Annotated in this window: 46 protein-coding genes (2 of these 46 cut by a window edge); 37 read left to right on the top strand and 9 right to left on the bottom strand. The window is 65.8% G+C overall.

Annotated features, from left to right (window positions below):
• Positions 1-1,686: the 5' portion of a formate dehydrogenase-N subunit alpha gene (fdnG, locus tag ACZLHH_RS19300; RefSeq protein WP_152593489.1), read on the bottom strand. 1,383 nt of this gene lie to the left of the window's left edge; 1,686 of the gene's 3,069 nt are visible here — the first part of the coding sequence; it begins with the start codon at positions 1,684-1,686; its stop codon lies off the left edge, out of view.
• 290 nt (positions 1,687-1,976) lie between these two features.
• Between fdnG and gmk the strand changes: the two genes are divergently transcribed.
• The 5 genes from gmk to recG all read left to right on the top strand — a co-directional run bounded on the left by gmk (position 1,977) and on the right by recG (position 8,004).
• Positions 1,977-2,642 carry a guanylate kinase gene (gene gmk / locus ACZLHH_RS19295; protein WP_014038334.1) on the top strand — a complete coding sequence of 222 codons (666 nt, stop codon included), beginning with the start codon at positions 1,977-1,979 and terminating at the stop codon, positions 2,640-2,642.
• 110 nt (positions 2,643-2,752) lie between these two features.
• Positions 2,753-3,052: a DNA-directed RNA polymerase subunit omega gene (gene rpoZ, locus ACZLHH_RS19290; protein ID WP_005410877.1), complete on the top strand. Its 300-nt coding sequence runs from the start codon at positions 2,753-2,755 to the stop codon at positions 3,050-3,052.
• A 106-nt stretch (positions 3,053-3,158) separates the two neighbouring features.
• Positions 3,159-5,321, top strand: coding sequence for a RelA/SpoT family protein (locus tag ACZLHH_RS19285; RefSeq protein WP_019661980.1), 2,163 nt, complete (start codon positions 3,159-3,161; stop codon positions 5,319-5,321).
• Positions 5,322-5,498: 177 nt separating this feature from the next.
• Positions 5,499-5,885, top strand: coding sequence for a RidA family protein (locus tag ACZLHH_RS19280; RefSeq protein WP_005410875.1), 387 nt, complete (start codon positions 5,499-5,501; stop codon positions 5,883-5,885).
• Positions 5,886-5,892: 7 nt separating this feature from the next.
• Positions 5,893-8,004 (top strand): ATP-dependent DNA helicase RecG, encoded by a 2,112-nt coding sequence (gene recG / locus ACZLHH_RS19275; RefSeq protein WP_180844166.1) that lies wholly within the window; start codon positions 5,893-5,895, stop codon positions 8,002-8,004.
• A gap of 144 nt (positions 8,005-8,148) precedes the next feature.
• On the opposite strand, the gene ACZLHH_RS19270 is transcribed toward recG, so the two are convergent.
• Positions 8,149-9,477 (bottom strand): Fic family protein, encoded by a 1,329-nt coding sequence (locus ACZLHH_RS19270; RefSeq protein WP_180844167.1) that lies wholly within the window; start codon positions 9,475-9,477, stop codon positions 8,149-8,151.
• A gap of 224 nt (positions 9,478-9,701) precedes the next feature.
• Here ACZLHH_RS19270 and ACZLHH_RS19265 point away from each other — a divergent pair, with 224 nt between their 5' ends.
• From ACZLHH_RS19265 to ACZLHH_RS19215, 11 genes are all read left to right on the top strand, one after another.
• A complete protein-coding gene (locus ACZLHH_RS19265) occupies positions 9,702-10,640 on the top strand; it encodes a nucleoside hydrolase (RefSeq protein ID WP_032127836.1) in 939 nt (312 codons plus the stop codon).
• An 88-nt stretch (positions 10,641-10,728) separates the two neighbouring features.
• On the top strand, positions 10,729-10,971 hold the full coding sequence (locus ACZLHH_RS19260; RefSeq protein ID WP_005410871.1) for a type B 50S ribosomal protein L31: 243 nt from the start codon (positions 10,729-10,731) through the stop codon (positions 10,969-10,971).
• Positions 10,972-11,267: 296 nt separating this feature from the next.
• Positions 11,268-12,545: a citrate synthase gene (locus ACZLHH_RS19255; protein WP_032127838.1), complete on the top strand. Its 1,278-nt coding sequence runs from the start codon at positions 11,268-11,270 to the stop codon at positions 12,543-12,545.
• A gap of 345 nt (positions 12,546-12,890) precedes the next feature.
• Positions 12,891-13,961: a hypothetical protein gene (locus ACZLHH_RS19250; protein ID WP_180844168.1), complete on the top strand. Its 1,071-nt coding sequence runs from the start codon at positions 12,891-12,893 to the stop codon at positions 13,959-13,961.
• A 298-nt stretch (positions 13,962-14,259) separates the two neighbouring features.
• Positions 14,260-14,622 (top strand): NirD/YgiW/YdeI family stress tolerance protein, encoded by a 363-nt coding sequence (locus ACZLHH_RS19245; protein ID WP_180844169.1) that lies wholly within the window; start codon positions 14,260-14,262, stop codon positions 14,620-14,622.
• A gap of 337 nt (positions 14,623-14,959) precedes the next feature.
• Positions 14,960-15,469: a CS1 type fimbrial major subunit gene (locus tag ACZLHH_RS19240; RefSeq protein WP_093999561.1), complete on the top strand. Its 510-nt coding sequence runs from the start codon at positions 14,960-14,962 to the stop codon at positions 15,467-15,469.
• Between the two features lie 51 nt (positions 15,470-15,520).
• Positions 15,521-18,253, top strand: a complete 2,733-nt coding sequence (locus ACZLHH_RS19235) for a TcfC E-set like domain-containing protein (protein ID WP_180844170.1) — start codon at positions 15,521-15,523, stop codon at positions 18,251-18,253.
• Positions 18,250-19,389, top strand: a complete 1,140-nt coding sequence (locus ACZLHH_RS19230) for a CfaE/CblD family pilus tip adhesin (protein ID WP_180844171.1) — start codon at positions 18,250-18,252, stop codon at positions 19,387-19,389. The genes ACZLHH_RS19235 and ACZLHH_RS19230 overlap by 4 nt, the downstream gene beginning before the upstream one ends.
• A gap of 18 nt (positions 19,390-19,407) precedes the next feature.
• Positions 19,408-20,115: a pilus assembly protein gene (locus ACZLHH_RS19225; RefSeq protein WP_107432129.1), complete on the top strand. Its 708-nt coding sequence runs from the start codon at positions 19,408-19,410 to the stop codon at positions 20,113-20,115.
• Between the two features lie 60 nt (positions 20,116-20,175).
• A complete protein-coding gene (locus ACZLHH_RS19220; RefSeq protein ID WP_180844172.1) occupies positions 20,176-25,671 on the top strand; it encodes an ESPR-type extended signal peptide-containing protein in 5,496 nt (1,831 codons plus the stop codon).
• A 69-nt stretch (positions 25,672-25,740) separates the two neighbouring features.
• The gene (locus tag ACZLHH_RS19215; protein ID WP_107432127.1) at positions 25,741-26,484 is read left to right on the top strand and encodes a hypothetical protein; all 744 of its coding nucleotides are present in this window, start codon (positions 25,741-25,743) and stop codon (positions 26,482-26,484) included.
• A gap of 281 nt (positions 26,485-26,765) precedes the next feature.
• Here ACZLHH_RS19215 and ACZLHH_RS19210 read toward each other — a convergent pair whose 3' ends face one another.
• Positions 26,766-27,410, bottom strand: coding sequence for a hypothetical protein (locus ACZLHH_RS19210; protein WP_012511978.1), 645 nt, complete (start codon positions 27,408-27,410; stop codon positions 26,766-26,768).
• 356 nt (positions 27,411-27,766) lie between these two features.
• On the bottom strand, positions 27,767-30,190 hold the full coding sequence (locus ACZLHH_RS19205; protein ID WP_132810710.1) for a penicillin-binding protein 1A: 2,424 nt from the start codon (positions 30,188-30,190) through the stop codon (positions 27,767-27,769).
• A 219-nt stretch (positions 30,191-30,409) separates the two neighbouring features.
• Between ACZLHH_RS19205 and ACZLHH_RS19200 the strand changes: the two genes are divergently transcribed.
• The 15 genes from ACZLHH_RS19200 to ACZLHH_RS19130 all read left to right on the top strand — a co-directional run bounded on the left by ACZLHH_RS19200 (position 30,410) and on the right by ACZLHH_RS19130 (position 47,309).
• Positions 30,410-31,468 carry a pilus assembly protein PilM gene (locus tag ACZLHH_RS19200; protein WP_010484061.1) on the top strand — a complete coding sequence of 353 codons (1,059 nt, stop codon included), beginning with the start codon at positions 30,410-30,412 and terminating at the stop codon, positions 31,466-31,468.
• Positions 31,468-32,382: a PilN domain-containing protein gene (locus ACZLHH_RS19195; protein WP_180844173.1), complete on the top strand. Its 915-nt coding sequence runs from the start codon at positions 31,468-31,470 to the stop codon at positions 32,380-32,382. The genes ACZLHH_RS19200 and ACZLHH_RS19195 overlap by 1 nt, the downstream gene beginning before the upstream one ends.
• Positions 32,379-33,035, top strand: coding sequence for a type IV pilus inner membrane component PilO (locus ACZLHH_RS19190; protein ID WP_049400744.1), 657 nt, complete (start codon positions 32,379-32,381; stop codon positions 33,033-33,035). Before ACZLHH_RS19195 ends, ACZLHH_RS19190 begins: the two co-directional genes overlap by 4 nt.
• Before the next feature lie 26 nt (positions 33,036-33,061).
• Positions 33,062-33,568: a pilus assembly protein PilP gene (locus tag ACZLHH_RS19185; RefSeq protein WP_010484064.1), complete on the top strand. Its 507-nt coding sequence runs from the start codon at positions 33,062-33,064 to the stop codon at positions 33,566-33,568.
• A 21-nt stretch (positions 33,569-33,589) separates the two neighbouring features.
• Positions 33,590-35,566, top strand: a complete 1,977-nt coding sequence (locus tag ACZLHH_RS19180; RefSeq protein ID WP_180844174.1) for a type IV pilus secretin PilQ — start codon at positions 33,590-33,592, stop codon at positions 35,564-35,566.
• A gap of 172 nt (positions 35,567-35,738) precedes the next feature.
• Positions 35,739-36,764, top strand: a complete 1,026-nt coding sequence (locus ACZLHH_RS19175) for an AAA family ATPase (protein WP_032127852.1) — start codon at positions 35,739-35,741, stop codon at positions 36,762-36,764.
• Between the two features lie 8 nt (positions 36,765-36,772).
• The gene (locus ACZLHH_RS19170) at positions 36,773-37,702 is read left to right on the top strand and encodes a DUF58 domain-containing protein (protein WP_049422629.1); all 930 of its coding nucleotides are present in this window, start codon (positions 36,773-36,775) and stop codon (positions 37,700-37,702) included.
• A complete protein-coding gene (locus tag ACZLHH_RS19165) occupies positions 37,699-38,148 on the top strand; it encodes a DUF4381 family protein (protein WP_180844175.1) in 450 nt (149 codons plus the stop codon). The genes ACZLHH_RS19170 and ACZLHH_RS19165 overlap by 4 nt, the downstream gene beginning before the upstream one ends.
• Positions 38,145-39,149, top strand: coding sequence for a vWA domain-containing protein (locus ACZLHH_RS19160; RefSeq protein ID WP_049400749.1), 1,005 nt, complete (start codon positions 38,145-38,147; stop codon positions 39,147-39,149). The genes ACZLHH_RS19165 and ACZLHH_RS19160 overlap by 4 nt, the downstream gene beginning before the upstream one ends.
• The gene (locus ACZLHH_RS19155) at positions 39,146-40,984 is read left to right on the top strand and encodes a tetratricopeptide repeat protein (protein WP_049400750.1); all 1,839 of its coding nucleotides are present in this window, start codon (positions 39,146-39,148) and stop codon (positions 40,982-40,984) included. Before ACZLHH_RS19160 ends, ACZLHH_RS19155 begins: the two co-directional genes overlap by 4 nt.
• On the top strand, positions 40,981-42,696 hold the full coding sequence (locus ACZLHH_RS19150; protein ID WP_180844176.1) for a BatD family protein: 1,716 nt from the start codon (positions 40,981-40,983) through the stop codon (positions 42,694-42,696). The genes ACZLHH_RS19155 and ACZLHH_RS19150 overlap by 4 nt, the downstream gene beginning before the upstream one ends.
• A 57-nt stretch (positions 42,697-42,753) precedes the next feature.
• Positions 42,754-44,073, top strand: a complete 1,320-nt coding sequence (locus ACZLHH_RS19145) for a dicarboxylate/amino acid:cation symporter (RefSeq protein WP_032127858.1) — start codon at positions 42,754-42,756, stop codon at positions 44,071-44,073.
• Between the two features lie 336 nt (positions 44,074-44,409).
• Positions 44,410-46,407, top strand: a complete 1,998-nt coding sequence (tkt, locus tag ACZLHH_RS19140) for a transketolase (protein ID WP_049461813.1) — start codon at positions 44,410-44,412, stop codon at positions 46,405-46,407.
• A 306-nt stretch (positions 46,408-46,713) separates the two neighbouring features.
• Entirely contained in the window at positions 46,714-46,992 is a 279-nt protein-coding gene (locus ACZLHH_RS19135) for a type II toxin-antitoxin system RelE/ParE family toxin (protein WP_049422655.1), read from the top strand.
• An 11-nt stretch (positions 46,993-47,003) separates the two neighbouring features.
• On the top strand, positions 47,004-47,309 hold the full coding sequence (locus tag ACZLHH_RS19130) for a HigA family addiction module antitoxin (protein WP_014038309.1): 306 nt from the start codon (positions 47,004-47,006) through the stop codon (positions 47,307-47,309).
• Positions 47,310-47,396: 87 nt separating this feature from the next.
• Here the strand turns inward: ACZLHH_RS19130 and ACZLHH_RS19125 are convergent, their stop codons facing one another.
• The gene (locus tag ACZLHH_RS19125) at positions 47,397-49,349 is read right to left on the bottom strand and encodes an acetyl-CoA hydrolase/transferase C-terminal domain-containing protein (RefSeq protein ID WP_180844177.1); all 1,953 of its coding nucleotides are present in this window, start codon (positions 49,347-49,349) and stop codon (positions 47,397-47,399) included.
• A gap of 34 nt (positions 49,350-49,383) precedes the next feature.
• Complete coding sequence (locus tag ACZLHH_RS19120) at positions 49,384-49,941, bottom strand: flavin reductase family protein (protein WP_049461815.1); 558 nt, start codon at positions 49,939-49,941, stop codon at positions 49,384-49,386.
• Between the two features lie 118 nt (positions 49,942-50,059).
• Between ACZLHH_RS19120 and ACZLHH_RS19115 the strand changes: the two genes are divergently transcribed.
• The 3 genes from ACZLHH_RS19115 to ACZLHH_RS19105 are packed head-to-tail and all read left to right on the top strand — an operon-like array spanning position 50,060 to position 52,180.
• Positions 50,060-50,425, top strand: coding sequence for a BlaI/MecI/CopY family transcriptional regulator (locus ACZLHH_RS19115; RefSeq protein WP_014648244.1), 366 nt, complete (start codon positions 50,060-50,062; stop codon positions 50,423-50,425).
• Positions 50,418-51,620: a M56 family metallopeptidase gene (locus tag ACZLHH_RS19110; RefSeq protein ID WP_180844178.1), complete on the top strand. Its 1,203-nt coding sequence runs from the start codon at positions 50,418-50,420 to the stop codon at positions 51,618-51,620. Before ACZLHH_RS19115 ends, ACZLHH_RS19110 begins: the two co-directional genes overlap by 8 nt.
• Complete coding sequence (locus ACZLHH_RS19105; RefSeq protein WP_071229433.1) at positions 51,617-52,180, top strand: hypothetical protein; 564 nt, start codon at positions 51,617-51,619, stop codon at positions 52,178-52,180. Before ACZLHH_RS19110 ends, ACZLHH_RS19105 begins: the two co-directional genes overlap by 4 nt.
• A 57-nt stretch (positions 52,181-52,237) precedes the next feature.
• Here the strand turns inward: ACZLHH_RS19105 and ACZLHH_RS19100 are convergent, their stop codons facing one another.
• Complete coding sequence (locus ACZLHH_RS19100) at positions 52,238-53,038, bottom strand: MBL fold metallo-hydrolase (RefSeq protein ID WP_049400758.1); 801 nt, start codon at positions 53,036-53,038, stop codon at positions 52,238-52,240.
• Positions 53,039-53,049: 11 nt separating this feature from the next.
• Positions 53,050-53,868, bottom strand: coding sequence for a S1/P1 nuclease (locus ACZLHH_RS19095; protein ID WP_010484081.1), 819 nt, complete (start codon positions 53,866-53,868; stop codon positions 53,050-53,052).
• Positions 53,869-54,488: 620 nt separating this feature from the next.
• On the opposite strand from ACZLHH_RS19095, the gene ACZLHH_RS19090 reads away from it, so the two are divergent.
• Positions 54,489-55,403: an IS110 family RNA-guided transposase gene (locus ACZLHH_RS19090; RefSeq protein ID WP_180844144.1), complete on the top strand. Its 915-nt coding sequence runs from the start codon at positions 54,489-54,491 to the stop codon at positions 55,401-55,403.
• Positions 55,404-55,676: 273 nt separating this feature from the next.
• Here ACZLHH_RS19090 and ACZLHH_RS19085 read toward each other — a convergent pair whose 3' ends face one another.
• Positions 55,677-56,306: an OmpW/AlkL family protein gene (locus tag ACZLHH_RS19085; RefSeq protein WP_019338734.1), complete on the bottom strand. Its 630-nt coding sequence runs from the start codon at positions 56,304-56,306 to the stop codon at positions 55,677-55,679.
• A gap of 193 nt (positions 56,307-56,499) precedes the next feature.
• On the opposite strand from ACZLHH_RS19085, the gene gap reads away from it, so the two are divergent.
• Together gap and ACZLHH_RS19075 are read left to right on the top strand one after the other, a co-directional pair.
• On the top strand, positions 56,500-57,504 hold the full coding sequence (gap, locus tag ACZLHH_RS19080; protein ID WP_032127866.1) for a type I glyceraldehyde-3-phosphate dehydrogenase: 1,005 nt from the start codon (positions 56,500-56,502) through the stop codon (positions 57,502-57,504).
• Between the two features lie 125 nt (positions 57,505-57,629).
• Positions 57,630-57,671, top strand: the 5' portion of a protein-coding gene (locus ACZLHH_RS19075) for a DUF2339 domain-containing protein (protein WP_180845216.1). The gene runs 2,634 nt beyond the window's last position; the window shows 42 of its 2,676 coding nt (coding positions 1-42); it begins with the start codon at positions 57,630-57,632; its stop codon lies beyond the right edge, outside the window.

The following is a 57,671-nucleotide window of genomic DNA, read 5'->3' as shown; positions in this document are numbered from 1 at the left end:
GGCCAGCGGGTTGAAGCCCTGGCAGATGTAGCCGTGGATCTTGCCCTCGTTCATCAGCTCGTACGCCTGCAGCATGTCGTACGGCTTGTCGAGCTTGGGCAGATGGTCGAAGCACCAGTTGTTGTCGGCGGTAGCGGCGTCGCCCCACCACGACTTCATCAGGCTGACGTGGAACTTCGGGTAGTTCTGCCAGAACGACATCTGGTTGGCGCGCAGCGGCTTCTGCGTGCGCTTGGCGATGTAGGCGTCGTAGTCCTGCTCGTCCTGTTTCGGCAGCGTCAGGTAGCCGGGCAGCAGGTCGGACATCAGGCCGATGTCGGTCAGGCCCTGGATGTTGGAATGCCCGCGCAAGGCGTTCATGCCACCACCGGCCACGCCGATGTTGCCCAGCAGCAGCTGCACCATGGTGCCGGCACGCACGTTCTGCGCACCGATCGAATGCTGCGTCCAGCCCAGCGCGTACAGGATGGTCATCGCCTTGTCCTTGCCGGCGGTGGACGCGATCATGTCCCAGACCTGGCGGATGCTGTCGGCGGGCGTGCCGCAGATGCGTTCGACCATCTCCACGGTGTAGCGCGCGTAGTGCTGCTTGAGCAGGTTGTAGACGCAGCGCGGGTCCTTCAGCGTCGGGTCGCTGCGCACGAAGCCATCGTCACCGTAGGCGTAGTCCCAGCTGGAACGGTCGTAGCTGCGCTTCTCCTCGTTGTAGCCCGAATACAGGCCGTCCTTGAAGGCGAACTCGTCCTTCACCAGGAACGACATGTCGGTGTAGTTCAGCACGTACTCGTGCTGGATGCGGTCCTCGGTCAACAGGTAGTTGATCAGACCGCCCAGGAACACGATGTCGGTGCCGGTACGGATCGGCGCATACACGTCGGCCACCGCGGCCGAGCGGTTGAAGCGCGGATCGACCACGATCAGCCGGGCCTTGTTGTGTGCCTTGGCCTCGGTCACCCATTTGAACCCGCACGGGTGTGCCTCGGCGGCATTGCCACCCATGATCAGGATCAGGTCGGCATTCTTGATGTCGACCCAGTGATTCGTCATCGCACCACGGCCTAGCGTCGGGGCAAGACCTGCCACCGTCGGGCCGTGTCAGACACGTGCCTGGTTGTCGAATGCCAGCATGCCAAGGGAGCGCACGACCTTGTGGGTCAGCACCGCGGTTTCATTGCTGGTCGCCGAGGCCGCCAGCATGCCGGTGGTCAGCCAGCGGTTGACCGTCTGCCCGGCCTCGTTCTTCTGCACGAAGTTGGCATCGCGGTCTTCCTTCATCAGCCGCGCGATGCGGTCCAGCGCATCGTCCCAGCTCAGCCGCTTCCACTCGTTCGAGCCCGGCGCGCGGTACTCGGGGTAGAGCAGGCGCGACTTGCTGTGGATGATGTCGGCCAGGCCGGCACCCTTCGGGCACAGCGTGCCGCGGTTGACCGGATGGTCCGGGTCACCCTCGATATGGAAGATGCTCGGCTCGGCGTTCTTGGCGCCATCGCCGAGGCTGTACATCAGGATGCCGCAGGCCACCGAACAATACGTACAGGTGTTGCGGGTCTCGGTCGCGCGGGTCAGCTTGTACTGCCTGACCTCCGCGAGCGCGATGCCGGGCGCGAAGCCCATCAATGCCAGGCTGGAGCCGACCAGGGTTGTCCCGGTCACTTTCAGGAACTGGCGGCGGCTCATCGATGGCATGCCGTTCTCCTGGGATGGCGGGGAGGCGCAGGCCTCCGGGCTGTCGTTGGGTACGGCCCGGTTATAGCACAGGCCCCCGCACGCCCATGTGGCACAAGGCCCGGCGCCTGCCGGACGGGCGCGCAACGCGGCCGCTCTGGTAAAGTTGCGTGCCCGCCCCCCGGGGAAGCGTCTGCCGGGCCTGGTTCCAGGATGTTCCGCGCAGCCCCCGCCGTCCTGGCGCGATCCTCCGCGCCGGATCTGGAACACCGAGGAAAAATTTTGCGAAATCAACCAGTTGGGTTCCGCGCATGAGCGCCCCGTCGAAGCCGTCGGACGCCGTTGCGCGCGGCACGCTGTACATCGTTGCCGCCCCTTCCGGCGCCGGCAAGAGCAGCATCGTCAATGCCACCCTGGCGCGTGACCCGCAGATCGCCCTGTCGATCTCCTTCACCTCGCGCGCGATGCGCCCGGGTGAAGTGAATGGCCAGCACTACCATTTCGTCTCTGCGGAGAAGTTCGAGGAAATGATCGCCGCCGGCGACTTCTTCGAGCATGCCTGGGTGCACGGTGACTGGAAGGGCACCGCCCGCCAGTCGGTGGAGCCGCAGCTGGCCGCCGGCCAGGACGTGCTGCTGGAAATCGACTGGCAGGGCGCGCAGCAGGTACGCCAGCTGGTGCCGGGCACGGTCACCGTGTTCATCCTGCCGCCGTCCAAGCAGGCCCTGCAGGACCGCATGCGCAAGCGCGGCCAGGACAGCGAGGCGGTCATCGCCCAGCGCCTGGGCGCAGCCCGTGACGAGATGCTGCACTTCAACGAGTTCGACTACGTCATCGTCAACGAGGTGTTCGACACCGCCGTGGACGAGCTGTGCGCCATCTTCACCGCCAGCCGCCTGCGCCGGGAGGCCCAGAAGGTCCGCCACGCAGGCCTGATCCAGGCCTTGTTGACCCCCGATCCGGGCGCAACTGACTGATTCCAAAAGAATCGGGTAGGGGTTGGCTTGATTTTGTCCAGCCCCTGCCAGTACACTCCGTCCCCTTTCCCTCATTCGACTGAGCGGCCGACCGGTCGCCGGGAGCCCGTATGGCCCGCATCACCGTAGAAGATTGCCTGGAAGTCGTTAACAACCGTTTCGAACTGGTCATGATGGCTTCCAAGCGTGCCCGCCAGCTCGCCAACGGCGTGCAGGCCACGCTGGACAACAGCGAGACCGAGGACAAGCCGACCGTGCTGGCGCTGCGCGAAATCGCCGCCCGCAAGATCGACAACGCGCTGATCGACGAAGTCGAGAAGGCCGAGCGTGAGCGCGCCGAGCGCGAAGCGCTGGAGTGGGCTGCCGCGGAAGTGGTCGCCGACGAAGACATGTCCAAGAACGACGATTGATCGCATCGATCAACGTAATCGTTGGATGTGCCGAACAGCCCGCCCCGTGCGGGCTGTTTCGCATTCAGGATTTGCCGTAAACGTCGCGCTGGAATAGGCTTCGGGCATGAACCCAGGCCCCACTGCCAAGGTCGCCGCAGCCCCCGCTGCCGCCGTACCCGACTACGTCCTCCAGCTTGAACGCGCCGCCCATTACCTGCCGCCGGAACAGCTGCCGCTGTTGCGCCGTGCCTGGGAAGTCGGAGCCGCCGCACACGCCGGGCAGACGCGCAAGTCGGGCGAGCCCTATATCACCCATCCGGTGGCCGTGGCCCAGGTGCTGGCCGAGCTCGGCCTGGACGTGGAGGCGCTGATCGCCGCGATCCTGCACGACACCATCGAAGACACCCCGCTGACCCGTGAAGCGCTGGCTGCCGAGTTCGGCGAAGCCGTGGCCGAACTGGTCGACGGCGTGACCAAGCTGGACAAGCTGAAGTTCCGCGATCGCCAGGAAGCGGCCGCCGAGAGCTTCCGCAAGATGCTGCTGGCGATGTCGCGCGACCTGCGCGTGATCATGATCAAGCTGGCCGACCGCCTGCACAACATGCGCACGCTGGGCGCGCAGAGCCGCGAAGCGCGCGGCCGCATCGCCCGCGAGACGCTGGAGATCTACGCGCCCATCGCCCAGCGCCTGGGCATGAGCCTGGTCAAGAGCGAGCTGCAGAACCTCGGTTTCAAGGCGCTGTATCCGTGGCGCCACGCGATCCTGGAAAAGCACATCCGCAGCCAACCGGTGGTCCGCCGCGAAGCGCTGGCGCAGGTGGAAGTGCAGCTGTCGCAGCGGTTGGCGAAGGAAGGCATCGAGCACCGCTTGGTCAGCCGCATCAAGACCCCGTGGAGCATCTACAACAAGATGCGCGACGAGAACAAAACCTTCGACCAGGTGATGGACGTGTTCGGCTTCCGCCTGGTGGTGCGCAGCGTGCCCAGCTGCTACCACGCGCTGGGTTCGGTGCATGCCACGTTCAAGCCGCTGGATGGGCGTTTCCGCGATTTCATCGCCATTCCCAAGGCCAACGGTTACCAGTCGCTGCACACGGTGCTGTTCGGGCCGTATGGCTCGCCGATCGAGGTGCAGATCCGTACCGAGGAGATGGACCTGATCGCCGAACGCGGCGTGGCCGCGCACTGGACCTACAAGTTCGGCGGCGATTCGCCCAACAGCGCGCAGAGCCGCGCCCACGCCTGGATCGTCGAGCTGATCGACTCGCAGCGTGCCGCCGGTTCCTCGCTGGAGTTCCTCGACAACGTCAAGGTCGACCTGTTCCCGGACGAGGTCTACCTGTTCACCCCGAAGGGCAAGATCCTGGCCCTGCCGCGCAATTCCACCGCGCTGGACTTCGCCTACGCCGTGCATACCGACGTCGGCAACATGGCCGTGGCCTCGCGCGTGGACAAGAAGCTGGTGCCGTTGCGCACCAAGCTGGTGTCGGGCCAGTCGGTGGAGATCATCACCGCACGCTCGGCCACGCCGAAACCGCAGTGGCTGGAATTCGTGGTTACCAGCAAGGCGCGCACCGCCATCCGCCACCAGCTCAAGCAGCTGGAGCATGAAGACGCCGTGCAGCTCGGCCACCGCATGCTGGACCGTGCGCTGGAAGCGATGGATTCCTCGTTGGAACGGCTGCCGAAGGGGCGCCTGGATGCGTTCCTGGCCGAGCACCGCTTCCCGCGCCTGGAGGCGCTGCTGGCCGAGGTCGCACTGGGCAACTGGATGCCGACGCAGGCCGCGCAGGCGCTGATGGCCTATGCCGAACTGCGTGGCGGCCCGCATTCGCGCCACCACTCGCAGGAAAAGATCCTGATCAACGGCAGCGAGCGCGGCGTGGTCACCTTCGCCGGTTGCTGCCAGCCGATTCCCGGCGACGAGATCATGGGCTACCACACCGCCGGCAAGGGCATCGTGGTGCACCGCATGGACTGCCCGAACCTGGCCGAGCTGCGCAAGTCGCCCGAGCGCTGGGTGCCGATCGGCTGGGACACCACCGTTTCCGGTGACTACGACACCTCGCTGGTGGTGGAAGTGGAGAACGGCACCGGCGTGCTGGCGCAGCTGGCCGCCGCCATCGCGCAGAGCCATTCCAACATCGAGCGCGTGGACTACCTTGACCGTGATTTCAACGCCGCCGTGCTGGCGTTCAACATCCAGGTGCGCGACCGCAACCATCTGGCCGAAGTGATGCGCCGCCTGCGCCGCCTGTCGGTCGTGCAGTCGGTACGCCGCCAGTAATGCGAACCCGATAGTGCCGGCCGCTGGCCGGCAACTTCGCGGTGCTTCCGACGTTCATGGGTTTGCCGGCCAGCGGCCGGCACTACCGAAGCGGCGCGGTAGATCCACGCCATGCGTGGATGCGCCCCCACCCGGTACAATCACCGCTCTGTTTTCCCCCAAGCACCGGAGCGACCCATGTCCCGCCAGATCATCAACACCGAAAAGGCTCCCGCCGCCATCGGCCCGTACTCGCAGGCCGTGCGCGCCGGCAACACCGTGTACTTCTCCGGCCAGATCCCGCTCGACCCGGCCACCGGCGACATCGTCGGCGCCGGCGACGTTGAAGCACAGGCCCGCCGCGCCTTCGACAACCTCAAGGCCGTGGCCGAAGCCGCTGGCGGCTCGCTGGACAAGGTCGTGCGCCTGGGCCTGTACCTGACCGATCTGGGCGAGTTCGCCAAGGTCAACGCGGTCATGCAGGACTACTTCCAGGCCCCATACCCGGCCCGTTCCACCATCGAAGTCTCCGGCCTGCCGAAGGGCGCCAACTTCGAGGTCGACGCGGTGATGGTCATCGACTGACCGCCACGTGGCACGCAAGGCGGCGGTCACCCCGGTCCTGTCACCGTCCGGCGAAGCATCCCTGGCGATGCTCGCTGGCGTGGGGCCGGCCGTGGCCGCCAAACTGCAGGCGCGTGGCCTGGCCACCCTGCAGGATCTCTGGCTTCATCTGCCGCTGCGCTATGAAGACCGGACCCGGCTGACCCGCATCGAAGACCTGCGCAATGGCGTGCCGGCGCAGGTGGAAGTGCGGGTGGTCGCGGTCGAGCGCGGCATGCGCTACCGGCCGATGCTGAAAGTGGCGGTGGAGGATGAGGGGCAGGGCACCCTGGTGCTGCGCTTCTTCCATTTCCGCCAGCAGCAGGTCGGCCAGTTCGCGGTCGGCAACCGGCTGCGCTGCTTCGGCACGCCCAAACCCGGCCACCTCGGCCTGGAAATCGTCCATCCCAGCTACCAGGTGCTGGGCCGCAACGACGATCCCGAACTCGGCGACCGCCTCGACCCGGTGTATCCCACCGTCGAAGGCGTCGGCCCGATGACCATGCGCAAGCTGATCGGTCAGGCGCTGGACCGCCTGCCCGAGGAAAGCACGCTGGAACTGCTGCCCAGCGGCTGGCTGGATGGCCTCGGCCTGCCGTCACTGCGCAGCGCGCTGCTCACTGTGCACCGGCCGCCGCCGGATGCCGATCTGGCCGCGCTGGCCGCAGGCACCCATCCGGCGCAGCGTCGTCTGGCAATGGAAGAGCTGCTGGCCCACCACCTCAGCCTGCGCCGCCAGCGCATCGCCTTGCAGGCGCACCATGCGCCGCCGCTGGCCGGTCCCGGCAAGCTGGCCAAGGCGCTGCTGAAGCAGCTGCCGTTCGCGCTGACCGGCGCCCAGGCGCGCGTGTTCAAGCAGATCCGCGAAGACCTCGCGCGGCCCAGCCCGATGCTGCGGCTTGTGCAGGGCGACGTCGGCTCCGGCAAGACCGTGGTCGCCGCGCTGGCGGCGATGCTGGCGGTCGAGCAGGGCAAGCAGGTCGCATTGGCAGCGCCCACCGAGCTGCTGGCCGAGCAGCATCTCAACAACCTGCGCGGCTGGCTGGAACCGCTGGGCGTGCGTATCGCCTGGCTGGCCGGCAAGGTCACCGGCAAGGCGCGCGCCAAGGTGATGGAGCAGGTCACCAACGGCGAAGCGCAGGTGGTGGTCGGCACCCACGCGCTGATGCAGGAGGCGGTGGTGTTCCAGGACCTGGCCCTGGCGATCGTCGACGAACAGCACCGCTTCGGCGTGCACCAGCGGCTGGCCCTGCGCGACAAGGGCGCGGGTGGCAACAGCGTGCCGCACCAGCTGGTGATGACTGCCACGCCGATTCCACGCACGCTGGCGATGTCCGAATACGCGGATCTGGATGTCTCGGCCATCGACGAACTGCCGCCGGGCCGCACCCCGGTGCAGACCGTGGCACTCAACAACGACCGCCGTCCCGAACTGATCGAGCGCATCGCGCTGGCCTGCCAGGAAGGGCGGCAGGTGTACTGGGTGTGCACGCTCATCGAGGAAAGCGAAGAGCTCGACGCCACGCCGGCGCAGGCCACTTACGAATCGCTGCAGGCGCTGCTGCCGGGTGTGCGCGTGGGGCTGGTGCATGGCCGTCTGAAAGCCGCCGAGAAGCTGGCGACGATGGTGGCGTTCAAGGCGGGTGAGATCGATCTGCTGGTGGCGACCACGGTCATCGAAGTGGGCGTGGACGTACCGAACGCTTCGCTGATGGTGATCGAGAATGCCGAGCGCCTCGGCCTGGCCCAGCTGCACCAGTTGCGCGGCCGCGTGGGCCGCGGTTCGGCGGTGTCGCGCTGCGTGCTGCTGTACCAGGCGCCGCTTTCGCAGATGGCGCGCGAGCGTTTGCAGACCATGCGCGAAACCAACGATGGCTTCGTCATCGCCGAGAAGGATCTGGAGCTGCGTGGCCCGGGCGAACTGCTCGGTACCCGCCAGACCGGCCTGGCTGGCTTCCGCATCGCCGATCTCGCGCGCGATGCCGGCCTGCTGCCCGGCGTGCATGACCTGGCCGAGCGCCTGCTGGACCAGCAGCCCGCGCTGGCCGATCGCGTGGTGCAACGCTGGATCGGCACCGCCGTGCGTTACGCCTCGGCGTAATGCCGCATTGGTGGGTGTGGACCCTGGTCCACACATCCCCGCATGGCGTGGATCTACTGCGCGCCGCGCGCGTGAGTCGAGCATGGCTCGACTCTACAGACAGCGCTTTCGATCACCTTCCCGTCATCCCCGCATGGCGTAGATCTACAGCGCCAAACGTTCCGACAGGCCGGGAAGCACGAGATACTCGGAGGCCTTCCCGACGCGCTCTTTGCTGACAAGCCCGGAAGCCACCAATCCGTTCAGATCCTTCAACGCGGTCGGATAGGTAATGGTGTGTGCCGCCTGGTGGCTGGCGACGGTGTAGGTCCGGTCAGGATCCTTCAGCGCGTTGGCCAGCAACGCGCGCTGACGATGATTGAGAGGCACACCGCCAAGCCGGGCGGTTCGCAGCACGCGTCGCGCTGCCTGATCCTCCGCATGCTTCCTGGCGATGTAGGCATGCAAACCCTGGATCGATTGCTCAATCGCCTCCAGTTGTTGCGCCACGAAGTAGCCAAGATCCCGGTTGTCGCTTTCGGTGTAGAGGTAGGCCCGCATGTACTTGCCTGGGGACTTCTTCAACACGCTGGAAATGGAGAAGTACTCGGTCATCCAATATCCGGCATTCATCATCGCCCAGTAGAACAGTGCGCGTGCCGTACGGCCATTGCCATCCACGAAAGGATGGTCATAGCCAATCTGGAAATGCAGTGCGATGGCTTTGGCGACAGGATGGATGAACGGTGTGCTTTCCTCATTGATGAACGTGCACAGCCGCTCGATCCGTGCGGGCACTTCCTCGGCCGGAGGAGGGATGTGCAGCAGCGTAGGTGGTGAGCCGCGATCGAAGATCGCAACGTTGTCTTCGGCGGTTCTGAAACGCCCGCTGTCGGTTGGAAGCTCCAGCGTGCCGTCGGTGAGGATGCTGTGCAGCTCCAGAATCTCGCCGGGAGTGATCGGGCGTATGCCGCGCTCGCGGATCACGTTCATTGCCACGTAGTTGTTGTAGATCATGCGCTCGGACTGGTCGCGCGGCGCACGGCCTGTGCTCAGCATTTCCTTTGCCACCGCCCGCGTGGTCGAGGCGCCCTCCAGCTGCGATGAGGTCATGGCTTCCTCGATCAGCGAGCGGATCAGGAACCGTCCTTGGCCGCTGGCAGCATCCACACCCTTCACCGAGCCTGCGGCCTCCCGATCAATGTAGTGCAGGTGCCGCTGCATTGAATCGGTAAGTGCCAGCTTGAAGGGTTGCTGCGTCTTGTCCAGCAACAGCGGTAGCGGCTTCAGCAATGCTGCGCGCGTCCACGTGATACCCAACCACCATTGTTCCGCGTTCAGGCCTGCCGGTGGCATCCTGTGGCGCACCTTGTCCCAGTGCTCATAGGCGCCGTTCACCTCGGGCCCGATCCGGGCGTCCAGGATGGTACCGAGGGTCTCCATGTACTTCCGGGTGAGGGTTGCCAGATCGGGAGCTGGCGCGGGCAGCTTCATGGTTGTTTTCTATAAAATGTTCAACAGTTTTTATAGCAAATGATGTTGGGCGCTCCAAGCGACCCGAACTAAAATCTGTTCATGTTCGTGAGTGCGTTGGGCGGGGGCGTTGGTGGGGGCAACGGATCCAACCCTCTCACTACATCTTTGCCGCCGGGGTAGACCGGTATTGCAACGGTCATCATCCCGGTCCACACTTCGTTGCCGATCTGAAGACGGCAACGATGACCCACAAGATCCCCCTGTTGATCGACACCGACCCCGGTGTGGACGACGCCCTGGCCCTGCTGATGGCCTTTGCCGATGAACGGCATGACGTGGTCGCCCTGACCATCGCCGCCGGCAATGTCGGCCTGCAGTACACCGTCCGCAACGCCCTCAAGCTCTGCGACATCGTCGGCCGCGCCGACGTACCGGTGTTTGCCGGCAGCCCGGATCCCCTGCTGCATCCCTCCGTTGACGCCGCCCACGTGCATGGCCGTGACGGCTACGGCGACGTGGACCTGCCGCCGCCGAGCCGCCAGGCTGAAGCCGAGCACGCCGCACTGGCCATCCTGCGCCTGTCGCACGAGCACGCCGGTGAACTGATGCTGGTGATGCTTGGCCCGCTGACCAACCTGGCCCTGGCACTGAAGCTGGACCCGACCCTTCCCGAGCGCATCAAGCGCATCGTGGTGATGGGCGGTGCGGTCACCTGCCACGGCAACATCACCCCGGCGGCCGAATTCAACATCGCGTTCGATCCGGAAGCGGCGCACGTGGTGTTCACTTCGTTCAAGCACCTGCTGGTGTCGGACTGGGAGGCCACCGTCGCCCATGGCCTGCCGCTGCAGGATGCTGAAAAGTGGCTGCAGGCTGATTCCGATCGCGCCCGTTTCTACGAGCTGATCTCGCGCAAGACCCGTGGCCTGTCCGAGGACAGCAAGGGTGGCCGCTGGTATACCGCCGATGCGGTCGCCATGGCCTGGGCGCTGAACCCGGAAGGGCAGCTGCAGGTCGAATCGCGGCCGCTGAACGTGGAGCTGAACGGTACGTTCAGCCGCGGCGCCACCATCGTCGACTGGAACCGCCAGACCGGCCAGCCGGACAACTGCGATCTGCTGATGGCCTACGACCAGCAGCGTTTCGAGGCCCTGGTGCGCCAGGCCCTGGGCGCGGACTGAAGTCTGTTGACCCGCACCGGTTGCCCCGAGCGGCAACCGGTGCTTATAATGCCGCTCTTGACCACCAGCCCATTTACGGTGTGAGCCCATGAAGGCCGATATCCATCCGAACTACCGCGACGTCGTCTTCCATGACGTCACCTCCGATTTCAAGATCCTGACCCGCTCGACCATGGCGACGAAGGAAACCATCCAGTGGGAAGACGGCAACGAATACCCGCTGGTCAAGGTTGAAATTTCCTCTGCTTCGCACCCGTTCTACACGGGCAAGCACAAGGTCATCGACACCTCGGGCCGTATCGACAAGTTCCAGAAGCGCTACGCGCGCTGATCTGTCGATCCAGCTTCGAACCGACGGCCGCGCTCTGCGCGGCCGTTTGTTTTTCCCCAACGCCTACCCAACGGGCGTTTGGATGGACGGAACACTGCGTTCGGATGACAACGCTTTTGCCGATCCGGGCCGCTCAACGGCCGGCGTCTGGCCGCCTGTCGTATACGACTTCTGTCTAGCGCCGGGCAAATGCTGCTGTGCGATAATGGCGTGATCCCCGGCACAGGCCGAGGACGTCATTCACGTGCCTGACCAATGCGCTTGGGCAGGCGCCTTCCCATGAAGGAGCGCACACAGTGTCCGATCTTGATCAGGTCACGCTCAACGCCGGCGATAAGTCGGTCGTTCTGCCCGTCATCAAACCCACCCTTGGCAACGACTGCGTCGACATCGCGAAGCTGACCAAGGAAACGGGGTATTTCACCTACGATTCCGGCTTCACCGCGACGGCCAGCTGCAAGTCCGCCATCACCTACATCGACGGCGACAAGGGCGTGCTGCTGTACCGCGGCTACCCGATCGAACAGCTGTCGGAAAAGTCGAGCTACGTCGAAGTGGCCTACCTGCTGATCAACGGCGAGCGCCCGAGCGCCGAGCAGCTGAAGGCCTTCACCGACGAGCTGGCGGCTGAAGCCAACGTCGATGAGTCGATCAACACCCTGATCGGCAGCTTCGCCAAGGATGCACATCCGATGGCCATCCTGACCGCCGCCATCGCGCAGCTGTCGGGCATCTACCACGCCTCGCTGGACCTGTCCGACGCCGAACAGCGCCGCCAGGCCGCTGTGCGCCTGATCGCCAAGGTGCCGACCCTGTCGGCGCTGATCTACCGCCACGGCAAGGGCCTGCCGGCCAACAAGCCGGACACCTCGCTGGACTACGTCAGCCGCTTCCTGAAGCAGACCTTCGAGTCGGCTGATGGCCAGTACGATCTGAACCCGGACGTGGTCAAGGCGCTGGACCTGCTGTTCATCCTGCACGCCGACCACGAGCAGAACGCCTCGACCTCGACCGTGCGCCTGGTCGGCTCGACCGGTGCCAACCCGTACGCGTCGGTTGCCGCTGGCGTCACCGCGCTGTGGGGTCCGGCCCACGGCGGTGCCAACGAAGCCGTGCTGAAGATGCTGGAAGAGATCGGCAGCGCCGACAACGTCGAATCCGCCGTGGTCAAGGCCAAGGACAAGACCTCCGGCTTCCGCCTGATGGGCTTCGGCCACCGCGTCTACAAGAACTTCGACCCGCGCGCCAAGGTCATCGGCGAGATGACCAGCAAGGTGCTCAAGCAGCTGGGCGTGCAGGATCCGCTGCTGGACGTGGCCGTGAAGCTGGAACAGGCCGCGCTGCAGGACGAGTACTTCGTCGCCCGCAAGCTGTACCCGAACGTCGATTTCTACAGCGGCATCATCTACAAGGCGCTGCAGATCCCGACCGAAATGTTCACCGTCATGTTCGCCCTGGGCCGTACCTCCGGCTGGGTCTCGCATTGGCTGGAACAGCAGGTTGACCCGGAAATGAAGATCGGCCGTCCGCGCCAGGTCTACACCGGCAGCGACGTGCGCGACTACCAGGGCTGATCGCCCGCGTAGGTTGTGCCGAGAACGCCCCGCATCCGCGGGGCGTTTTTTTTGCTTCGGCTCTGGTAGCTGCCAACCTTGGTTGGCACGCTTTCGACACTCGTGAAAAATCATCCACGCATGGCGTGGATCTACTTTGTCCTCGCCCTTGGTTGGCACGCTTCCCCATCCACGCATGGCATGGATCTACCGCGTTCCCGCTTTTTGGTAGGTGCCAACCTTGGTTGGCACGCTCTTCACCGCGCCAAGACCGCGTGATTCAAGGGTCTCGCCAGCTTCACAAGCGCTCGCGCAGCCTCAGGACGCCAGCTGCATCCGCAGCATCTGATCCGGAGCGTCCGTCCCATGAGTACCCGATTCGACCCACCCGAGCGCGGCCCGCTCGGCCCTGACGTCGGCACTGTCGTCGCCGCCCCCATCGTTGCCCCGCCAAGCGAAAGCGCCGTGTCCTGGGGTGCAATCTTCGCCGGTGCCGCCGCCGCCGCCGCGTTGTCCCTCATCCTGCTGATTCTCGGCGTGGGCCTGGGGCTGTCCTCGGTGTCGCCGTGGTCGTTTGAAGGCGTCAGCAAGGAAACCTTCGGTTGGTCCAGCATCATCTGGCTCACCTTCACCGCGCTGGCGGCTTCGGGTCTGGGTGGCTATCTGGCAGGACGCCTGCGTACCAAGTGGACGCAGATCCATGGCGATGAAACCTACTTCCGCGATACCGCACATGGCTTCGTGTCGTGGGCGGTGGCCACGCTGCTCACCGCCGGTCTGCTCACCTCGGCCATCGGCGGCGTACTCGGCACGGGCGCGAAAGTGGCCGATGCCACTGCAGGCGCCGCTGCCTCCACGGCAGGCGTTGCCGCCGCGAGTGCCGGTAGCGCCGCCTCGGCTGCGCCGGAAGGCGACCTCAACTACTGGGTGGACTCGCTGTTCCGAAGTGCCACCAGCGCAGGGCCGTCTGATCCTGCAACGCCGCCTCCGCCGGGTGCGCCGATGGATCCGAATGCGGCCCCGCCGCCGCCGGTCGCAAGCGTCGGCCCGCGCGACGCGCGCATGGCCGCACCGCCGCGTCCGATGCCAGGCAATGGCCCGGTGGCTGACCGCCGTGAAGTGCGTGCCGAGGTGAATCGCATCATCGTCAACAGTCTGCAGGGAGATGGCCTGGATCCGGCCGACACCCAGTACCTGTCCCAGCTGATCGCGCGCGAGACCGGCATGAGTCAGGCCGAAGCGCAGGCGCGCGTGACCGATGTGCAGACGCGCATGCGTGCTGCGCTGGAGAAGGCCAAGAACACTGCCAAGCAGGCGGCCGACGATGCCCGCAAGGCAGCAGCGTATGCCGCGCTGTGGCTGTTCATCACGCTGCTGATCGGCGCGTTCTTCGCCAGCCTCAGCGCCACCTGGGGCGGCCGCCGTCGCGACCTGTAACCCCGTTCCATGCAAGGAGACCTGCCATGAAAATGATTCTGCTCTGGTTGTTGGGCGTACCGATTCCGCTGCTGATCCTGTACGCGATCTTCTTCTGACCACGCGCCAACGCGAAGTCCACGCATGCGTGGATGGGTATTTGTAGAGTCGAGCCGTGCTCGACTCTACAAAACCTTGCTTCAGGATCTGAACGAATTCTGACACTGAGTGTCGCTTTCACATCTCTCGGATCTATTGCATAGGCATCACATCCGGGGCGATAGAACCTGAGGGCACTTACTCAGCCACGGAGAACACCATGAACCGACTGCTTGCCATTGCCCTCATCGCCACGCCGCTCACCCTGTTGAGCCCGCAGGGGTTTGCGCAGTACACCGGCCCAGGCGCAGGAGTCGCTGCCAGCACCGTGGCCGATGCGCGCGCCCAGCGCGATGACCACCCGGTGGTGCTGCGTGGCACCCTGGTCGCCAAGCTTGGCCACGAGCGTTACCAGTTCCGCGACGCCAGTGGCCAGATCGAAGTGGAGATCGATGACGACGACCTGCCGCAGCAGGCCATTGGTGCGGACACCGTGGTGGAACTGCATGGCAAGGTCGACACGCATCGGTTCAAGCCGACCGACATCGATGTTGATCGCGTCACCGTGGTGCCTGCAGGCTGAGGCTCGCGGCAGCCGAGCATGGGCTTGGCTCTGCAGTAGAGCCACGCCGCGCGTGGATGGCGTGGAAATGACCGGAGAAGCTGTCTCTACAAAGGCGATGCAATGAGGTTTTTTGCATTCAACGAATGAGGGAAATTGCATAACCCTCAAACATTGAGCGCCTTCAAGAATCCTTCTTAACGTTCAACGTTTTAGGAATGCTTGAATGGCCTGCAGGACAATGGGTTCCTAACATTCTCTCCGTCGCCCGCAACCACCTCTGCGGGCGGCGCCTCCCTCCCTTTCTCCTTAGGGGAGGGGGGCTTTCTCATTCCCCCTTGTCCGAGAGAGACAACCCATGCACGCCATTCTCAAGAAGGCCGCGCTCGCTGCAGCGCTGGCCACGGCTTCGCTGTCCGCGCACGCCGTGGAAACCAAGATCACCGTCTATGCCGACGTCGACCCGACCCTGGCCCTGCTGCGTGATGACGGCAGCGCACTGCCGGACGCCGTCACCCTGACCCACGATCCGCTGCGTGGCCTGATTCCGGATACCCAGCACGTGCGCATCCACTCCAACGATGACGCCGCCGATATCGAAGCCAAGATTGGTGGTGCATTCGTGCTGGCCAACGGTGACGGTACGGTCACCGTGCCGATGAAGGTCAGCCTCAACGGTCGCGATCTGGGCCTGACCCCGATTGAGTACGCTGCGGCCGATCTGTTCACCGGTGCCGGCTCCACCCCGGGCGCGTCGATCTCGATGCCGCTGGTCATCGCCCAGACCGCTCCGGCACCGCTGACCACCCAAGGTCGCTACACCGGCGTCGTCAATATCGTGCTGAACCAGAAGGCCACCACGCCGTAATCCCCGCGCCGGCCCGCACACCGGGCCGGCTGCCTTTCCAGCGGTACCCCCATGACCCCACACGCCCCCGCCATCACCCGGCTGGCGGTCGCGCTCGCCCTGGCGCTGGCAACGCCGCTGGCGGCGGCGCGCGGCGTCCCGCCCGGCTTTGAGGATCTGGTCGAAGGCCAGACCGAACAACTCGACATCCAGCTGTTCGGCCGCTCGGCCGGGCTGTCGCCGGTGCGTGTGACCCTGGAGCACGTACAACTGGAAGACCCAGCAAGCGTGCTGCAGGCGCTCGACCTGCCCGCCGAGGCGCAGGCCGCGCTGCTGCCCGCGTTGTCACAGCCCATGCCGCGCAACAGCCATCTGGCCTGCCGCTTCGGTGGCGCCACCGCCGGCTGCGGCTATCTCGATCCACCGGAAGACCCCGCCGCCGTGCGCGCCCTGTACGACGAGGGCGAGGGCGCGGTGCGCCTGTTCGTCGCCCGCCAGTGGATTCCCGGCAAACCGGCTGCCGAACGCTTCCACAGCGTCAGCGCCAACGCCGAAAACGCGTTCCTGCACCAGCAGGTGATCAACGTCAGCGGCAGCCGCGACTACCAGACGCTGTCCGCGCGTGGCACCGGCGTGCTGGGCCTGTTCGACCGCGGGCATGTCTCCGCCGAATGGAACTTCAACCAGCAGCGCTACCGCAGCCGCGGCAGTGACAGTGAATTCCAGTTCGACAACGTCTATTACCGCCACGACCTGGGGCAGGCGCACTACCTGCAGGCCGGGCGCATGGACCGCCGCAACCTGTCCAGCCCGCAGGGCGGCACCTTCAGTTTCAGCATGCTGCCGCTGGACCGCCTGCAGGGTCTGCGCGTGGGCACCACCCAGGCCTATGTGGATGCCGATGCCGCCGTGCAGGCCACGCCGCTGACCGTGCTGTTGGCCCGCGACGCACGCGTGGATGCCTACGACGGCACGCGGCTGCTGCAGACCTCCTACCTGCAGGCCGGCATCAACCAGATCGACACCCGCAACTTCCCGTTCGGCAACTACAACGTCACACTGCGCATCTATGAAGACGGCGTGCTGGTGCGCAGCGAAGACGCGCCGTTCGACCAGGGCGGCGACTGGACCAACAGCCAGTGGCAGTGGTTCGTGCAGGGTGGCAAGCGCAACGAGCGCCGCAGTGATCGCTTCGATGGCGAACGTGTGGCCGTGGCCGGCATGCGCGTGCCGCTGGGCCGCGACGTGGCGATGGTGGCCGGCGCCGCCGACCTCGGCGGCTTCCGCTATGGCGAGCTGCGCGTGGACCTGCGCCGCCTGTACGCCTCCCAGGAACTACGCGCCAGCTTCGGCGGCATGCGCGGCAACGATGGCAGCACCGGCCAGCAGCACCAGCTGTCGTACCGCCGCACCGCGTCCTGGAACATCTACCAGCAGCGCATGCGCGGCAAGGCCTGCCAGTTCGAGGCCGACGCGCGCGACCAGCTGGGCTGCACCAACTCGCTCAGCGCCTCGATGGCGCTGCCGCTGGCCGGTGGCAGCGCCTATGTGGGCTACACGCGGCGCCAGACCTGGCGCGCGGGGCGTGCCCTGCCGGGTGCGGAGGGCGACCCTCTGGCTGGGCTGGACCCGCTGCTGCCACCGCCACCGCCGTGGCAACCGCGCCGCGAGCCGCAGCTCAGCCGCACCTGGCAGGCCAGCTACAGCCGCAGCCATCGCTGGCAGGATTTCAGTGTCTCCACGCGCGTGGGCGTGTGGCAGCAGCGCGCCAGCGACAGCCTACGCGGCAGTGACCAACGCGACCGCGGCATCTACTTCAACCTGAGCTTGACCCGCCTGCTGCGCGGCACCGCCGGCGGTGGCCAGCGCCGCTACAGCGTGGACGTGCGTCAGCCGCAGCACCAGCGCCCGGACATCAACTACAGCGTTGGCCACAGCCTGCGCCAGGACGTCGATGCACAGTACCGCGAGCTGTCAGCCGAACTGCGCGCCAACAACAGCGACCGCTACAGCGCCACGCTCAGTGGCCAGCTGCAGAACAGCCTGGGCCAGAGCGGCGCCACGCTGGCGCACTACCAGCAGCGCGGCCGCAGCGAGACCGCCTACAGCGGCATGCATAGCTCCGGTTTTGCACTGGGCAAGCGCGGCTTCTACTGGAGCGGCAGCAACGGTGCCGACGCCGGCCTGGCCGTACAGGTGGCCGACACCGACGACGTCGACCTGCGTGGCGTGGCGGCCGAACTGCAGGTGGGCGGCCTGCGCAGACAGCGCCTGCAGATTGGCGAGCGCCGGTTGCTGCCGTTGTCGTCGTACCAGTCGCACCGTGCCGAAGTACAGGACGCCAGCACGCTGGACAGCATCGCCGCCATCCGCGTGACCGGCGTGGGCGGTGCACGGCCGATGTTCCTCAGCCCCGGGCGGCTGATGCGCATGCCGGTGCCGATCGAGGTGACCTACACCTTCATCGGCAACGCCAAGGATCTTGCCGGAGCGCCGCTGGGCGGTGCCCGCATCCTCAACGCGCCGGTGCCCGGCACCAGCGCCAACGGCGGCTTCGTTGCCGATTTCCCGCGTCGCGAGACAACGCTGTACCTGCTGCAGGACGACCGCCTGCTGCACTGCCCGTTGCAGGTGCGCGAGCGCCGCCAGGTGGTGCTGCTGGTCGGCGCCGTGCACTGCGAGCCGCTGGCCGTGGCCCAGCTGCCGGCCGAGATCCGCCAGCAGGCCCGCGTGACGCGCCTGCTGCAGGAACGCGCATTGATTGCCGCAACGCCCCAGACCGCTGCTGCAGGAGGAACGCCATGAACCGGCGTGTGTTGTTGGTGTTGATGCTGGTGTGTGCGCTGGTGGTGCTGGCGCCGAGGGCGTGGGCGCAACGTCCTCCCGATACGGATCCGCCCAGTGGTGTGGTTGCTCGCGATATCAAGATGGCGTGGGATCGTTCGGCGATGCCGGGGGATATCGAGATCTGGGCGCCCAAGACTTTGATCGCGTACGACATAGATCTGAGTAAGCAGTACGGAAAGCTCTATCTGACGTGCGAGTCAACCATTGATCCCGCATCTGGAATGTGCCGTACCGAAGATACAGAGGCGGAAAGTGGCGATGTAACCAGTGTGATACCGGTACGGGCGATAGAAGAGCGTACGGGAAGTCCGAGCACGATCAACTTCGCTGCTTCCATCTATAGGGCTGATTCCACCCAAATTTGCTCACTCGACTACTTTCGGGATACCACGTACGCAATCTGGTCGTCGCATTCCAGACCTTGCGGCAGTGACGACGCAGTCGGTACAGGTCTGGCCATTGCGATTGCCGGGGACAGTGTTGCGCGCTTGGTGGCCGGCCGCTGGAGGGGCAGTCTCGTACTCAATCTGAGAGTGCCACCAGGCAGGCATTTGGCGAAGTATGTCGTCAACTTCGACTTCACCGTCACCGATTACGACGCCATCTCGATCTACTTCCCGGGCTTCGACGGCGTTGCACCCCTGGTCAACATGGACCTGCGCTACGACCCCATCCGCAAGGTCGTCGCCGGGCGCAAGGACGTGGACATGTGCCTCTACGACGGGGTGGGTTCGCAGAGCGAATTCCTCGGCGTCACCGTACGCGACAGTGGGCCGCGCCCACCGCCGGGGCGCGACTTTGCGGTCTGGCATCAGGACGGTGGAAGTGACGATACCCAGCGACTCGATTACCAGGTCGGGCTGAACTATGGCGGCAATCTGCTGGCCATGAAGCATGGTGAGGAACAGCTGCTGCGCGGCATCGACAGCGCACAGCTGCGCATGGTGCTGCTGCCGGGCATCAGTCAGCCCGTGTACTGCGTGCCGACGCCGCTGACGCTGGAAACACCGCCCACGCCCATCGCCAGCAAACGCCCCGGTCTCTACGACGGCGAGCTGACGGTAGAGCTGCGCGTGCCGACCGCCAAACCCTGATCCCCACGGAGGCTCATCATGAAGAAGCTGCTGTTCTGCCTGTTGCCGTTGAGCGCACTGCTGGCCCCGCCGGCACACGCCAATCTGTCCATTCATCCGATGCGCGCAGCGGTGGATGCCAAGCACGGCACGAAGATCCGCGTGTACTCGCAATCCACCCAGCCGCAGTACGTGCAGGCACGCCTGCTGCGCATCACCAACCCGGCACAGGTGGGTGAAGAAGAGATCGAAGTGGAAGCTGCCGATGCGGCGATTGCCATCACGCCCGGCAAGTTCGCACTCAGCGGTGGTGGCAATCGCCTGATCCGGGTGATTCCACTGCAGACCGTCGAGAAGGAGGCGGCCTACCGCATCTACTTCGAGGGGGTAAAGGGCCCCGACGGCACGATCCTGGAAGGCGATGAACAGGCGGCGCAGGCCAACGTTGGTGTCAGCCTGGTCTGGGGCGCGCTGGTGAACGTAGTGCCCGCCAAAGGCAGCGTGGATCTGCAATTGCAGGGCAACACCCTGCGCAATACCGGTACGTTGCGTGTGGGCATCACCGGTGCTGCCGAGTGCAGCGCCGGTGGCGTGTGCACGCCGCTTGAGCTGTCCAGAAGTCTCTACCCCGACGCTGCGCTGACCTTGCCGTTCCAGCTCCAGCCGGGCAGCACCCTGCAGTTGCAGTACCGACTGTCCAACGACGGATATCGCGATCACGTAACGACCCTGGCGCCGAGCGCCTGACCTTCTATCGCCCCGCGCAAGCGCGGGCTTCATTTCCCTTTGGTGTTAAGGAGAACAAGCATGAATCGAATCTATCGACGTATCTGGAGCGTGGCCAAGCAGTGCTGGGTGGTGGGCAGCGAGTTGAGCAGTCCACGCGGGAAATCCTCCCGGACCACGCCGCGGTTGCTGGTACTGGCGGCTGTTGCATCGGTCGGGATGTCTGCATCAGCCCAAGAGCGCCCGAAGGATGAGTATGAGAACGGAGAGCCTCAGGAAGAGGTGACCAGGTTCCTGGCCAGCTCTCCCATGATCTCTTCGCTGTTCGCTGCGCAACCGCGCAAGATCGTGGTGCAAGGCGCCATCGTCAATGATGCCTACTACAAAGACTCAACCCTCAACGGTGACATGCAGATGATTCTGGGCTCGAGATCCAGCATCAGCGGTTGGGGTTCGGTGGCCGTCGGCACCGCGTCGGCGCTGTCAGGGAAGGGGAGCGTACTCCTCGGAAATGAGGCGATTGCAAAGGGTGACAGGAACGTGGTGGTTGGGTACAAGTCGGAAGCCACAAGCGGCTACTCGACGGTGCTGGGTGCGAGTTCGGTTGCGTCGGGCGTCGGCACCACTGCTATCGGTCACGATGCTCGCGCCTACGCTCAGAACTCCATAGCAGTAGGTAGTGGCGCCCGCACAGTTGAAAGCACGGCGGGTGTGTCCCGCATCGCGATCGGAGGGAATGCATTTGCGGGAACCGCTGGCTACTCGGGAGCAATCGCCTTGGGCGGAAACTCGCGTGCAGAGTTCAGCGGCGTTGCGCTCGGTCATCATGCGAAGGCACTGGCTGATGGATCGGCCGCCATCGGCGCCAACTCTGAAGCGACCGAGGCGAACTCGGTCTCCGTTGGCAACGCGTCGACCAAGCGACGAATCGTCAACGTGGCTGATGCGCGCTTGAGTGCGACAAGCACGGATGCCGTTACCGGCAAGCAGCTGTTTGCAACCCAAACCCTTGCGCAATCGGTCAACAATCGGGTGGATGCGACAGCGCTGGCGCTTGGCAAGGGGGCATTGGCAGAGTCGAATACCACCTATGGCGCAAGCACGGCAGTCGGCAACAACGCCAAAGGCTACAACGGCGCGAGCGTTGCGCTAGGCGATGACGCGCGCGCCGGCGTCGATGTCGCTGGAAACAAGGCCAATGGCAGTTCAGGCGGTGTCTCGGTAGGTTCCGGCACCCGCAGTGCGCACGGCGCCGTTGCCATGGGTCACAAGGCTGTTGCGGGTGGCAATTTCTCCGTTGCGATCGGCTCCGATGCCGTCGCCAATGAGGAGTTGAGTACCGCCTTTGGAAAAACCAGTGTCGCAGGTGCCCAGCAGACGACGGCCTTGGGGAGAGGGACACAGGCAACGGCGAAGTTCGCAACCGCAGTGGGCAATCTTGCGAGGGCAACGGGCATCAATTCGCTGGCACTTGGAAACAGTGCACATGCAGGTCACGAGGACGCTGTTGCGATTGGCGCCGGGTCGGTGACCGCATCGGCCAGCTCCGTTTCGGTCGGCAGCGCCAGCAGGAAGCGGAAGATCCAGTACATCGCCGATGGTGTGGTGGGTGCCGGCAGCACCGATGCCATCACTGGAAACCAGTTGTTCCAGACAAATACCCGGCTCACGGCCGTGGAAAAGATCGCAGGCGATGTCACGGGTGAGCTGGCCGCAGTGAAATCAGTTGCGCAGGCCGCCACGAACCGCATAGATGCGACGACCCTGGCTTTGGGCAGGGGGGCCACCGCAGAGAACGGCAGCTTCGGTATCAGTACAGCACTCGGCAACAATGCCAAGGCCTACAATGGCCGTAGCGTAGCGCTAGGCGACGATGCGCGCGCTGGTGTGGATGCGGACGGCAACAAAGTGACCAACCAGAACGCGGGTGTCTCGGTCGGTGCCGGAACCCGCAGCGCCAATGGCGCCGTTGCAACCGGCTTCCGTGCGAACGCAAGCGGCAACTTCTCCATTGCCGTAGGCGGCGACGCCAAGGCCGAGGCAGAGCATGCTACGGCGGTTGGCTATCTGAGCAAGGCAGGCGCCAGCCAGGCCACCGCACTCGGGCGTGGCAGCGAGGCGACGGCGCAGTTCGCCAGCGCACTGGGCAATCTGGCCAAGGCTACGAACACCAGCTCTGTGGCGCTGGGTGACCGCGCTCAGGCCTCGCATGAGAATGCCGTTGCCTTGGGTGCAGGTGCAGTGACGGCCTCGGCCAATTCGGTATCGGTGGGCAGCGCCAGCAGGAAGCGGAAGATCCAGTACATTGCCGATGGTGCGGTGGGCGCCGGCAGCACCGATGCCATCACCGGCAACCAGCTTCATGCCACCAACCAGGCCGTGACCAAGGCCCAGACAGCAGCTGACGGCGCGACGACCACCGCCAATGCCGCAAAGGTGGAGTCGGGCAAGGCACTGGCCGAGACGGTGGTGCTGGGTGGCCTGGTCAACCAGACCGCTGCCAATGGCAGTGTTCGTCTGGGCCAGAAGAACAGTGGCACGCAGCTGGATGTGCGCAACAGCGCCAATGCGAACCGCAGGATCATGGGCGTCGCCGACGGGGCCATCAGCGCGACCAGCAACGAGGCCGTGACCGGCAAGCAGCTCCATGAAACCAACGCGAACGTGACTGCGGCACAGACGGCAGCCGCCGCGGCGAAGGTCAGCGCGGACACAGCACTGGCTGATACTGGAGTGCTGAAGGGTCTTGTCGGTCAAGTCACTGCCAACGGCAACGTTCGTGTTGGCGAGAAGAACAGCGGCACCGTGCTGGATGTGCGTAACAGCGCGAATGCGAATCGGAAGCTGACCGGCGTAGCCGATGGTGCGGTCAGCGCCAGCAGCTATGAGGCCGTCAACGGCAGGCAGCTCAACGCGACCAATGACAAGGTGGCGACGGTGGAGGGCATTGCCAAGTCTGCGGGTACGGAAGCTGGCGGGGCAAAGAGGGATGCAGCCAAGGCGCTGGCCGAGACCGCAGTGTTGGGTGGGCTGGTGGCGCAGGTATCCGCGACTGGCAATGTGCGCCTGGGTGAGAAGAACAGCGGTACGACGTTGGATGTGCGTAATAGTACGAATGCCAATCGGAAGATCAGTGGTGTTGCGGATGGCTTGATGGATGTCGGTAGCGCCGATGCAGTCAATGGTGGGCAGTTGCATGCTGTTGAGCAGTCTGCGCAGGGAGCGAGGAACACTGCAGATGAAGCTATGAGAAGAATTGAGGGGCTTGCCGAGAGTTCTCGCTATTTTTCGAGCGGAAAGGGAGGGCCTCAAGGTGCGGCGCGAGCAGGCTTGATCGGTGTCGCTATTGGTGATTCCGCCGAGGCATCAGTTTCAAGTGAGGGGGCAGTCGCCGTAGGTAGCTTCTCTGCTGCTCGCGGCAAGAATTCTGTTGCTTTGGGGAGGGCTGCCCGCGTGGATGAGCTTGCTGACAATGGGTTTGCTCTTGGCGTTCTCGCTTCAGTGCAGGAGGCTGGTGGTGTCTCGATCGGGGCGAATAGCATTGTGCAGAAGGGTGCCACTAGTGCATTGGCTCTGGGGGTGTCCTCTGTGGCCGATGAGGCTCATACCGCGTCATTTGGCAGCGACGAGGTTAAGCGTCGGCTCACCAACGTTGCCCGCGGCACCGCCGACCACAACGCCACCACCGTTTCTCAGCTCAATGATTCCCTCGCCACTCTCGGCGGCGGCGCAGGCATGGATGGCAGCGGAAATATCATCGCCCCGACCTACACGGTGCAGGATGGAACGCAGAATACTGTCGAAGATGCGCTGACCGCACTCGATGACGCCGTCATCACCGCTGGCCGTCGCGCGGACAAGGTGGAAGGTCAACTCAGTTCGATTTTCCAGGATTCACCTTCGGCCCGTGCCGACGGCATGAGCCAGATCGCGCTGATTGGCGTGAATGGCATGGTGCTGACCAATCTTGCCGATGGCCGGGTGGCGCCAGGAAGCCGTGATGCCGTAACGGGCAACCAGCTCTACGCCGCAGAGCAGAAGATCTCGCAGAATCGGAATGATCTGGAGGCGATGCGCAAGGAGCGGGAGATGGGGCAGCAGGCGATGCGAGAGATGGATGCAAACGGCCCGATCGACTTCGGTGGTGCGCGTTTGACTGGCGTGGCTGAGGGGAAGCTTTCGGCTGATAGCTCGGACGTAGTGCGCGGCAGTCAGCTCTATAAGACCAATAGCCGTGTGTCGGCCTTGGAAGGCATCGGTCAATACCTCAGCGTGGGCACAGCTCCTGAATATGGTCAGGCTCAGGCTGGTCCGGCTGGTCTCGCCATTGGAAACTTGGCAAAGACGGGCATTGAGGGTGGCACGGCGATTGGAACATTCGCCAAATCAATGGGAAGAAACTCAATTGCCCTCGGACGAGCATCTACTGTCTACGAAGGCTCAGATTCCAGCTTTGCCATTGGGACTGGAGCTGAGGTTGGTAGGGCTGGCGAGCCGGGTGCAATCGGAGCCATTGCGTTCGGCGTTGGATCAAGGGTCGAACCCGGAGCCCACGGTTCTATCGCGTTCGGAACCAGCTCTCATGCGACCGAGGCAGGAGTTGTATCGTTTGGTAATGTTGGAACGAAGCGCCGCCTCGTAAACATCGCCAACGGCACCGCCAATCACAACGCCGCCACCGTCGGTCAGCTGCGCGGTGCACTCTCCGCCCTCGGCGGTGAAGTCGATGCCAACGGCAACGTCGTTGGCCCGCACTTCAACGTCCAGGGCCAGGCACAGTCCACTTTGAATGGCGCACTGGAGGCGCTGGATGGCGCGGTCGCCACCAACACCTCGCGCGTGGACAAGGTCGAAACCCAGCTCCGTTCCGTCTTCCAGGACACTCCCTCGGTCCGCGCTGACGGTGTCAACCAGCTCATCCTCGCCGGTGCCAACGGCATGGTCATCTCCAACGTTGCCAACGGCCTGATCGCGGCCGGCAGCCGCGATGCGGTCAATGGTGGTCAGCTGCATTCGATGCAGCAGCAGCTCAATGGCCGCATGGATGGGCTGGAGCAGCGCATCGACGAGGCCCCGGCACCGCGTGCGCTGGCGTCGTCCTCTGTGCCGACGCCGCAGGCCGAGGAAACTCCGGTGGTACCGGAAGGCAAGGACTCCCAGCAGGTCGCCTCGGTAGGCGAGGGCGACAAGCCCGCACCGCAGCCGAAGGCCAACAAGGACGACTCGCCGAAGCCGCAGGTCGACACCGCCGAGCTGGAGAAGATGCTGGCCCGCGCCAACGAGTACACCGATGGCGCGATCAGCAACTTCGAACGCCGCCTGGACAAGATGGACAAGCGCTTCAACCGCATGGCGGCGATGAGCAGCGCGCAGACGGCGATGGCGATGAACACCGCCGGCCTGGCCACCTACAACCGCCTTGGTGCGGGCGTGGGTTACAGCGAGGGTGAGTCGGCCATGGCGGTGGGTTACCAGCGCGTGCTCAACGAGAAGGGCTCGGCCACCTTCAGCCTCAATGGGGCGTTCACCAACAGCGGTGAGCGCAGCATGGGCGTCGGCGTAGGCATCGGCTGGTAAGCCATGGAGCCCCGGCGTGACGCGCGTACTCCACCCCGCCGCGCCGGGGTCCTCGCCCAGGAGATGGCGATGTACAGATGGGTAAAGGGAATCATCAGCTATCGCACGTTCTACATCTGGCGGGCGCGCTATCGCTACTACACACGGAACCTGGATCTGTGGACGCTGATGAGCGGGCTGTGCATCGCCGGTCTGTTGCTGGTACTGTGGTACATGTGGCGGATGCTGAGCGTGCCGACGCCGCGCGTGCATCCGGAGACAGCGGCGCTGCGCATCGAGGGTGTCACCAGAGAGGCGATCCATCGCATCGTGCTGGTGCGCCACGCGGGCAGCACGCCGGGTGCTCCGTTCACTACGCCGGAGGAGGTGCGGGCGAGCACGCTGCGCACGATGCGGGTACGGCAGGTGATGGACAGCGAAGTGGTGTGGCGGCTGAAAGCCGACATGCTGGCGGACATCGCTGACTACATCACCGCCACAGGTGGGTGCTTTCCCTACGATTGTCGGCGGGTGCTGGATCGGTTGGACTACGTGCGCCAGGCCGGTGTGGAGAATGCGCAGATCAACGCGGCGCTGGCGACGATCCTGGAGGTGTCGTTGGACCAGATGCCGTCGTTGGAGGCAGACGAGCATGAGCGGGTGAAGAGTGGTTGGTCGGATGGGTTCAACGACATCTACTACCAGTCCTGGGTGTTGCGGGACCTGCAGGCCATGCACGCACAGATGATGCGGGAGTATCCGCAGCGTGCCCCCGCACCGTGGTTGCCGCGGCTGCTCAGCGACCCGCTGCGCGATACCCGTTTTGTCTGGTAGCGGGAGCAAGATGGGCATCATCTGCCAGAGCAGGTAACACCGCTTTTGTAGAGTCGAGCTTGCTCGACTGCTCTCCGCTCAGCCATCGAAATGCACGAAGCACAGTGCGGACCAGCGGTCCGCACCTACCAAACACGGGTGCAGCGCCCCTGTAGAGTCGAGCCATGCTCGACTGCTCTCCGGTCAGCCATCGAAATGCCCGAAGCACAGTGCGGACCAACGGTCCGCACCCACCCAAGGCAGGCACCGCTGCGCTCGCCGGCCATGGACCGGCGCTACCGTCACCCGCCGATGTACGCGGTGATCTCCGCTTCGGCCAGCACCTGCCGCAACTGTGCCACCGACGCGCGCCGCATCGGCTTCTCATCCACCGGTGACAGTGGTGCCTGGCGCAGGGCGTCGTAGGGCAGCACGGCCAGGTCGAAAGTCAGCTCTTCGGCACTGAACACCCACACCGGCACGTCGAGGCAACGCTCGCGGTCCATGCGCAGGCGGCGTGTTCGCGATTCGGCGGGGATGCCGTGTTCGTCCAGGAAGCGGTGCACGGCTTCCGGGTCGTCGCTGTGCAGGTGCAGCTGCACGGGGCTGTTGGCGTCGGCGGTGCCGTCCAGTACCGGACCGGCCAGGCGCGGGGCGAAGCCGTGCAGGAACTCCAGGGCACGCATCGCGGCTTCGCGGCGGCGCTGCAGTTCGTTGCCGTGCTGCGGCCCGGAGAACAGCCGCTGGTACTCGCGCAGGGCGTCTTCGATCTCGGTGTTGCGGGGCAGGGAGGCATCGTCGTGGATGCCGAGCCGGCTGGCGGCCTTCAACTTGGCCTGGTGGTAGTCGCGGATGCCGCCTTCGGCCATCAGGCGGGCGGCTTCGTGGGCGAGGCGGTGGCGCCGCTCGCGGGTCTGGCTGGCAGCATGCTGACGGGCGCGATGCATGCGATGACTCCCTGTTGCGACCTGGCTACAGACTAGCGCACGGATGTGACATCTGCGTGGGTATGGCGGATGCAACCGCTTTGGTGGGTGCCGACCTTGGTCGGCACGGGGCGCCAACCAAGGTTGGCAACTACCGGGGCGGCGTCGGTGCCAACCGAGGCTGGCACCCACCAACGCTTTGGTAGGTGCCGACCTTGGTCGGCACGGGGCGCCAACCAAGGTTGGCAGCTACCGGGGCGGCATCGGCGCCAACCGAGGTTGGCACCCACCAACGCTTTGGTAGGTGCCGACCTTGGTCGGCACAGGGCGCCAACCAAGGTTGGCATCTACCAGAGCGGCACCCGCTGCACCCTTCCTCAGAAGATATCGAACGCGGCGGCGTCGGCCTGCGGCGTATTGAGGTTCAGGTCGTAGTCGGTCAGGCGGTCCATATCTTCCACCTTCACCCACTCGGTGGCGCCGTTGAGGGTGGCCTGGACCATGCCGCTGGGCGGGTCGTTCTGCGCGATCGGGGTGTCCTTCAGCGCGGTGCGCATGTAGTCGATCCAGATCGGCAGGGCGGCCTTGCCACCGTATTCGCGGTAACCCAGCGAGCGGAAGTCGTCGCGGCCCACCCACACGGTGGTCACGTACGGGCCGCCGAAGCCGGAGAACCAGGCGTCACGGTGGTCGTTGGTGGAGCCGGTCTTGCCACCCACGTCCTCGCGGCCGAGCACCTTGGCCTGGGCACCGGTACCGCGCTGGACCACGTCGCGCATCATCGACACCAGCTGGTAGGCGGTGCGGGCGTCGATCGCGCGCGGGGCGGTGCGGGCATCCGGGTTGACCGGCGCGGCCGGGGTTTCGGTCTTGGCTTCGGCCTTGGCGGCAGCAGCCGGGTCCACCTTCGGGGCCGGGGCACCGAAGTTGAAGCCGTCCACCACCTGGTTGACCGGCTGGTCGCTGCTGCCGGCGCAGTCGCGGCAGGCCAGTGCCGGGTTTTCCTTGAACACCAGGTTGCCGTCGCGGTCATTGACCTGGTCGATCAGCCAGGTGTCCACGCGCGAGCCGCCGTTGGCGAACACGGCGTAGCCGCGGGCCACCGACAGCGGGGTCAGCGAGGCGGTACCCAGCGACATCGACAGGTTCGGCGGCAGTTCCGATTCGGCGAAGCCAAACTCGCTGATGTACTTGCGCGCGTAGTCCACGCCCATGCCATCGAGCAGGCGCACCGAGACCAGGTTGCGCGACTGCACCAGCGCTTCACGCAGGCGCATCGGGCCGCGGAAGCCGCCACCGTCGTTCTGCGGGGCCCAAGTCTTGCCGCGGCGGTCGCGGAACACGACCGGGGCGTCGAGCACGATCGAGGCCGGGTTGTAGCCCTTGTCGAACGCGGCCGCATAGACGAACGGCTTGAAGCTCGAACCCGGCTGGCGACGGGCCTGGGTGGCGCGGTTGAACTTGTTGCCGGAGAAGCTGAAGCCGCCCACCAGCGCCTTCAACGCGCCGTTGTGGGCATCCAGCGAGACCAGTGCGGACTGGCCGCGCGGGATCTGGTCCAGCAGCCACTCACCTTCCTTGGCACCGGCGCGCACGCGCACGATGTCGCCGCGCTGCACCAGCTTGCCCGGGGTCTTGTTGGTCCACTTGGCGGCGCCGGCCGGCAGCACGATCTCGCTGCGGTTGGCCAGCACCACCGTTGCGCTGCCATCGGCACCGGTGCTGGCGACGATGGCCGGCAGCAGGCCGGCCTGGCCGTACATGCCACGCAGGTGCTCGGCCAGGGCAGCGGCGTCTTCGCCGGCACCCACCTGCACCTGCTTCTCCACGCCGTGCCAGCCGTGGCGGTGGTCGTACAGCAGCAGGCCGTCGCGCACCGACTGGTTGGCGGCGGTCTGCAGGGTGGCATCGATGGTGGTGGTGACGTGGTAACCCTTGTTGACCACATCGCCGCCGAAGCGGGCGATCATTTCCTGGCGCACCAGCTCGGCCACGTAGGGGGCATCGACCTGCACCGGCGGTTCATGCGCGGTGGCGTGCATCGGCACGGCCTTGGCCGCGTCGGCCTCGGCCTGGCTGACGAACTTCAGGTCGGCCATGCGCTGCAGCACATAGTTGTCGCGGCGCTGGCGGGCACGTTCCGGGTTGGAGATCGGGTTGCCCGAAGACGGGAACTTGGGGATGCCGGCCAGCGAGGCCATTTCATCCAGGTCCAGCTCGTTCAGCTTCTTGCCGTAGTAGAACTCGGCGGCGGCGGCCACGCCGTAGGCGCGGTTGCCGAAGAAACTCTTGTTCAGGTACAGCTCGAAGATCTCGTCCTTGCTCAGCTCGGACTCGATCTTCCGCGCCAGCAGGATCTCGGCCAGCTTGCGGGTGTAGCTGTACTCGGAGCTGAGGAAGAACTGGCGGGCCACCTGCTGGGTGATGGTGGAGCCACCCGGCACGCGCTTGTCGTTGGTGGTGGCCAGCAGCCACACCGCTCGGCCGATGCCCATGTAGTCCACACCGCCATGCTCGTAGAAGCGGGCATCCTCGGTGGCCAGGAACGCCTGCTTCAGGCGCTCGGGCACGTCCTTCATGGTGATGGGGGTACGGCGGGTCTCGCCGAACACCGCCATCAGCTTGCCGTCGGCGGCATAGACGTACATGGGCTCCTGCATTTCCACGTCGCGCAGGGTCTGCACGTCGGGAAGCTTGGAGGACACGGCGTAGTACAGACCGCCCACGGCGGCCGCGCCGATCAGCGCCAGGACCAGGACAATCAGGAAGATCCAGCGCAGCCAGCGGCGGAGTCGAGTCATCGGGTTCAGATTCCGATTGCGAATTTCGTGGTCGCAGAGTATAGATTACGCAAGGTGGCGGCTGGGGTCGGCACCGGGGAGCGCAAGGGGAACAGTCAGGGGCTGCATGGTGAATCCGTGAGGGACTTCACAGCAGGGCCGTTGCCATTTGCTAAGAATACGTTATTAATGCTCGGGCGCAGGTCTTGCGTCCAAGTGCCCGTCGGCAGGGGAGAAACCGTGGGGCTCATCCCAAAAAGTCAGTCGCCGCTTGTAGGCGTCGACATCAGTTCGACTGCGGTAAAGCTTTTGCAGCTGTCCCGCAGTGGCAATCGTTTTCGTGTGGAACATTACGCTGTGGAACCTCTTCCGCCGAATGCGGTGGTGGAGAAGAACATCGTGGAAGTGGAGGCCGTGGGTGAGGCCATCCGCCGCGCGATGAACCGCTCGGGGAGCAAGGCCAAGCTGGCCGCTGCCGCCGTCGCTGGGTCGGCGGTGATCACCAAGGTGATCCCGATGCCGGCCGAGCTCGACGAGAACGACATGGAAGCCCAGATCGAGCTGGAAGCGGTCAACTACATTCCGTACCCGATCGAGGAAGTGAACCTGGACTTCGAGGTGATCGGGGCGATCCCGAACAACCCGGAGATGGTCCAGGTGCTGCTGGCGGCGTCGCGTTCGGAGAACGTGGAACTGCGCCAGTCGGCGCTGGAGCTGGGTGGCCTGCAGGCCAAGGTGATGGACGTGGAGGCCTTCGCGGTCGAGAACGCCTATGCCCTGGTCGCCAGCGAGCTGCCGGTATCCATCGAGGGTGTGGTCGCGCTGGTCGACATCGGTGCCACCATGACCACCCTCAATGTCCTGCGCGGCGGCCGCAGCCTGTACAGCCGCGAACAGGTGTTCGGTGGCAAGCAGCTGACCGACGAGATCATGCGTCGCTACGGCCTGAGCTACGAGGAAGCCGGACTGGCCAAGCGCCAGGGCGGGCTGCCGGAAAGCTACGAGATGGAAGTGCTGGAGCCGTTCAAGGAAGCCACGGTCCAGCAGATCAGCCGCCTGCTGCAGTTCTTCTATGCAGGCAGCGAGTTCAACCGCGTTGATCACATCGTGCTGGCCGGCGGCTGCGCCGTGCTCGGCGGTCTGCCGGAAATGGTTGAAGAACAGCTGGGCGTGCCGACCGTGGTCGCCAACCCGCTGGCGCAGATGACCCTGGGCCCGAAGGTGAACGCGCATGCGCTGGCACAGGATGCCCCCGCGCTGATGATCGCCACCGGTCTGGCGCTGAGGAGCTTCGACTGATGGCACGCATCAATCTATTGCCCTGGCGCGCCGAACGGCGCAAGCAACGCCAGCGCGAGTTCTACGCAATGCTGGGCATGGCCGCGATCGGTGGCCTGCTGCTGTCGCTGCTGATCTGGTTCTATTACGACCGCCAGGTGAGCGGCCAGATGGACCGCAACGCCTATCTGGAAGCCGAGATCGAGAAGGTCAAGGAACAGAACAAGGAGATCGACCGCCTCGACGCGCAGAAGGAACGCCTGCTGGCCCGCAAGAAGGTGATCGAGGAACTGCAGGCCAAGCGCTCGCAGATGGTGCACCTGTTCGATGCGCTGGTGCGCACGATTCCCGATGGCCTGGTGCTGACCGCGCTGAAGCAGGAAGGCGACGTGCTGACCCTGGAAGGCCGTACCCAGTCCAATGCCCGTGTTTCGGCCTACATGCGCAACCTGGAGACCTCCGGTTGGATGACCAACCCGGAACTGTCGATCATCGAAGCGCGTGATCCCGAGAAGGACAAGGACGGCAAGGTGGGCCCGCTGGCCGACATCAAGGCGCTGCCCTATGTGTTCGTGGTCAAGGTGAAGCTGCCGGCACAGAGTGAGGAAGTGGCCGGCACGCCAGGCCTCAACGCCGATGGTTCGGTGGCAACGCCGGCTCCGCCCGCAGTGGCACCGCTTGCAGCCGGCCCGGATGCAGCGGCACCTGCTGCACCGGCCGCCGGCCAGCCTGCTGCTGCACCGGCTGCACCGGCTGCACCGGCTGCACCCGCTCCCGCCGCCGCGCCGGTCAACGCACCTGCTGCCACCCCGGCCCCGGCTACGCCGAACCAGCCGGCAGCCCCGGCTGCAAAGCCTGCGCCGAAGCCCGAGGGCAGCCGCCTGGCGCAGCCGCCGCAGGCCTTCAACGCCCCGCTGCAGGGGGATCGCGCATGAGCCAGAAAATCGATCTGAAGAACCTGGATTTCAACGACATCGGCAACTGGCCGCAGAAGGCCAAGATCGTCTTCTGCTCGCTGTTGGCGCTGGTGATCATGTTCGTGGCGTGGATGCTGCTGATCAGTGGCAAGCGCGAGGAGCTGGCCGGCCTGGAATCGAAGGAAGTCGAGTTGCGTTCGGAGTTCACCAAGCAGCAGGAGCGTGCGGTGAACCTGGCGCCGCTGAAGCAGCAGCTGGCACAGATGGAACAGGTGCTGCAGCAGATGCTGCGGCAGCTGCCCAGCAAGACCGAAATGCCGGACCTGATCATCGACATCTCGCAGACTGCGCTGTCCAGCGGCCTGACCAACGAGCTGTTCGAGCCGGAGCAGGAGCAGGTCAAGGAGTTCTACGCCGAGAAGCCGATCAAGCTGCGCATGGTGGGCAGTTACCACCAGTTCGGTGCCTTCGTCAGTGGCGTGGCGTCGCTGCCGCGCGTCGTCATCCTGACCATGCACGACATCAACCTCAAGCCCAAGGACAAGACCAGCGGCAACGCCCGCAGTGGTGCGCTGGAGCTGTCCGGCACGGTCAAGACCTACCGCTATCTGGATGAGACCGAGGTGCAGGCACAGCAGGCGGCTGACGCCGGCAAGGAGGAGAAGAAGTGATCCGTTCCCTCTTTGCGCGTTGTGGGATGGCTGCCGTCGTGCTGATGCTGGCCGCATGCGGCCGCGATGTGACCAGCACGCCGGGTGATGCACCGAATCTTGAAAAGTGGGTGGAAGGCGAGCGTGCGCGACCGGCACAGCCGCTGGAGCCGCTGCCGGTGATGCAGCAGTTCGAAACCTTCGAATACTCCGCACAGGGTCTGCGCGACCCGTTCACCGATGCCTGGACCAATCCGCAGCAGGGGAATGGCGGATTGCGTCCGGATCCGAACCGGCGCAAGGAGCCGCTGGAAGGCTTCCCGCTGGACGCACTGGACATGGTCGGCACCATCGGCACCGGCGCCGCCACCGTGGCGCTGGTGATGGGGCCGGACAAGGTGACCTACCGGGTACGCCCGGGCGGCTACCTGGGGCAGAGCGACGGGCGGGTCACGGCGGTCTTCGAAGACCACGTGGAGCTGATCGAACTGGTGCCGGATGGCGCGGGTGGCTGGCTGGAACGGCCGGCAACGCTCTCGCTTGAAGATCAATGATCGTTTACTGGGGATAGCACGATGACCTTTCACCAAGCCAAGGGGCTGCGTCCCATCCGGCGCTTTACCTTGAACCGTGTCAGCGCGTTGGGAGTCGCGCTGATGCTGGCCTGCGCTCCGGCGCTGGCCGCCGCACCGGCGGAAAAGCCGGTGGGCGCCACCGTGGCACCGGCGGCAGCGCCGGCCGGCCTGTCGGTGGCCAAGATCGATTTCAAGCGCGGCGATGATGGCGCCGGGCGCCTGATCGTCCAGTTCGACGGCCAGGGCGCGGTTCCGGACCTGCGTACGCAGGGCAACAGCGTGGTGGTCGATGTCGGTAACGCCCGACTGCCGGCCAACCTGCAGAAGCCGATGAACGTGACCGACTTCGCCACGCCGGTGCAGCGCATCGACGCCAAGCCGTCCGGTGCCGGTACCCAGCTGGTGCTGAGCACCGGCGGTGCGGTCGAATCACTGGCCTACCAGAGCGGCAACGAATACGTGGTCGAGATCAGCCCGCGGCAGGCGCCGGCCGCTGTCGGTGCAGTCACCGCCGGCAGCGTCACCCAGGCTGCCAAGGCCGTCGGCCAGCGCGGTTTCACCGGCAAGCCGGTGACCTTCAACTTCCAGGACGTGCCGGTGCGCACCGTGCTGCAGCTGATCGCCGAGGAATCCAATCTCAACGTGGTGGCCTCCGATTCGGTACAGGGCAATGTGACCCTGCGCCTGGTCAACGTGCCGTGGGACCAGGCACTGGACATCGTGCTGCGTGCCAAGGGCCTGGACAAGCGTCGCGATGGCAGCGTGATCTGGGTCGCTCCGCAGGCTGAGCTGGCCAAGTTCGAGCAGGAGAAGGAAGACGCGCGCATCGCCATCGAGAACCGCGAAGACCTGGTCACCGATTACGTCCAGATCAACTACCACAGCGCCACGCAGATCTTCAAAGCGCTGACCGAGGCCAAGGGCATTGGTGGCGGTGGCGGTGGAGCAGGCGGGGGCGGCGGCGGTGGCTCATCGCAGGAAGAAAGTGGCTTCCTGTCCAGCCGTGGCCGTATCGTTGCGGACGAGCGCACCAACACGCTGATGATCAGCGACATTCCGAAGAAGATCGCGCGCATGCGCGAGCTGATCAGCGTGATCGACCGCCCGGTCGACCAGGTGCTGATCGAAAGCCGCATCGTCATCGCGACCGACACCTTCGCCCGCGAGCTGGGTGCGAAGTTCGGCATCAGCGGCAGCCGCGACAACGTGTACTTCAGCGGCAGCCTCGCTGCCAACGAGGAAACCCGCAAGTCGCAGGTCGATACCGCACTGGCCAACGCCAAGGCGGTCCGTGAGTGGCAGGCCGGTGGCAGCGTCGGCCCGGCGCCGGTTCCCAGCGGCCCGACCATCAAGCGTGGCCTGAACTGGAACCTGCCGGTGGCTACGGCCAGCAATCCGGGTTCGCTGGCGCTGTCGATCCTCAACGCAGGCTACCTGCTGGACGTGGAGCTGTCGGCCATGCAGGAAGAGTCGCGGGGTGAGGTGATCTCCAACCCGCGCGTGGTCACCACCAATCAGCGCGAGGCGATGATCAAGCAGGGCAAGGAAATCGGCTACGTCACCATCAGCGGCACCGGTGCTGCCGGTGGCGCCGGTTCCACCCCGAACGTGCAGTTCAAGGAAGTGGTGCTGGAACTGCGGGTGACCCCGACCATCACCAACGACAACCGCGTGTTCCTCAACATGCAGGTGAAGAAGGACGAAGTCGACCGCCTGATCGAACTGCAGGGCTACGGCACGGTACCGTCGATCAACCGCCGTGAGGTCAACACCGCGGTGCTGGTCGAGGATGGGCAGACCGTGGTCATCGGTGGTGTGTACGAGTTCACCGACCGCAGCAGCATCAGCAAGGTGCCGTTCCTGGGCGACGTGCCGTTCCTGGGCAACCTGTTCAAGAAGCGCGGCCGCAACAAGGACAAGGCCGAGCTGCTGGTGTTCGTGACCCCGAAGGTGCTGCGCGTGGCCAAGCAGAACTGAGCCCGCGCCTCCGCGAAACGCAGAAGGGCCGCCCTGCGCGGCCCTTCTGCGTTTCCGCCCGTAGATCCACGCCATGCATGGATGGGCCGTTCAGCCGTTCTTGATGCCATTCGCAGGGCACCCTGCGATGATGTCGGGAACCCGTGCCGTCCCGCGCCGGTCAAAGGCCACCATGAACCTGCCACCGCCGATGCCCGAAACCGTCTCGCCGCCGTCCGCGCCGGCCACCTCCCGCCTGCATGCCGCTTTCAGCCAGCTGCGCGACGCATTGTCGGCCGAGATCGTCGGCCAGGCCGCGCTGGTCGAACGCCTGCTGATCGCGCTGCTGGCCGATGGCCACCTGCTGGTGGAAGGCGCTCCGGGCCTGGCCAAGACCACGGCGATCCGCGCGCTGGCCTCGCGCCTGGAGGCCGACTTCGCCCGCGTGCAGTTCACCCCGGACCTGCTGCCGGCCGACCTGACCGGCACCGAGATCTGGCGCCCGCAGGAAGGCCGCTTCGAATTCGTACCCGGCCCGATCTTCCATCCGATCCTGCTGGCCGATGAAATCAACCGCGCGCCAGCCAAGGTGCAGTCGGCACTGCTGGAAGCGATGGGCGAGCGCCAGGTCACCGTGGGCCGCCACACCTACGCGCTGCCGCCGCTGTTCCTGGTGATGGCCACGCAGAACCCGATCGAGCAGGAAGGCACCTTCCCGCTGCCGGAAGCGCAGTTGGACCGTTTCCTGATGCATGTGCGCATCGGCTACCCGGACCAGGCCGCCGAATCGGAGATCCTGCGCCTGGCCCGCGAGCGCGCCCGTGGTGCGTTGGGCGAAGCCGCACAAGCGCCGGAAAAGCTGCCGATGCAGGATGTGTTCGATGCCCGCCGCGAAGTGCTGGACCTGCACATGGCGCCGGCGCTGGAACGCTACCTGATCGAGCTGGTGCTGGCCTCGCGTGATCCGTCGCGCTATGACGCTGGCCTTGGCCGCCGCATTGCCTGGGGCGCCAGCCCGCGCGGTTCCATCGCGCTGGAACGCTGTGCACGCGCGCGCGCTTGGTTGGCTGGCCGCGATTTCGTCACCCCCGATGACGTGCGTGCGGTTGCCGCCGACGTGCTGCGCCATCGCGTGCTGCCCAGCTATGAAGCCACCGCTGAAGGCTGGGATGGCGAACGCCTGGTGCAGGAGCTGCTGGCCCGGGTGCCGGCACCCTGAGCCTGCGCATGACCGATCCATCCCTGCACCACGCCTCCTCCGTCAGTGACGGTGACGGGCTGCGCCCGCAACTGTCCGAACTGGTGGCGCTGCGCCGCCTTGCACAGCGACCGCCGCCGCCACGCCGTGGCCGTGCCGGCAACGCCGGGCAGGCGCCGTCGCCGCTGCGCGGGCGTGGCATGGAATATGCGGAGTCACGCGAGTACGTGGCCGGTGATGATGCACGGCATATCGACTGGCGGGTGACCGCGCGGACCGGTCGTGCCCACACCAAGCTGTTCCAGGCCGAACGCGAGCGGGTCAGCCTGATCGTGGCCGATACCTCGCCGGCCCTGTACTTCGGCACCCGCGTGCGCTTCAAATCGGTGCAGGCTGCACGCGCGGGCGCCGTCGCCGCGTGGTCGGCGCAGCGTCGGGGCGATCGCATCGGCGCCCTGCGTGGCAGCGACCGTGAACCACCGATTGCACCGGCAGGCGGCCCGCGCGGCGTATTGCGCGTGCTGGACGCGCTCACCCGCTGGTATGCGCAGCCCCCGGCCGATGACCTTGGCCTGGAACGTGCGCTGGACCATGCCGGTCGCGTCCTGCGCCCGGGTGCACGTGTGCTGGTGCTGGCCGATCCGCAGCAGGCCATCCGTATTCCGCCGGCGCGCTGGAGTGCGCTGGCCCAGCACCACGACCTCAGTCTGGTGCTGCTGGTGGATCCATTGGAACTGCAGCCTCCGTCAGCCGCGCTGCAGTTCCAGACCCTGCAGCAGCGCATCGGCCTCGACCTGCGACGCAGCGAGGTCCAGGCTCATTGGCAGGCCCATTTCGTTGAACCGCTGCAGGACCTGCGGCGCCAGCTGGGAGCGCGCCGCGTCGATGTGCAGGTGCTGTCCACCGACGCGCCCAGTGATGCCTGGCTGGCGCCATCCCCGACCGAGGTGCCGGCATGAATGCGAACCTGCCGCTGCGCGATGTGCAGGTGCCCCCCGCTCCATCGTGGTGGCCGCCGGCACCGGGCTATCTGATGATCGGCGGCGTGGTGCTGCTGTTGCTGGCGGTGGCTGCATTCTTCTGGTGGCAGCGTCGCCGTCGCCGCCAACGCTGGTTGCAGCTGTTCGATCAGGAGCTGGCATCCACCGCCGATGCTGCTGCGGAACTGGCAGCCATCGCCGGACTGCTGCGTCGCGCCGCACGCCAGGCGCAGCCCGGCAGTGAATCCCTGCGCGATGACGCCTGGTGGCAGCGCGTGGATCCGCAGGGCACATTGCCGGAAGCACGCCGAAGCCTGTTGGCCGAAGGTGCCTATCGCCCACGCGTGGACGTCAACGAGGTGGCCGCAGTACGCCGCTGGGCGCGCGAGCGCTATCTGGCCATGCTGCTGGAGCGGCGCCGATGAATCTGCTGGCAAGTTACTGGCCATGGCCGGACCTGCAGCTGGCGTGGCCGTTGGCCCTGCTGGCGCTGCCATTGCCGTTGCTGATGCGCTGGTGGAAGCGTCGTGCCGATCCCGGCGCTGCGCTGCGGGTGCCCTATGCGGCGACGGAACTGGAAGCGCTGTCCGGTGGCGGCCGCGTTGACGTGTCGTGGCTGCGCACGCTGCTGTTGTGGCTGGGTTGGTGCGCGCTGTGCGTCGCACTGGCTCGCCCGCAACAGCTGGGTGAAGCGATCACGCCGCCGCAGGAGGGCCGGCAGATGATGCTGGCGATGGACGTGTCCGGCAGCATGGGCGAGGGCGACATGGTGCTGGGCGGGCAGGCGGTGGATCGCCTGACCGCGGCCAAGGCCGTGCTGGCCGATTTCCTTGATCGTCGTGCCGGTGATCGCATCGGCCTGCTGATCTTCGGCGACCGCGCCTACACGCTGACGCCGCTTACGGCCGATCTGGCCAGCGTGCGCGACCAGCTGCGCGACAGCGTGGTCGGCCTGGCCGGGCGCGAGACCGCCATCGGTGATGCCATCGGCCTGGCGGTGAAGCGCCTGCGCAGCCAGCCTGAAGGCCAGCGCGTGCTGATTCTGCTGACCGACGGCGTCAGCAATGCCGGCGTGCTGGAACCGCTGCGTGCCGCCGAAGTCGCGCGTGCCGAGGGCGTGCGTATCCACACCGTCGCCTTTGGCGGTGATGGCAGCATGCGCCTGTTCGGTATTCCCATTTCCGCCGACCAGGATCCGGTCGACGAGGCCACCTTGAAGAAGATCGCAAGCATGACCGGCGGCCAGTTCTTCCGCGCCCGCGACACTGCACAGCTGGCCGGCATCTATGCCGAACTGGACCGGCTCGAGCCGATCGCTGCGAAGGGACCAAGCCTGCGACCGCGCGAGGAACGCTATGCATGGGCGCTGGGCCTGGCCTTGCTGCTGGGCGCATTGGCCTGGCTGTGGCCGGAGCGTCGCCGATGATCGCGCTTGCTTCGAATCTTCCTGACTGGAACGCGCTGCACTTCCTGCGTCCGGAATGGCTGTGGGCGTTGCTGGCGCTGCCGTTGATCATCGCTGTGGCGTTGTATCGGCAGCGGCGCAGCGACGTGTGGCGAACAGCGGTGGATGCCCACCTGTTGCCGCATCTGCTGGCTGCGGGCACGCGCCGCCGTGCACGCCTGCCCTGGGCCGTGCTGCTGGGCTGGACCCTGGCAGCGCTGGCCATGGCCGGGCCGAGTTGGCGGCAGCAGGCACAACCGATGTTCCAGGCCAGCGCACCGCTGCTGGTCGTGCTGGATCTGTCCAGCCGGATCAATGCCACCGATCTGCCGCCGTCGCGCCTGCTGCAGGCTCGGGCGAAAGTGGGCGAGCTGCTGCGTGCCCGCCAGGGTGGCCAGGTGGGCCTGGTGGTCTATGCCGAGGATGCCTACACCGTGGCACCGCTGACCGATGACGGCAGCAACGTCGCGCTGTATCTGGACGCGCTGTCGCCGGATGTGATGCCGCGCGACGGACAACGCGCCGACCGTGGCATCGACTGGGCGACGCGGTTGATGCGCCAGATCGGGGCATTGCGGGGGCAGATCCTGCTGGTCAGCGATCAGGCGGATGATGAAGCGGCACTGGCCGCAGCGCAGGCGCGCAGCCTCGGCATGCAGGTGTCGGTACTGGGGCTGGGCACATCTGCCGGTGCGGCGTACCGGGATGGCACTGGGCAGATCCGCCAGGCCGCGCTGGATGAAGGCAGCCTGCGTGCGGTGGCGACCGCAGGCGGAGGCCGCTATGCCCGCATCGCCACCGATGACAGTGATCTGCGTGCGCTGGGCGTACTTGATGCACGCGAGGGTACTGCGGCGCAGCGGCCCGGCGAGGGCAAGCAATGGCGTGATGAAGGGTTCTGGCTGCTGCCACCGGTGATGCTGCTGGCGCTGCTCGCTTTCCGTCGCCGCGCGCTGCTGGCGGCGGTGCTGGCGGTGGGCCTGTTGCCATGGATGAGTGATGTGCAGGCGCAGGCGCCTGCGGTGCCGGCCGCACCGCCGGCGCAGGGCACGCTGTGGAAGCGCGCCGACCAGGTGCAGCACCAGCGTCTGGCCGAAGGTGCGCAGGCTTACCGCAACGGTGATTTCGCCAGTGCCCGCAAGCAGTTCGAGGGCATCGACAGCGATGCGGGCTGGTACAACCTGGCCAATACGCTGGCCCGCCAGGGCAACTACGACGAAGCCATTGCCGCCTACGACCGCGCGCTGGCACTGCATCCCGGCATGGCCGATGCGGTCGCCAACCGTGCCGTGGTCGATGCCGCGCGCAAGCGCAAGCAGTCGGGTGGCAAAGGCCAGGATCAGCAGAAGCCACCGCAGAACGGGCAGCAGAAGCAGCAGAACGATTCACAGGGCCAGCAGAATCCGCAGGGCCAGCAGCCGCAGCAGGGCCAGCAGAATCCCGGTCAGGGACAGCCGCAGTCGGGTCAGCAGGGCCAGCCCAATCCCGGTGACGACAAGAACCAGTCGAGCCCGCAGCCCGGCGAGCGCGGCCGCGATGGACAGCAGGCGCCGCCACAGGTGGAGGATGCCAAGGCGCAGGCCCAGGCTGATGAGCAGCAGCGCCAGCGCATGCAGCAGGCCATGCAGCAGGCACGTGAGGGCAAAGGCGATCAGGATGGCAAGCCCGTGCCAGGCAGCGACGGCACCACCCCACGCCAACGCGAGGAGCAGCAGGCGGTGGAGGCGTGGATGCGGCGCGTGCCGGATGATCCGGGCGCATTGCTGCGGGCCAAGTTCCAGCTGGAAAACGAACGCAGGAAGAGGGAAGGGCGATGACGCGGGCGATCAACATGCACGGGCACTGGCCCCGACAGGTACTGGCGGCGCTGCTGCTGTGGCTGCCGCTGCTGGCCTGGGCGCAGCCGCGTGCGTGGCTGGACCGCGACCGCATCGCGATGGGCGACACGGTCACGCTCAATGTCGAGAGCGACCAGGGCGCCCCTGACTTCACACCGTTGCGCACCGACTTCGACCTCAGCGGGCAGACCAGCAGCCGCCAGGTAGCGTGGAGCAATGGCAGCATGCAGCAGCGCAATCTGTATGGCGTGGCACTCACGCCACGGCGTAGCGGTGCGCTGGTGGTGCCGGGCCTGCAGGTGGGCAGCGTACGTACCGCACCGTTGACCCTGCAGGTGGATGCCGCTGCCGTGGCCGGTCCCGACAGCAATGCGGTGGCGTTCATCGAAACCGTTGTCGATGACGAGACACCGTATGTGCAGCAGAGCGTAGGCGTGGTGGTGCGGTTGTATTTCGCTTCGCAGCTGGCCTCCGGCGAACTGGTGCTGGATACACCGGTCGGCGCGTCGTTGCAGCGCGTGGGCGACGACCGCACCGACGTGCGCCAGGTCAATGGCCGCCGCTACAACGTGGTCGAGCGGCGCTTCCTGCTGATCCCCGAGCGCAGCGGTGCACTTCGGCTGGCCGGTGCGCGCTTCAGCGGGCGCAGTGCCGGTGGCTTCTTCGACGATTTCTTCGGCGGCGGCGACGGGCGCATGAATGCCACTGGCGCGGACCGCACGTTGCAGGTGCAGGCGCAACCGGCACAGGCGCCGCAGCCATGGCTGCCGCTGCAGGGCCTGCAGCTGCGCTACACCAGTGCACCGACCAGCGCCCGTACCGGCGAGGCGGCCAACGTGGTGGTGGAGGCGATTGCCGAAGGCGCTACCCGCGCGCAGTTCACCGATCTGCCGGTGCCCGACGTCGGCAACGCCGCGCAGGTGTTCGCAGAACCTGCGCAGTACGAAGAGACCTTCAATGGCAGTACGCCGCGGCTGAAGATCACCCGCCGCTATTCGATCGTGCCGCGCCAGCCGGGTTCGCTGGTGGTGCCGGGGCCGCGCCTGCCGTGGTGGGACGTGCGCAATGGCAAGGCACAGGAAGCGAAGCTGCCGGACCTGACGCTGGCCGTGGTGGCCGGTAACGGGGCTGGCAGTGCGTCACCTGCACCGCTGCCGCCGATCGACACCGATGCGGCGTTGCCGGATGGCGATGGCCAGGACAGCCGTATCGCGGCGACCGATCCGCGCGCCAGTGGTTTGTCCGAGCGGCCATGGCCGTGGATGGGCGCCGCCATCGGCCTGGCGTTGCTGTGGCTGTTGACGCTGTTGTGGGGCTGGCAGCGAGGCCGTCGCCCGCGCGTGGCGGCGCCCGTGGCGGCCAAGGGCGCTGTGCCGGCTGTGGCGACTGGACGTGCCGGCGTGGCCGAACTGCGCCGCGCGCTGGATGGTGAAGGGTTTGATCAGGTGGAAGCGCAGCTGTGTGCGATGGCCGGTGTCGAACGCATCGAGCAGGTGATCACGCGGCTCGATGACCCGGCCCAGCGCCAGGTGCTGCAGGAGCTGCAACAGGCCCGATGGGGCGGGCAGGGCGACCTGGCCTCGCTGCGCGCGCGTCTGCGCGAGGTCTTCCGTGACGGACCGCACTGGTCGGCGGCAGCAAAGACCGCTGACACTGGCCTGGCGCCGCTGTATCCGCCGCGGCGAACCTGAACCGGCGCCGCTTGCGCGCTTTGTTAGAGTGCATTCATTTTTTGAGGAAACCCGCGCATGACAGCAGCTGCTGCCGACAAGAAGAAGTTGCCCCTGCATTGGAAGATGGGCATCGGCTTTGCGATCGGCCTGATCCTGGGACTGATCGTGCACGCCCTGGGCGGCAGCGTCGATGGTCTGCAGGCCGGTGCCAAGTGGGTAATGGACTACATCACCACCCCGGCGTCGGGCCTGTTCCTCAACCTGATCTTCATGCTGATCGTGCCGCTGATCTTCTCGGCGCTGATCATGGGTGTGTCGGAGATGGGCGACATCCGCGCCCTTGGCCGCATCGGCTGGAAGACCCTGGCCTATACCGTGCTGCTGTCCGGCATTGCCGTGGGCATCGGGCTGGTGCTGGTGAACCTGCTCAAGCCGGGTGTGGGCGTCGACCCGCAGGTCGCTGCGATGATGCTGTCGGAGAACGCCGAGCGCAGCAAGGAGATTGTCGCGGGCATCCACGGCACGCCGAAGGGCATGGACATGCTGCTGTCGATCGTGCCGAGCAACGTGCTGCAGGCCGCGTCTGACAACGGCGCGATCCTGTCGCTGATGTTCTTCGCGCTGATGTTCGGCATCGGCATGGTGCTGACCGACAACGAGAAGGTCGCCCCGCTGCGCCGCGCCATCGAAGGCGTGTTCGAAATTTCGATGACCCTGATCAACCTGGTCATCCGCCTGGCCCCGTATGCGGTGGCCTGCTTCATGTTCAACCTGGCCGCGCTGTTCGGCTTCGAGCTGATCATCCGCCTCGGTGCCTACGTGGGCGTGGTGGTGTTGGCACTCGGCCTGCACATGGTGGTGAGCTACGGTACGGCCGTATGGCTGTCCGGTCGTTCGCCGCTGTCGTTCTTCCGCGATACCCAGGAAGCGACGGTGATGGCGTTCTCCACCGCCTCCAGCAACGCCACCCTGCCGACCGCGCTGCGCGTGGCCGACCAGATGGGCCTGCCGCAGCGCGTGTCGCGCTTCGTGCTGACAGTGGGCGCCACCGCCAACCAGAACGGCACCGCGCTGTTCGAGGGCGTGACGGTGATCTTCCTGGCCCAGTTCTTCGGCGTGGACCTGAGCATCGGCCAGCAGATCATGGTGATGGCGGTCTGCATCCTCGGTGGCATCGGCACGGCCGGCGTGCCGTCAGGCTCGCTGCCGGTGGTGGCGATGATCTGCGCGATGGTGGGCGTGAACCCGCTGGGCATCGGCCTGATCCTGGGCGTGAACCACTTCCTGGACATGTGCCGTACCGCGCTGAACGTGACCGGCGACCTGGCCCTGACCACCCTGGTGGCCAAGGGTGAGTCCCACGACGGCCCGGCGCTGGGCCCGCAGCAGGACTGAGACCGGATTCCCGCCCCCGGACTCCGGGGGCGGGTAGTGCCGGCCGCTGGCCGGGTACGCGTCATCGCATGCGCGCTGCCGCTCCCACGTTTCGCGATGCGAATCGTGGGCCCCCCTTACCGGCTTCCACACCCCCGCGCCTATGGCGCAGCCCCCGGACTCCGGGGGCGGTAGTGCCGGCCGCTGGCCGGCAACTTCATGATCTTCATTGAATTCTGCGCAACTGCCGGCCAGCGGCCGGCACGACCGGGCAAGGTGAACCGACCCCCCGCCCGGCGACTATGGGACAATAGGCCGCCCGCACGTCCGCGGCCGCCTCCCGATTCCGACAGAACCATGACGCAGCCTACCCGTCGCCAGTTGGCCAACGCCATCCGCTTCCTTGCCGCCGATGCGGTTGAAACCGCAAAGTCCGGCCACCCCGGCATGCCCATGGGCATGGCCGACATCGCCGAAGTCCTCTGGAACGACTATCTCCGCCATAACCCGAGCAACCCGCACTGGTTCAACCGCGACCGTTTCGTGCTGTCCAACGGCCACGGTTCGATGCTGCAGTACGCGCTGCTGCACCTGAGCGGTTACGACCTGCCGATCGAGCAGCTGAAGCTGTTCCGCCAGCTGGGCAGCCACACCGCCGGCCACCCGGAACGCCACGAGACCCCGGGCGTGGAAACCACCACCGGCCCGCTGGGCCAGGGTTTCGCCAATGCCGTGGGCTTCGCCCTGGCCGAGAAGCTGCTGGCACAGCGCTTCAACCGCCCGGAGCTGGAAGTGGTCGACCATCGCACCTGGGTGTTCATGGGCGATGGCTGCCTGATGGAAGGCGTGTCGCATGAAGCCGCTTCGCTGGCCGGTACCTGGGGCCTGCACAAGCTGGTCTGCTTCTGGGACAACAACCACATCTCCATCGACGGCAACGTCGAGGGCTGGTTCACCGACAATACCCCGGAGCGTTTCGAGGCCTATGGCTGGAACGTCGTGCGCGATGTCGATGGCCACGACCCGGAAAGCATCAAGGCCGGCATCGAGGCCGCGCTGTCGCAGAGCGACAAGCCGACCCTGATCTGCTGCCGCACCACCATTGGTTTTGGTTCGCCGAACAAGGCGGGCAAGGAATCCAGCCACGGCGCACCGCTGGGCAAGGACGAACTGGAAGCCACCCGCAAGCAGCTGGGCTGGGAATACGGTCCGTTCGAGATTCCGCAGGCGATCTACGACGGCTGGCGCGCCAATGGCGCCGGCACCCTGCGCCAGGCCGAGTGGGAACAGCTGTTCGACAAGTACGCCAGCCAGTACCCGGCTGAAGCGTCCGAGCTGACCCGCCGTTCGCACGGCGAGCTGCCGGCCGACTTCGTTGCCAAGGCCGATGCCTACATCGCCCAGGTGGCCGCTGAAGGCCCGACGATCGCTTCGCGCAAGGCCTCGCAGCTGGCCATCGAAGCCTACGCCCCGCTGCTGCCGGAAATCGTCGGTGGCTCGGCCGACCTGGCGCACTCCAACCTGACCCTGTGGAAGGGCAGCAAGTCGGTCGCCAGCGACGACGCCAACGCCAACTACGTGTACTACGGCGTGCGCGAGTTCGGCATGACCGCCATTGCCAACGGCCTGGCCCTGCACGGCGGCTTCATTCCGTTCGACGCCACCTTCCTGGTGTTCAGCGATTACGCCCGCAACGGCGTGCGCATGAGCGCGCTGATTCCGGCGCACGCCATCCACGTCTACACCCACGACTCGATCGGCCTGGGCGAAGACGGCCCGACCCACCAGCCGGTGGAGCACCTGGCTTCGCTGCGTTACATCCCGAACAACGACGTGTGGCGTCCGTGCGATGCGGTCGAGTCGGCGGTGAGCTGGAAGGCTGCGATCACCCGTCAGGATGGTCCGAGCTGCCTGGTGTTCAGCCGCCAGAACCTGCCGCACCAGCCGCGCGACGCCGAGCAGATCGCCCAGATCGAGCGCGGTGGCTACGTGCTGGCCGATGCCGCCGGTACCCCGGACGTGATCCTGATCGCCACCGGTTCGGAAGTTTCGCTGGCGACCGAAGCCAAGGCCCAGCTGGACGCGGCCGGCCTCAAGACCCGCGTGGTCTCGATGCCGTCCACCGACGTGTTCCTGCGCCAGGATGCGGCCTACCGTGAATCGGTGCTGCCGAACGCCGTGCGCAAGCGCGTTGCGGTGGAAGCCGGCGTTACCGGTTTCTGGCGCCAGTTCGTCGGCCTGGACGGTGCGGTGATCGGCATCGACACCTTCGGTGCCTCGGCCCCCGCCGACCAGCTGTACAAGCACTTCGGCATCACCACCGCCCACGTGGTGGAAGCGGCCAAGGCGCTGTAAGCAGCCTCGCGAAGCAGGAAGGGAAAGGCCGGCGCACGCCGGCCTTTCCTTTGCTCGAGAGAAAAGGGGACGGAGGGGATTAAGTCGTTTGTGCACAAACGACTTGATCCCCTCCGTCCCTTTTTTCGTCCGGCATGTTGCGCCCTGCGGCACCAGTGTCGCGTTGGCCTCTTCATCTAGCCTGCATTCCTTGCGAAAAGGAGGGCCTGCCGAGGTACCCCCGGAAGTAGTCATGGACAAGAAGAGCGGCGCAGAAACCCATGGTGGATTTGCGGGGTGTAAGGTGATGCCTTACACTGGCGCCGCATGATCGTCAGCTTCAGGCACAAGGGCCTGAAGGCGCTCTATGAGCGGGGCGACATGTCCGGAGTCCGTGCCGATCATGTGGCTCGGTTGCGGCGTTTGCTTCTGCAGCTGGATCAAGCCCGGCTGCCTGGAGACATGGGGCTGCCCGGAAATCGCCTGCACCCCCTGCGCGGGAGCTATAGCGGCTACTGGGCTGTAAGTGTCTCGGCGAGTTGGCGATTGGTGTTCCGCTTTCGTGGGCTGGACGTCGAACTGGTCGATTACCTTGATTACCACTAGGAGTCTGCTCGATGCCGTTGCATGATCCACCGCATCCCGGAGAGTCGCTGCGCGAAGACATCCTGCCGGCGATAAGCATGTCGATCAGTGCGCTGGCGCAGCATCTTGGCTATTCGCGCGGACAGCTGTCGACCATCATCAACGGGCACGCTGGCATCTCCGCGGAACTTGCATTCCGCCTTGAGCTTGCAGGTCTGGGCAATGCCCGCATGTGGCTGGCGATGCAGGCGGCATACGACCTGTGGCAGGTCGAGCATCGAGCGCATCCACCGATTGCCCGTCTGTATCTTGAGGATGCAGTGAGGATAGAGCGGTAGATCTACGCCATGCGTGGATGAGAAAAAGGGGACGGAGGGGATTAAGTCGTTTGTGCACAAACGACTTAATCCCCTCCGTCCCCTTTTTCAGGTGGTGCGTGCCAGTGCGAGGCGCAGCAGTCGCGCGTCCAGGCGCTCGCCGAAATCCTTCGGTGCCTGCAGGCCCATGCGCTGCAGGTACACCGCATCGCCGTCGCCAGCCGGTTGCCGCAGCGCTGCCCAGACGGTACGCAGTTTGTCGCCGCGGGTCTGCGTGTTGGCCTTCAGCCAGCCCAGCGCTTTCACCAGCACCTGCTCGATCTCGTTGAAGTCGCTGCCCAACGGATAGTCGGGCAGGCTGCCATCGACGCGGAACGGTGCCAGTGCCGCGGACAGAGCCTGCGGCGTGTTGCGCTGCTGCCGCTGCGGATCCGGTTGCGTGGCCGCCAGCAGCTTGCGCGAGGCGTGTGCCTGCTGCAGCAGGCCGCCCTGGAACGGGGCCTCGGTGATTGCGGTCATCGCATGCACGCAGTCCTCGTCGGTCAGGCCGCGCAGGTCGGCGATGCCGTATTCGTTGAGGTAGATGTCGCGCAGGTGGCGTGGGATGGTGGTGTGCCCGTAGTTCCAGCGCACGTTGGATTCGCGCTGGCCCTTGTCATCGCGCGCGGCGCGGAACATCAGCACGCTGCGCGCTTCCGGCAGCGCATGTGCCATCGCCACGAAGTTGTACTGACCACCCACGCCGGACACCACACGTCCATCATCCAGCGCATCCGACACCGCCGCGCCCAGCGCGGTGGCCATCATGCAGGAGTTGAAGAAGCGCGCGTGGCGGCGTTGCAGGCGTTCCAGTGTCTCGTTGCCACCGTACAGCTGGTTGATCTCGCTGATGCGGCGCATGCCGATCGCACGGCATTCGTCTTCCGGCAGCGTGCGCAACCACTCGTAGAACTCCGGCGAGCCCAGGTAGAAGGCGCCATGCAGATACTCGCCCTCGGCAGCCAGGGTGGCGTGGTCGATGGACAGCGTGCTGCCGTTCTCGATGCGTTGCATCAGCGCCAGGTCATCGTGCACCTTGCGCTTGATCACGCCGGTCTGTACCAGCCGGCGGAAGCCCTCGTTGAGCATCTCGCTGCAGCCGTACAGGCCCACTTCGAACGGGTCCACGCCGCCGATCTCCTGCACCAGCGGATGGCTGACCAGCTGCGGATCCAGCGCGTGCAGCACGCGGCGGTAGCGGGCGTTGTCGGTGTGGCGCAGCACCAGCGCATGGCTGAGCGCGTCGGCCAGCGTGCCGATGCCGATCTGCAGGGTGCCGCCGTCGCGCACCAGCGTGCTGGCATACAGGCCGATCGCGTAGTCGGCATCGCCGACCGGCTGCCGCGGCAGGCCGAACAGCGCCGGATACGGCGGTGGCGGGGTGATCACCAGATCGAAGAACGACACATCGACCGTAGCCGAGCCGCCCAGATAGGGCAGCTGCGGATCGATCTCGGCGATCAGCAGCGGGCGAGGCAGCCCGCGAGCGGTCATCGCATCCAGCGTGTCCTGGGTGATGTCGTTGTTGCACGACAGCGAGAGCCGGCGGTCGTTCGGCCGCATCGCCACCTTCTGCACGATCACCTGCGGCGCGCGCTGCGCCACCGCATCGGCGGCGTGGGTGTAGTTCAGGCTGGTATAGCTGGACTGCGCCTGCCGCGAGCCGAGCAGGGCGCCGGATTGCATGTAGAACTCTTCCACCTGCACATGTGCCGGCAACGTGTCGCGCGCGATCGCATCGGCATAGGCCAGGCGCGGGAAATCGTCGCCGAAATGGCGCTGCGCGAACGGCGCCATGAAGCGCGCTTCCAGGCCGTTGCCGCGCGCCTTCGGCGGGTTCAGCGACAGCGCGGTATACAGCTGCAGCGGCCGCGACGGATCGTGCTCGACGCGTGCGTAAAGGGCATTGAGCAGCCGATGCGGCTTGCCCAGTGCCAGCGGTGCCCCGATCCGCAGCGGCCCGTCCACGCGCGCAAACAACCAGTCGACGGCGGCGTCCAGGTCGGTGAGGTGTTCGGTCATGCGCGGCGGTCCTGCGTGTGGGGGAGTGCGGGCATTACAGCATGTCGGGCTTGAACCGCCGTCGACGCGAGACTTCGGCGCCGGACACCATGAACTGCCCATCGCCCCGGTAATGCATCGTGCGCGGTAGTTTCGGCCGGGGCGCAACATGGGCGCGCACGATTTCCCAGATGAACAGGTTGTTCGACGCCACCTGGCTGTCGTCGTACAAGCGGCATTCGAAGCACGAATGGCATTGGCCGACCAGCGGCGCGCCGACCTCGCGCGCGGGCAGCGCATCAAGCTCGAAACGGGCGAACTTGTCGACCTCGCGGCCGCTGCAGTTGCCGATGTCCACCACGGTATCGAGCAGTTCCACCCCCGGCACATTGATCACGCACTCGCCGCTGCCACGCGCCAGCGCATGGCTGTGGTTTGCGTCCCACAGGAAGGTGGCGACCAGCGAAGGCGAGAAGCCCATCACCATGTGCCAGCCCATCGTCATCAGGTTGCGCTGGCCGCGCCAGGCGGTGCTGACCAGCACGACCGGCCCGGGTTCGAGGAAGCGGCGGGCCTGCTCGACCGGGAATTCCTTCTTGGGCAGCGCTTTCATCCGGGGCCTGGGGCGGGAGGAATCGATGCTGGCGCAGCCGGGATGAACCTGGAGTCGAGGTGCTTGACAGACGATTCGATTACGCGCGTAATCGGGTGGTCGATTACGGATGTAAACCATGACCCCGATCAGCGAAGCCGAAGCCGTTGTGATGGAAGTGCTATGGCAGCAGGCACCGCGTAGCGCCGATGACGTGGTCGCCGCACTGGCCCACCGTGACTGGGCCGAGCCGACCATCAAGACCCTGCTCAACCGCCTGCTGACCAAGGGCGCGATTACTGCCGAGCGCGATGGCCGGCGCTACCTGTACCGGCCGCTGCTGCAGCGGCAGGCCTGGGTGGAGGCGCAGAGCCAGGACTTCATTGGTCGTGTCTTCGAAGGGCGCGTTGCGCCGTTGGTTGCGCACTTCAGCGAACGCGGCCAGTTGAGTGCGCAGGACATCGCCGAACTGAAGAAACTGATCCAGGAGCTGGACCATGACTGAGCTGCTCGATGGGCTGTGGCAGGCCAGCCTGTGGCTGGCGGTGGGCGTGGTCGTGCTGGCGGTGCTGCGACCCTTGCTGGTGCGGCTGGGGGGCGTGGCGTTGGCCTACCGCAGCTGGTGGCTGCTGCCGTTGCTGCTGCTGGCACTGATGCTGCCGTTGCCGCAGGTGGCACTTCTGGAGCATGTGCCGACGCTGCCGCTGAAAGTGGTACCCGGCGCCGTCGAAGGCATGGCAGGGCAGTCGTTGCCGTGGGCCGGGCTGTTGCTGCTGGCATGGATGCTGGGGGCGGTCCTTTGTCTGCTACGCGATCTACGTGCGCAGTGGCGCTTTGAACGTGGCATGGGCCAACTGTGTGCACGCGCCGATGGCAGCTGGCAGGCCAGCGCTGACCCGGGCCTGCCCGCGCTGGTCGGCCTGTGGCGGCCGCGCATCGTGGTAGGCCCGGATTTCGACCAGCAGTTCACCGCACAGGAGCAGGGCCTGATCCTGCAGCACGAGCGCAGCCACCGTCGCAATGGCGATCACTGGGCCAATGGGGCGCTGCTGATGGCACGCGCGGTGTTCTGGTTCCATCCGCTTCTGCCGTGGGCCTCCCGCCGATTCCTGCGTGACCAGGAGCTGGCCTGCGATTCCCGCACCATTGCCCCGCAGCCTGCGCTGCGCGGTCTCTACGCCAGCACGCTGCTGAAGGCGCAGCTGGTCCATCCGGTTGCGCCAGCGGTCTGCCATTGGCGCAGCCAACCCGTGTTGAAGGAGCGTATCGCCATGTTGAAGCAGTCCAAGCGGAAGGCATTGCCGTGGGTGTCGGGGCAGGTGCTGGTGGTCGGGTTGTGTCTGGGAATGGGCGCGGTGGCGTGGGCCAGCCAGGGCGGTGCAGCCGCAGACGGCCAGACAGTGGCCGCCATGGATCGGGAGATAGAGGTCGACAAGATGTCGCCGCCGTCCTATCCGAAGTCCGCGTTCGAACAGCGACAGGTGGGCGTGGTGAACCTGCGCGTGGAAGTGGATGCCAAGGGCCATCCGACTGACGTCCAAGTGCTCAGCGCAACCAATCCGGGTGTGTTCGATGCGGTGTCGATCGCCGCTGCGCGGAGCTGGACCTATCGTCCGGCGATAAAGAACGGAAAGCCCGTTGCAGGGGCTGTGAAGATTCCGATCACCTATGCCATGGACAACACCGAGGACTCCCAGTGAAGACCGCGCCGCTGTTGATGATGGCGGCGCTGTTGGCAGGATGCGCGACCCAGGATCGCCTGACCACCGTTGATACCCGCAGCGAGAATGTCGGCCATCAGCGCCTGCAGCCGCAGGCCGGTGGCGGCAGCGGGCAAGTGCAGACGTATTCGCTGGGCGCGAGCGAGGGCTACCGGATGCCGCAGTTGTACGCGGCGCCGGATCCGGAGGTCGGTGATCGTGACCCGCGTGCGGAGCTGGCACCGACCACCATCTGCCTGCAGGTGGTGGTTGATGCACAGGGCAGTGTCGAACGCAGCGTGCCGCTGACCGATCGCCCTGAGTGCGCGGCAGGTGCTGCAGGCGAGAATGCGCCCCTGCTGCAGGCGGCGCAGGAAGCCGTGGCGATGTGGAAGTACTCGTCCGCAGCGGTCTGCCACTTCGCGGCTGGCAAGGTGCCTGCCGACCGTGGCGACTGTCGCGGCGCCGAGCGCGTCGAGCCGGTGGCGGTCACCCTGCAGTATGCCTTTACCTTCGAGATCGTGAAGGGACAGCACATGGTGCGTACGCAGGGAAAATGACCGCTTGCGATGACCGGGGCAGCGCCGGGCCATGCCCGGCGAGCGCAGCGGCGTGGATCAGGCCCCGCCCTGGATGTTGGCCTTCACCGCGGGCTGCATCAGCTTGGGTTCTTCCAGCGTCGCGTCGCGTGCCTGGCGCACGCTGACGAACTCCGCCTCGGCCACGCCGTCATGCACGTGGATGTTGTGTGCGCGCTGTTCGCCGATGGTCGTCTCGTTGGCGAATGCACGACCACCCGGACCGTAGTCGTGGCAGACGAACACGCGCGTCGCATCGGGCAGCGCCAGCAGGCGCTGGATTGAACGGTACAACTGCGCGGCATCGCCACCCGGGAAGTCGCAGCGGGCGGTACCGCCGTCGGGCATGAACAGCGAGTCACCGGTGAACAGCGCATCGTCGATCAGGTAGGCGATGCTGTCGCTGGTATGGCCGGGCACGGCGATCACCTGACAGCGCAGTTCGCCCAGAGCAAAGGTTTCGCTATCGCTGAACAGGTGATCGAAGATGTCATCGGCCGCCGGAAGCTGCAGCCCATAGCGCGGTGCGAAGGTGGCCTGCACCGCGCGGATGCCTTCGCCGATGGCCAGCGTGGCCTGCGGGAAGCGCTCCTTCAGGCGGCGCCCGGCCGACACATGGTCGGCGTGGGCGTGGGTTTCCAGCAGCCAGCGCAGCTGCAGGCCCTGTTGTTCGATGGCCTGCAACGCGGCATGCAGCGGCGCTTCACTGCTGGCGTCGGTATCCGGGTCGTAGTCCAGGACCGGGTCGATCAGCGCTGCCTCGCCGCTGGCCGGGTCGCTGACCAGATAGCTGAAGGTGTTGCTGTCACGGTGGAAGAACGACTGCACCTGGACCGGCATCGGAACTCTCCTCAGCGCGTGCCGAGCACGCGGTTCAGCAACTGCGCCAGGTTCTCACCGGCCAGTCGCAGCTGCGCTTCGGCCAGCGGCCGGTAGCGCTCGGTGTATTCGTCACCGATTTTACGCGTGGCCGGATAAACGCCAGCTTGCATGGAAATGCGGCAGCTGGCTTCGGCCCACGTCTGCGGGTCGCGCTGCGGGTTGGACTGGCGCGCCAGCTTCGGCGCGCGCTGGCTCTGCAGCAGCGGGAGATAGCCGGCGTCGTCCAGCTTGCGGGTGTTGAGCATGCCGCTGTCCCACAGCGAGTGCAGGTTGGTACCGCGGTTGCCGAACTGCAGCTGGAAGTCGTTGCCGCCCTTGTCGTGGGCGTAACCGGCGTGCATCGGCTGGTGGATATCGCCGACCAGGTGCACGACGAACTTCAGCGCCTGCAGGCGCTCGCCGTCGGTCAGGCTGCGGTCGCCGAGGATGGCGCTCTGTGCCTTCAGGGCCTCGACGATGCAGTTGCCGTTCTTGCAGTGCTTCGGTGCTTCGTAGTGGCAGTTGTCTTCGGCGATGTTGACGTAGTGCCAGCCGGCCGAGCGACGGCCCAGACCCGGGTCTTTGGCGCGCAGCTGGTCGGCCCACGGCGCGATGCTGGCCAGCGTGGCATCCGGTTCGGTGGCCAGCAGGCGGTCCACTTCGGCGCGGGCGGTGGGGTTGAGGCGGGCGTCGGCGACTTCGGCGACCAGACGGTGGCCTTGCGCGCCCCAGGCATGGGCGGGGGCGGAGACGGACAGCAGGGCCGGCGCCAGGGCGGCGGCGAGGAACAGAGAGTGCAGGGCTTTCATGCGCACATTCTAGCGGGGTAGGTGGATTGAAGAGCGGCGCGTTCCTGTTCTGAAGGGGGGGCGCAGCGGGAGGGGCGGCGGGACACGCCGTAAACCCATCCATGGGGGCTCGATGGCGCCATCCATGGCACCAACGGTCCCGCCGCCCCTCCCGCTGCGCTCCCCTCCAAACATGGCCGCGAAGACGGATGCAAACGTCAAAGGCAACATCAAAAACAAATGCAGGATCAAAATCGGCCTCCTGCAATTACAGGCAACCACTACGCCTCGGATGTTCAGGTTCTGTTTCTGCTCTTGCCTTTGCTTGAGCTGGCACGCGCGCGCAGATGGGAAGGGTGGAGAGGGTGGGGTGATCGGGACCGTTCGCCGCATGGATGCGGCGATCGAGCCTTATCTGATCGGAATCTGGCAGCGTAGGCGTCGAGAGCCGGCGTGGGCCGCCGTGCGAGCCTAGATCTCGACGATCCGTAACCAGGATCGCGACGATCGCCATGTAGCTTGGCGCCCACGCCGGAATCTCCCTTGATCCGCCCGAACAGTTGCTGGAGCGACCACTCGAAGCGATAAGACTGGGCAAGCGGGGGAGCTCTCGACCCTTCCAGACTATACGGAGTCAGGTGATGAACGGGATCGGGATTGATGTCAGCAAGCGTCAGCTGGATATCGGTACGACGGACGGAGAAACCCTGCAGGTCGGCAACAACCGCTCCGGGTTTTCTGAACTGGATGTTTGGCTGAAGAAGCGTCCGACCCGCCAGATCGTGCTTGAAGCCACAGGTGGCTATGAGCAGCCGGTGCTGGATTTCCTGCACAAGGCCGGTCATCCGGTGGTCCGTGCCAATGCCTTGCGCGCCCGGAAACTGGCTCAGGGGTTGGGTCAGATTGCCAAAACCGACCGTTTGGATGCCTACGCGTTGGCGCAGATGGCCGCCCTGGTGAAGCTGCCTCCCTATCAGCCGCTGCAGTCTTGGCAGCAGAAGATGCGGGAGTTCGTTCGGGCACGTCGGCAGGCGATGGACGCCCTGACCATCGCGCGGCAGCAGCAGGAAATGGTGCTTGATCGTGAACTGCGCCGACTACTGCAGGGCAACATCACCCGCCTACAAACGTTGGTTGAGCGTCTGGGCAAGCAGATCGTCGAGCAGGTTGGTCAGCAGCCTCAACTGAAGATGCTGAAGTCGATGAAGGGCGTAGGGCCTGTGCTGCAGGCAGTTCTAGCCAGCTATCTGCCAGAGCTTGGCAGGATCACTGGCAAGCGCATCGCCAGCCTGGTCGGGGTAGCCCCGATGTCCCACGACAGCGGCACGATGAGAGGAAAACGAAGCATCCACGGTGGAAGAGCCGAAATCCGGCAAGTGCTCTACATGGCGGCAATGTCGGCCATGCGGCATGAACCTCGGCTGCGCGATTTTTACCAGTCGCTACGAGCCCGCGGCAAGGAAGGCAAGGTGGCCATCGTGGCAGTAATGCGGAAGATGCTGGTCATCCTCAACGCCCGTGTGCGCGACGCTGAAAGCGAGCTAGTCCCCGCCTGAGGCGAGCCAGGGCGAAAGACCAAAGGCTGCCGGCCAGCGGCCGGCACTACCGTGCCCGTTTACCTGACGGGCCTGAGACTCTCCAGCAACACAGTTGCTACAGGGACGTATTTACGGCGTGTCCCGATCACCCCACCCTCTCCGCCCAATTCCAGATGCCGGTGCTTTTCGCGCAAACAAAAAAAGCCCCGGCAATCACCGGGGCAACATGCTGCGAGGGTTTTGCATGTAGCGGGGGAGCGGGGGCGAAGCCCCCGCGCTCAACACGCCGCTTTAGAACTTGAAGACGTACGAAGCGCCGTAGACCAGCGGATCGATGTTGACCGTGCCGATCTTCTCGCCGTTCAACTTCACCTTGCTGTCGATGTCGATCCAGCGCATGTCCACGCGCAGTGCGCCCTTCTCGCCGATCGCGAAGTCCACGCCCGCATGCGCGGCCAGGCCCCACGAATCCTGCAGCTTCAGGCGGCTGTCCTTCAGCGCACCGGTGGTGTCTTCGCTGAAGAAGGTCGTGTAGTTCACGCCCGCACCGATGAACGGCGACACCTTGCCCTTGCTGTTGAAGTGGTACTGCACGGTCACCACCGGCGGCAGCTGCTTGGTGCTGCCCACGCGGCCCAGGCCGTTGATGTTGATGTCGTGCTTGAACGGCAGCGCGGCCAGCACTTCGATGCCCAGGTTGTCGGCAATGAAGTACTCACCGGTGATGGTCGGCTTGACGTCGTTGTCGACGTCGACCTTCAGGGTGTGGTTGGCCAGCCAGCCGTTGTTCGACTTCGGGGCCACCTGGTGCACGCCGGCGGAGAGGGTCCAGTCGCCCTTGGACTGGGCCATGGCCGGGGCGGCGGCGAGGGACAGGGCGGCGGCCAGGCTGGCCACGATCAGGGGGGAGGTCTTGCGCATGGGGGTGATCTCGTTGCTGGGTGGATGCGGCCAGTCTCGGCCTCACATCGCGCTAACGCTTTGATCCGGATCAAATCCTGTCCGCCGGCCTGCTGCCTGCCGGGGCTGGCCGGCGGTGGCCAGCCCCGGTTTGCTAGACTTGTGGGCCCTATCCATCCCGCCGCACCCGTCGCGGCCGCAGGAGCTTGAGAACATGGCAATCAAGGTTGGTATCAACGGTTTCGGTCGCATCGGGCGTAACGTCCTGCGCTCGGCGGTGCTGAACTTCGGCGACGACATCGAAATCGTGGCCATCAACGATCTGCTGGAGCCGGACTATCTGGCGTACATGCTCAAGTACGACTCCGTGCACGGCCGTTTCAAGGCTGACGTGGCGGTGCAGGGCAACGACCTGCTGGTCAACGGCAAGAAGATCCGCCTGACCCAGGAACGCGACCCGGCCAACCTGAAGTGGAACGAAGTGGACGTGGACGTGGTGATCGAATCCACCGGCCTGTTCCTGACCAAGGAAACCGCGCAGAAGCACATCGATGCCGGCGCCAAGAAGGTCATCATGTCGGCCCCGTCGAAGGACGACACCCCGATGTTCGTCTACGGCGTGAACGACAAGACCTACGCCGGCCAGGCGATCGTCTCCAACGCGTCGTGCACCACCAACTGCCTGGCCCCGCTGGCCAAGGTCATCAATGACAAGTGGGGCATCAAGCGTGGCCTGATGACCACCGTGCATGCGGCTACCGCTACCCAGAAGACCGTCGATGGCCCGTCCAACAAGGACTGGCGTGGTGGCCGCGGCATCCTGGAGAACATCATTCCGTCGTCCACCGGTGCGGCCAAGGCCGTCGGCGTGGTCATCCCGGAACTGAACAAGAAGCTGACCGGCATGAGCTTCCGTGTCCCGACCTCGGACGTGTCGGTGGTCGACCTGACCGTCGAGCTGGAAAAGGAAGCCACCTACGCCGAGATCTGCGCGGAAGTGAAGGCACAGAGCGAAGGCCCGCTGAAGGGCATCCTGGGCTACACCGAAGACAAGGTCGTGGCCACCGATTTCCGCGGCGAGACCTGCACCTCGGTGTTCGACGCCGAAGCCGGCATCGCCCTGGATGGCACCTTCGTCAAGCTGGTCACCTGGTACGACAACGAGTGGGGCTACTCGAACAAGTGCCTGGAAATGGCCAAGGTCGTCGCCGCCAAGTAAGGCCGGCCAAGATCGCGCACGGACCCCGGCCTGGCCGGGGTTCGTCGTTTATGGGGCCAGCCCTGTCGTAGCATGGGGCGGTCGACCGCTGCCGCTGGGGCGCGGGATTGCAATGGAAGCATGCAATGGAAGCATTGATAGCCCTGGTGGTGCTGGTTCTGCTGGCC

The organism is Stenotrophomonas sp. 28608_Sma (assembly GCF_056486185.1).
This window is presented reverse-complemented; position numbering and strand designations above follow the sequence as displayed.

Coding starts and splice junctions, on each gene's coding strand:
- gmk (WP_014038334.1), top strand. CDS start 1,977: ATGAGCGCCCCGTCGAAGCCGTCGGACGCCGTTGCGCGCGGCACGCTG.
- rpoZ (WP_005410877.1), top strand. CDS start 2,753: ATGGCCCGCATCACCGTAGAAGATTGCCTGGAAGTCGTTAACAACCGT.
- ACZLHH_RS19285 (WP_019661980.1), top strand. CDS start 3,159: ATGAACCCAGGCCCCACTGCCAAGGTCGCCGCAGCCCCCGCTGCCGCC.
- ACZLHH_RS19280 (WP_005410875.1), top strand. CDS start 5,499: ATGTCCCGCCAGATCATCAACACCGAAAAGGCTCCCGCCGCCATCGGC.
- ACZLHH_RS19270 (WP_180844167.1), bottom strand. CDS start 9,477: ATGAAGCTGCCCGCGCCAGCTCCCGATCTGGCAACCCTCACCCGGAAG.
- ACZLHH_RS19265 (WP_032127836.1), top strand. CDS start 9,702: ATGACCCACAAGATCCCCCTGTTGATCGACACCGACCCCGGTGTGGAC.
- ACZLHH_RS19260 (WP_005410871.1), top strand. CDS start 10,729: ATGAAGGCCGATATCCATCCGAACTACCGCGACGTCGTCTTCCATGAC.
- ACZLHH_RS19250 (WP_180844168.1), top strand. CDS start 12,891: ATGAGTACCCGATTCGACCCACCCGAGCGCGGCCCGCTCGGCCCTGAC.
- ACZLHH_RS19245 (WP_180844169.1), top strand. CDS start 14,260: ATGAACCGACTGCTTGCCATTGCCCTCATCGCCACGCCGCTCACCCTG.
- ACZLHH_RS19240 (WP_093999561.1), top strand. CDS start 14,960: ATGCACGCCATTCTCAAGAAGGCCGCGCTCGCTGCAGCGCTGGCCACG.
- ACZLHH_RS19235 (WP_180844170.1), top strand. CDS start 15,521: ATGACCCCACACGCCCCCGCCATCACCCGGCTGGCGGTCGCGCTCGCC.
- ACZLHH_RS19230 (WP_180844171.1), top strand. CDS start 18,250: ATGAACCGGCGTGTGTTGTTGGTGTTGATGCTGGTGTGTGCGCTGGTG.
- ACZLHH_RS19225 (WP_107432129.1), top strand. CDS start 19,408: ATGAAGAAGCTGCTGTTCTGCCTGTTGCCGTTGAGCGCACTGCTGGCC.
- ACZLHH_RS19220 (WP_180844172.1), top strand. CDS start 20,176: ATGAATCGAATCTATCGACGTATCTGGAGCGTGGCCAAGCAGTGCTGG.
- ACZLHH_RS19215 (WP_107432127.1), top strand. CDS start 25,741: ATGTACAGATGGGTAAAGGGAATCATCAGCTATCGCACGTTCTACATC.
- ACZLHH_RS19210 (WP_012511978.1), bottom strand. CDS start 27,410: ATGCATCGCGCCCGTCAGCATGCTGCCAGCCAGACCCGCGAGCGGCGC.
- ACZLHH_RS19205 (WP_132810710.1), bottom strand. CDS start 30,190: ATGACTCGACTCCGCCGCTGGCTGCGCTGGATCTTCCTGATTGTCCTG.
- ACZLHH_RS19195 (WP_180844173.1), top strand. CDS start 31,468: ATGGCACGCATCAATCTATTGCCCTGGCGCGCCGAACGGCGCAAGCAA.
- ACZLHH_RS19190 (WP_049400744.1), top strand. CDS start 32,379: ATGAGCCAGAAAATCGATCTGAAGAACCTGGATTTCAACGACATCGGC.
- ACZLHH_RS19185 (WP_010484064.1), top strand. CDS start 33,062: ATGGCTGCCGTCGTGCTGATGCTGGCCGCATGCGGCCGCGATGTGACC.
- ACZLHH_RS19180 (WP_180844174.1), top strand. CDS start 33,590: ATGACCTTTCACCAAGCCAAGGGGCTGCGTCCCATCCGGCGCTTTACC.
- ACZLHH_RS19175 (WP_032127852.1), top strand. CDS start 35,739: ATGAACCTGCCACCGCCGATGCCCGAAACCGTCTCGCCGCCGTCCGCG.
- ACZLHH_RS19170 (WP_049422629.1), top strand. CDS start 36,773: ATGACCGATCCATCCCTGCACCACGCCTCCTCCGTCAGTGACGGTGAC.
- ACZLHH_RS19165 (WP_180844175.1), top strand. CDS start 37,699: ATGAATGCGAACCTGCCGCTGCGCGATGTGCAGGTGCCCCCCGCTCCA.
- ACZLHH_RS19160 (WP_049400749.1), top strand. CDS start 38,145: ATGAATCTGCTGGCAAGTTACTGGCCATGGCCGGACCTGCAGCTGGCG.
- ACZLHH_RS19155 (WP_049400750.1), top strand. CDS start 39,146: ATGATCGCGCTTGCTTCGAATCTTCCTGACTGGAACGCGCTGCACTTC.
- ACZLHH_RS19150 (WP_180844176.1), top strand. CDS start 40,981: ATGACGCGGGCGATCAACATGCACGGGCACTGGCCCCGACAGGTACTG.
- ACZLHH_RS19145 (WP_032127858.1), top strand. CDS start 42,754: ATGACAGCAGCTGCTGCCGACAAGAAGAAGTTGCCCCTGCATTGGAAG.
- tkt (WP_049461813.1), top strand. CDS start 44,410: ATGACGCAGCCTACCCGTCGCCAGTTGGCCAACGCCATCCGCTTCCTT.
- ACZLHH_RS19135 (WP_049422655.1), top strand. CDS start 46,714: ATGATCGTCAGCTTCAGGCACAAGGGCCTGAAGGCGCTCTATGAGCGG.
- ACZLHH_RS19130 (WP_014038309.1), top strand. CDS start 47,004: ATGCCGTTGCATGATCCACCGCATCCCGGAGAGTCGCTGCGCGAAGAC.
- ACZLHH_RS19125 (WP_180844177.1), bottom strand. CDS start 49,349: ATGACCGAACACCTCACCGACCTGGACGCCGCCGTCGACTGGTTGTTT.
- ACZLHH_RS19120 (WP_049461815.1), bottom strand. CDS start 49,941: ATGAAAGCGCTGCCCAAGAAGGAATTCCCGGTCGAGCAGGCCCGCCGC.
- ACZLHH_RS19115 (WP_014648244.1), top strand. CDS start 50,060: ATGACCCCGATCAGCGAAGCCGAAGCCGTTGTGATGGAAGTGCTATGG.
- ACZLHH_RS19110 (WP_180844178.1), top strand. CDS start 50,418: ATGACTGAGCTGCTCGATGGGCTGTGGCAGGCCAGCCTGTGGCTGGCG.
- ACZLHH_RS19100 (WP_049400758.1), bottom strand. CDS start 53,038: ATGCCGGTCCAGGTGCAGTCGTTCTTCCACCGTGACAGCAACACCTTC.
- ACZLHH_RS19095 (WP_010484081.1), bottom strand. CDS start 53,868: ATGAAAGCCCTGCACTCTCTGTTCCTCGCCGCCGCCCTGGCGCCGGCC.
- ACZLHH_RS19090 (WP_180844144.1), top strand. CDS start 54,489: ATGAACGGGATCGGGATTGATGTCAGCAAGCGTCAGCTGGATATCGGT.
- ACZLHH_RS19085 (WP_019338734.1), bottom strand. CDS start 56,306: ATGCGCAAGACCTCCCCCCTGATCGTGGCCAGCCTGGCCGCCGCCCTG.
- gap (WP_032127866.1), top strand. CDS start 56,500: ATGGCAATCAAGGTTGGTATCAACGGTTTCGGTCGCATCGGGCGTAAC.